Here is a 45,663-nt window from a genome sequence, read left to right on the forward strand (position 1 = left end):
CCGGCCTGTCCTTCATCTACTGGGACGGCAAGAACATGGACTTCCCCTTCCTCGGGGGACGGGTAAAGCCTTTCGACCTCACCGGCAACCTGGCCACCACGCTCGGGCTGGAACTCCTGACTCACGAGACCACCTCCCCGCGCAAAGCATGGGACAACGTGGCGGCCTCCATCGACGCCGGCCACCCCGTCGGACTCCAGCTCGACAGCTACTACCTGGACTACTCCGGCTCGAAGATCCACTTCGGCGGCCACGTCGTCGCCATGTACGGATACGACGACCGCAACGCCTACCTCGTGGACACCGACCAGCAAGGCGGAGCCGTCTCCACCAGCCTGACCAGCCTCGCCCGGGCCAGGGCTGCACGCGGTCCGATGACCGCCAAGCACCGGTCCTTCACCCTCGCCGCTCCGGGAAACCTGCCCGCCCCTCACGGACACATCGTCCCCGCCATCACCGCCTGCGCCGACGCCTTCCTCAACCCACCCATCGCCAACCTCGGCCACCGCGGCATCGAGAAGGCCGGCAAGCTGGTACGCACCTGGCTCCAGCGCACCGACAACCCACAGCGAGACCTGCCACAGACCGCCCTGCTGATGGAGAAGGCCGGCACCGGTGGCGCCCTGTTCCGCAACCTCTATCGCGACTTCCTCGCCCAATGCACCGATCTGCTCGACAGCAACCACCTACGTACCGGCCACACGCTGTACACCGAGGCCGCCACCCTGTGGGCGGAAGTAGCAGCACTGATCAACAAGGCTGGTGAATCGGGTGATGCGCAGTGCCTCATCCAGGCCGGCTCGGTCCTCGGCGATCTCTCACGTATAGAGCGCGAGGCCATGGAAGCACTGAGCCGCCTGGGGAACGAGGCCCAGGCATGACCCAGCCCTGACAGCTCCTCAAGAAACCTTCGTTTATCGAAGGCCGTCGAGCCTGCCCGCCGGAGCGAGATCCGCATCGGCTACGCACGGGTGTCCACCGGCGGCCAGAAGCCCGACCGCCAGATCGACGCCCTCACCACGGCCGGCTGCCGCCGGATCTTCGCGGACAAGAAGTCCGGCGAGGACGACCTGCGGCCCGAGTTGAGGGCGTGCCAGGCCTTCCTGTAGCCCGGCGACGCTCTGGTGGTCCCCGCCCTCGACCGCTACGGCCGCTCGCTCAAGGACCTGGTGAACATGGTCGGCGAGCTGCGGTGCCGCGAGATCGGCTTCACCTCGCTGCACGAGCGCCTGGACACCACCACCGCCGGCGGGCGCCTGATTTTCCACGTCTTTGCCGCGCTCGCCGAGTTCATCCGCGAGCTGATCGTCTGCGGCTCCCGCGAGGGCCGACGTGACCTGGCGCCAGGTCCACTCCCACAAGGAGCCGGTGGTTCCGGACTTGCTGGTGAGCTGCTGGGCGTCGTTGCAGGTGTAGGTGGCGCCACGCGGGCCGGCCGGTGATCCCGCAGCCTTCCGACCAGATCGGCCACCGCCTGCGGCGGGGCCGACAAGGTGGCCGCCCACCCGGCTTCGACCGTGAGGTCTACAAGCAGCAGAACACCGTCGAGCGGTGCATCAACCGGCTCAAGCAGTGGCGCGGCCTGGCCACGCCAACCGACGAACTCGCCGTCGCCTACCGGGCCGCACTCCATCCGTGGGCATCCTCATCTGGACCCGAGGCTGACCAAAGCGACAGAACCTAGGCCTTGCCGCAGGCGCCGCCAGTGGATGAACGGCCCGCCGTCCCCGTGACCGGATCCGAGCCGTTGCCCGGCTGGGGGTGCACGCAGTGCCACCGGTGCGGTGCACAGCCTTCGGTGACCGCCGGGAACGCGACGGCGCACGCGTCGTCCGCCTTCCAGCAGCGGGTGCGGAACGGGCAGCCGGAGGGCGGGTTGGTGGCCGAGGGCACCGGGCCGTGCAGCACGATCCGCTCGGACCGCTCCAGCAGGCTCGGCGTCGCCGACAGCAGCGCCTCGGTGTACGGGTGCCGTGAGTCGCCGGTGACCTGTTCAGCGCCGCCCTCCTCGACCACACGGCCCAGGTAGAGCACGGCGACGCGGTCGGAGAGGTAGCGCACGGTCTGCACGTCGTGCGAGATGAACACCATGCCGAGGCCGAGGCGGGTGCGCAGGTCCACCAGGAGGTTGAGGATCTGGGCGCGCACCGACACGTCCAGGGCGCTGGTGGGCTCGTCGGCGACGATGAGCTCCGGCTCCAGGGCGAGGGCGCGCGCGATGGCCACGCGCTGGCGCTGGCCGCCGGAGAGCTGACCGGGCAGCGCGTTCAGGGTGTGCGCCGGCAGGCCGACCAGGTCGAGGAGTTCCTCCACGCGCCGCTCGCGCTCGGCGCGGGTGCCGCGTTCGTGCACGTCCAGCGGGTCGCGCAGGATCCGGCGCACGGGCAGCCGCGGGTTCAGCGCGGTGGAGGGGTCCTGGAAGACCACGCCCACGGCCGGCCCGAACCGGGAACGCCGCTCGGCGGGCGCCATCTCCCACAGGTCCCGGCCCCGGAAGTACACCCGGCCCTCCGTCGGGCGCTGCAGTCCGGTGACCACCCGGGCCAGGGTGGACTTGCCGCAGCCCGACTCGCCGACCAGCCCGAGGATCTCGCCGCGCCGGACCTCCAGCGAGACGTCGGTCAGGGCGTGCACGGCGTCCCGGCGCAGGATGCCGCCGCTGCGGGCCCGGTGCCGTACGTGGATGCGGTCGAGGCGGACGAGCGGGTCCATCGTGGTGTCCTCCGGGTCGGTCATCGGGCGCCTTCCAGCGGCTTGGCCGGCGGCAGCACGGGCGCCGGGTGATGGCAGGCGAACAGGTGGTCCTGCGCGGCGCGCCGGTCCGCCACGGGCGGCGGTGCGGTGGCGCACAGGTCGGTCGCCGTGGCGCAGCGGGACGCGAACCGGCAGCCGGCGCCGAACGCCTTGGGGGCCGGCACGACACCCCGGATCTGGTGCAGTCGCCGGGCGCCCGCCTCCAGGGAGACGACCGAGCCGAGCAGCCCGCGGCTGTAGTGGTGGGCCGGGTCGGTCAGTACGGCGCGGGTGACGCCGGCCTCGGCGACCTGCCCCGCGTACATGACGGCGACCCGGTGCGCGAGGTCGCCCACCAGCGCCAGGTCGTGCGAGACCAGGACCATCGCGAAGCCGAGTTCGTCGCGCAGCCTGACCAGCAGTTCCACGACCTGGGCCTGCACGGTGACGTCGAGGGCGGTCGTCGGCTCGTCGGCGATGAGCAGCCGCGGGCTGCGGGACAGGGCCATGGCGATCAGCACGCGCTGGCGCTGGCCGCCGGAGAGCTCGTGCGGGTAGCTGCGCAGGGTCCGCTCGGCGGAGAGTCCGACCAGTTCGAGGAGTTCGGCCGGGGTGCGGGTGCCGCCGCGCGAGGTGAGCCGCTTGAGCTGGGTGCCGATCAGCACGGACGGGTTCAGCGACGACATGGCGTCCTGGTAGACCATGGCGATCTCCGGGCCCATGAGCGCCCGGCGCTCCTTCGGCGACAGCTTCAGCAGGTCGCGGCCCCGGTAGAGGATCTCGCCCTCGGCCCGGGCGTTGCGGGCCAGCAGGCCCATGATCGCGAGGCTGGTGATGGACTTGCCGCAGCCGGACTCGCCGACCAGGCCGAGCGTCTCGCCCTCGCGGACGGTGAAGGAGATGCCGTCGACGACGCGGGTGTCGCCGTACCGGTCGGGGAAGCGGATCGTCAGGTCGCGTACGACGAGGAGTTCCGCCGCGTCCTCGGGCAGCGGCGGCACGGCGGGTTGGAGGGCCTCGAGCTTGCCGGCCAGCGCGGCGAGCGCGGCGTCGACCTCCGCGTGGTCGGCGGCGGCCGGGGCGGCCGCGGTGCTCTCGTCCGGGGCGGCGCCGGCGGCCCGGGCCTTGTCGGGCGAGGCGGCGGCGTCCGTCAGGCCCTCGGACAGGACGTTGAGGGCGAGGACGGTGATCAGCAGACACAGGCCGGGGAAGAGGGTCGCCCACCAGCCGCCCGAGAGCAGGATCTGGCGGCCGTAGGCCAGGACGCTGCCCCAGCTCGGGTCGGGGTCCTGCACGCCGGCGCCGATGAAGGACAGGCTGGCCTCGAAGATGATCGAGTCGGCGACCATGACGGTCGCGAACACCAGGACCGGCGCCGCGCAGTTCACGGCGACGTGGCGAGCCACGATGTAGCCGCGGCGGGCGCCGATGACCTGCTCGGCGGCCACGTAGTCCTCGCCGTACTGCTCCAGCACGTTGGCCCGGACGACCCGGGCGAGCGAGGGCGAGTAGACGAAGGCGATGGTGAAGATGATGACCGGGACGCTGGGCCCGAACACGGCGACGAGGACGGCGGCCAGGGCGATCGGCGGGAACGACATGACGACGTCGAGCGTGCGCATCACGGCCTCGTCGGCGAACTTGCGGGAGGTGGCCGCCAGAGCGCCCAGGAACGAGCCGATGACCAGGGCGAGCAGCGTGGCGCCGAAGCCGATGGTGAGCGAGTAGCGGGCGCCGTGCACCACGCGGGCGAAGATGTCGCGGCCGGCCCGGTCGGTGCCGAACCAGTGGTCGGCGTCCGGTGCCTGGGCGGGTATGCCGGTGGTGAGCGGGTCCTGGGTGAGCAGCGGGGCCAGGAGCGCGCCCAGCACGACCACGACGAGGATCGCGAGGGCGACCCGGGAGGGGACGGGCAGGCGGCGCAGGCGGGTGCCGGGCCGGAGCCGCTCGGCGAGGGAGCGTGGAGCGAACATCACACCGTCCTGATGCGCGGGTTGACGAGCAGGTAGAGCAGGTCGACGATCACGTTGACCACGAGGAAGGCGACCGCGATGGTGAGCACGGTTCCCTGGACGAGCGCGACGTCGCCACCGGTGACGCCTTCGAGGATCAGCTTGCCCATGCCGGGCAGGTCGAAGATCGCCTCGATGACGACGGCACCGCTGAGCATGTAGCCGACCTTGACGCCGAGCACCGTCAGGGGCGTGACCAGGGCGTTGCGCAGCACCGAGCGGATGATCATGAACGGTGGCAGGCCGCAGCCCCGGGCGGTGCGCACGTAGTCGCGGTCGAGTTCCGTGACCATCGAGGTGCGGATCAGCCGGGCCAGGGACGAGGCCACGGGCAGGGCGAGCGAGACGGCGGGCAGTGTCATGCTCTTGAGCCAGCCGCTGAAGGAGTCGGCCGGGTTGACGTAGCCGCCGGTCGGGAAGAGCGCGGAGTTCAGCGCGAACTGCTGGATGAGCAGCACGCCGAGCCAGAAGGAGGGCAGGGCGATGCCGGCCATCGACAGCACCCGGAACACCTGGTCCGGCCAGCGGTCCCGGTAGACGGCGCTCACCACGCCGAGAACCAGCGCCAGCACGACGGCGAGCGCGAGACCGAGCAGCGTGAGCTGGAGGGTGAGCGGGAACGCGGTGGCGATCCGCTCGGACACGGGCTGGCTGGGCGCCACGGTGACACCGAGGTCCCCCCGCACCAGGTCGCCGAGGAAGGAGAAGTAGCGTACCGGCAGAGGATCGTTGAGGCCGTGCGCCTCGGCGAACGCCGCCCGCGCCTCGGGGCTCGCGCTGTCGCCGAGCGCGTTGTACGCGGGGTCGGCCGGCGAGAACTGCAGGACCACGAAGACCAGCAGCGCGATGCCGAGGACCATCACCGGCATCATCGCGACGCGGCGCAGCGCGAGCCGGAGGAATGCAACCATCGTCAGGTTCCTAGGGATTGGGGGGCGGGGCCGCCGCCCGGTGTGGCGCGGCGGCCCGACGGCCCGGCCTGCGGGGTCAGGCGCGGCCGACGTCGATGAAGGACAGCCCGGTGGTGGGCAGCGGCTTGAAGCCCGTCAGCGCCCCGTCCTGCCAGGCGGTGGGCAGCTTGCGGTGCAGCACCGGGTACAGGGCGGCCTCGTCGGCGACCAGGTCGGTGACCTTGCCCCACAACTCCTTGCGCTTCGTCCCGTCGGCCTCCGACGCGGCCTGGTCGAGCAGCGACCTCGTCTGCTTGTACGCGGCCGACCCGGCCCAGCCGTAGCGCTTCTCCGGCCAGAAGCCGTAGTAGAACCAGCGCAGCAGCAGGTCGGCGTCGTTGCCGAAGACGGACGGGTCGCCGGGGGCGGCCAGGGCCTCGAAGGAGCCCTTGTCGATCTTGGCGTACTGGGCGGCGGACTGCTGGATGTCGAGCTTGACGTCGACCCCGGCCGCCGCCCAGCTCTCCTTGATCAGCGGAGCGATGTCCCTGACCCAGCCGTTGTCGGTGAGCATGAGGGTGAACGACAGCTTGCCGACGCCGGCCTCGGCGAGCAGCTTCTTCGCCTTGGCGAGGTCGTGGCCGTACACGGTGGCGGCCTTGTGGTAATCGGGATGGGTGGCCGGCACGTAGCCCGTGGCGGCCTCGGCGTTGCCCAGCAGCGCGGTGGAGATGATCTTCTCGGTGTCGAGGGCGTAGTGCAGGGCTTGGCGCACCCGCTTGTCGGCGAAGCGCTTGTCCTTGCAGTTGAACATGAGGAAGAGGAGCCCGAAGGACTGGACGGACTTCACCTTGTTCTTGCCGGTGATGCCCTTCACATCGATGTAGGGCACGTCCTCGATGGCCTGCACACGTCCGGACTGCAGCGCGCTGACCCGGGCGGACGGGTCGGAGATGAGGTGCCAGACCATCTTCTTGGCCTTGGCGGGGTGCGGGCCGTTGTACCGGTCGTAGGCCTCCATGACGATCTTGTCCTCGCGGACCGCCGACACGAAGCGGTACGGGCCGGAGCCGACCGGCTTGGAGTCGAACGCCTTCGCGTCGGCGCCGGCGGTCTTCTTCGGCACGATCCGCACCACGGAGATGCGGGACGGGAAGAGCGCGAAGGGGTACTTGAGCTTGAACTCGACCGTCGACCGGTCCACCGCGGTGACCTTGTCGATGAACGGGACGAACTGCGCCATCAGGGAGGCGTTCTTCTCGTCGAGGACGCGCTCGAAGCTGAACACCACGTCGTCCGCGGTGACTGCCGAGCCGTCGTGGAAGGTGGCGCCCTTGCGCAGGGTGGCCCGGTAGGTGGTCGCGTTGACCTTCACGGGCATGGCGGTGGCCAGCGTGGGCCGCGCCACGAGCGTGGCCGGGTCGAGGTCCACCAGACCCTCGAATATGTGCATGTTCGCGGCGAACGGCGTCGCGCCCGAGGTGATCATCGGGTCGAAGCCGGTGGAGAGGGGGTAGGAGAGCCCGGCCTCGATGGTGTCGCTGCCACCGCCGGACGAACCGCTACCGTTGCCGCTGGAGGCAGGACCACTGCAGGCCGTCAGGCCCGAGGTGACGGCGGTCGCCACACCGATGGCGCTCGCGTATCTCATGAAGCTGCGGCGGTCGAAGCCGGCAGTGTTGCGCGCGGACAAGGAGTCCTCCAGACGGAAGATGAGGGATTCGGTCGAGCGGGGAGGAGGCGAGCGAGGTCGGCACCTCACCGGGCGTACGAACACGACATGAGATGTGCACGCGTCAGACGTCTGATGTCTGATGCTTGATAACGTGGGAACGTAGCCGGACAAATGAAAGGGGTCAAGAGGTGGCGGTGGGACAGGGGCCGGTTCGGCGTACGGCGCCGGAACCCAAGTCGGCACGACAGCCTTTGCGGCAGGAGGTGGTGGACGGCATCAAGGCCTACATCCTGCGCAACGAACTTCGCCCGGGCGATCCCTTGCCGACCGAGCCCGCGCTGTGCGAGGCGCTCGGTGCGAGCCGCTCGAGCGTACGGGAGGCGATCAGGATCCTCACCGCGCTCGACATCGTCGAGGTGCGGCACGGGCACGGCACCTATGTCGGGAGGCTGAGCCTGTCGGCGCTGGTGGAGAGCCTGACCTTCCGCGGTCTGCTCAGCCCCGACGACGACTTCCAGGTGATGAGCGATCTGATCGAGGTACGCGAACTGTTCGAACGGGGCATGGCCGAACGGCTGGTCGCGTCGCTCGACGAGAAGCAGATCGACCGCCTGCAGGAGCTGGTCGACGAGATGCGCAGGGCCGGCGGCGGGCAGGGCAAGGGGTTCGTCGAGGCGGACCGCGCCTTCCACACCCTGCTCGTCGCGCCGCTCGGCAACGACCTCATCGGTCAGCTGTCCGCGGCGTTCTGGGACGTCTACGTGATCGTTGCGCCACATCTGGACGTGTTCACCCACGAACACGAGGTCGCCACCATCGCCAACCACCAGCGCATCGTGAACGCGGTGCGCGAACGGGACCCCGTGGAGTTCGCGACCGCGCTGACCGACCACTATGCGCCGGTCCGCCGGCGCATCGCGGAGGCGCGCGCGGCCCGCTGACCCGGATGCGCGAGGCCGCCCGGAAGGCGACGACGGAGGGGGGGGCACCCTGCTCCAGGGTGTGGTCGCCGCCCTAGTGGCACGGGGGGGGGGGCGGCTCGGGCCGGGGGCGGGCGCGGCGGCCCCGCGCCCGGGGCGCCGCTGCCCCGGCGCGAGGGGCGCCCGCGGCGGCGTCCCCCGGCCCCTCTGGGGTGTCTCCGCCTCCGTCGTCGCACGGGGGGCCGCGCGGCACGGACGGCGGGCGGCGCTTGACGGCCGCCGGACTGATCTCTAGGGTCCCAAGACAACAGACATCAGACGTCTGCTGTTGCGGCCGTGGCCGGCCGCTTCCGTGTTCCAGCGCTGCGCCGGGTGCGCACGCCTCACCCACCGGGGCCCCTGATGCCACTGACGGACCTCACCCTTGCCGAGTGCCTGGCACTGCGGCCCGACCTCGACGAACCCACGGACCTGGACGCCTTCTGGGACCGGACCCTGAGGGAGGCCCGGGCGCTCGGGAGCGCGCCGCGCTTCACGCCCGTCGACAGCGGGCTGACCCAGGTGACGACCTACGACGTGACCGTCCCGGGACACGGCGGCGAACCGGTACGCGGCTGGCTGCACCTGCCCGCCGGGGCGAGCGGACCGCTCGGCTGCGTGGTCGAGTTCCTGGGCTACGGCCGGGGGCGGGGCCTGCCGCACGAGCAGGTGCTCTGGGCCAACGCCGGGTACGCGCACTTCATCATGGACACCCGCGGCCAGGGCTGGTCCACGGCGGGCGGTGACACCCCCGACGGCGCCGCCCTGACCGGCGCGGTCCCCGGTTTCCTCACCCGAGGCGTCGAGAGCCCCGACGACCACTACTACCGACGGGTCTTCACCGACGCCGTGCGCTTCGTGGAGGCGGCCCGAGCGCACCCGGCCGTCGACCCGGACCGCGTCGTCGTCACCGGCCACAGCCAGGGCGGCGGCATCACGCTCGCGGTGGCCGCGTTGACCCCGGGCCTGGCGGGTGTGATGCCCGACGCACCCTTCCTGTGCGACATCCGCCGCGGCGCGACCATCGCCGGCGAGCCCCCGTACACCGAGATCACGGAGTACCTGAGCCTGTACCGCGACCGCGCCGAGACCGTGTTCGCCACCCTGTCCTACGTGGACGCGGCGGTACTGGCCCCGCGCGCCACCGCGTCGGCGTTCTTCTCCATCGCCATGATGGACGGCGTCTGCCCGCCCTCCACCTGCTTCGCCGCCTACCACCGCTACGGCGGCCCCAAGGACCTGCGCGTCTACGAGTTCAACGGCCACGAGAGCGGCGGCGGCCACCACCGGCGCGAGCAGCTCGCCTGGGTGCGTGACCTGCTCGCCGCGCCCCGCGCACAACCCACCGGCTTCTCCACCCTGCACGACGCACCACTCGTCTGATCGTCGACCGAGAAGAGGCTTGCTCATGCAGCGAAGAGTCACCCTGGCCACCGTCGCCGCGGCCCTTGCCGCCGTCGCCGCCGCCACGACCAGCGCTCAGGGCGCCACCGCCGGCACCCTCACCTCGCAGGACATCGCCACCGCCGGCACCGGTTCCCCGTACTACCGCATCCCCGCCCTGACCAGGACCACCAAGGGCACCCTGCTGGCCGCATACGACGCCCGCCCGACCCTGAGCGACCTGCCCAGCAACATCGGGGTCGTGCTGCGGCGCAGCACCGACGGCGGCGTCACCTGGCAGGCGCAGCAGGTCGTGCGCAAGGACGCCGCGCCCAAGGGCTACGGCGACCCGAGCCTGCTCGTCGACCGCGAGACCGGACGCATCTTCCTCTTCTACGCGGCCGGCGTGAACCAGGGCTTCTTCGGCTCGGCGACCGGCAACGACGAGAGCGACCCGAACGTCCTGCAGGCCGACTACAGCTACTCCGACGACGACGGCGTCACCTGGCAGCAACGGCGGATCACCGCCCAGATCAAGAACCCGGCCTGGGGCGGGATCTTCGCCGCCTCCGGCGAGGGCATCCAGATACGCCAGGGCGCCTACAAGGGCCGGCTCATCCAGCAGTACGCCATCCGCAACAACGGGGCGAACTACGCGGTCAGCGCCTACAGCGACGACCACGGCGCCACCTGGAAGACAGGCACCCCGGTCGGACCCGGCGGCGACGAGAACAAGACCGTCGAACTGTCCGACGGCCGCATCATGCTCAACACCCGCTCGGCTCCCTACCGCAAGGTGGCCTACTCCAGCGACGGAGGCGTCACCTACACGGCCTTCCAGCAGGACGCCGAACTGCCCGACCCCGGCAACAACGGCTCCATCGCCCGCTTCGCGCCGGACGTGGCGGCCACCCACCCCCGGGCCTCCTGGCTGATGTTCAGCAACACCGCGACCACCAGCAGCCGCAGCAACCTCACCGTCCGGATCTCCTGCGACAACGGGCAGAACTGGCCGGTGCGCAAGACCGTCGAGGCCGGCTCGTCCGCCTACTCGACGCTCACCCCGCTCGGCGACGGCACCGCCTCCAACGCCCGGGTGGGCCTGCTGTGGGAACGTGACAACTACCAGCACATCACCTACTCGTCCTTCGACCTGCAGTGGCTCGGCGGGGTCTGCGCGCCCGTCACCGTGACGCCGCCCGCCTCCCTGCCCGCCGGCCGGACCACCGAGGTCACGGTCCGCGTCGTCAGCCAGAACGACGTCACCCTCCCCTCCGGCACCGTCTCCCTCGCGTTGCCGAGCGGCTGGAGCGCGCCCGCCGTCACCGTCCCCGCGCTCAACCCCGGCCAGGGCGCGAACATGAAGATCCCCGTCACCGTCCCCGCGAACGCCACCGCGGGCAGCGTCGCGGCGACCGCGACCTACGAGGTCCGCGGCACCCAGCACTCGTACGGCGACACGACGCTCACCGTCAGCACGTCCTGACCCGGCTCCGGGCCGCTCGCCGCCACACCCGCCGCGGGCGGCCCGTTCCCGTTCCACCCTTCGTACAGCCCAGGAGACACCATGCCCTCGTCCCAGCCCCTGCGCGGCGTCGTGCCGCCCGTCTGCACCCCCCTGGATGCGTCGGGCGAGATCGACACCGCCTCGCTCACGCGGCACGTGGAGCACCTCGTCAGCGGGGGAGTGCACGGGCTGTTCGCCCTGGGCTCCAGCAGCGAGGTCGCCTTCCTCACCGACCGGCAGCGGGCGGTCGCCCTGGAGACGGTCGTCGAGGCGACCGCCGGCCGCGTCCCCGTCCTGGCCGGTGTCATCGACATGACCACCCCCCGCGTCATCGAACACGCCGAGGCCGCCCGCAAGGCGGGCGCCGACGCCCTGGTGGCGACCGCGCCGTTCTACGCCCGCACCCACCCCCGCGAGATCGCCGCCCACTTCCGCGCCGTCCGGTCCGCCGTCGACCTCCCCCTGTACGCCTACGACCTGCCCGTCTCGGTGCACAGCAAGCTCTCCGCCGACCTGGTGCGCCGCCTCGCCGAGGACGGCACGCTGGCCGGCATCAAGGACAGCAGCGGCGACGAGGGCGGACTGCGCCGGCTCCTGGTCGAGCTCGGCGGACGCCACGGCCGCGCCGACGGGCCGGCGCCGTCCTTCAGCATCCTCACCGGCTCGGAACTGACCGTGGACGCCGCCCTCCTGGCCGGCGCCGACGGCGTCGTCCCCGGCCTCGGCAACGTCGACCCCGCCGGATACGTTCGCCTCTACGACGCCGTGCGCGGCGGCGACCTGGACGGGGCGGTCAAGGAGCAGGAGCGCCTGGTCGAACTGTTCGGGATGGTCGACGCCGGTCCCGAGGACGAGATGGGCCGCAACTCCTCCGCCATCGGCGCCTTCAAGCACGCCCTGCGCCTGCTCGGCGTCTTCGACCACGGCGTCACCGCCGCCCCGCAGATCCAACTGGGCGACGCGTCCGTCGCCCTCGTCGAGGCGCGGCTGCGCGGCGCCGGACTGCTCCCGGTCCGATGACGGCGCACCGCCCGCACGACGCGGTGATCGGACTCGACCTGGGCGGCACGAAGATCGCCGCCGCCCTGGTCGGGACCGGCGGCGCCGTCCTGGCCCGGCAGACCCTGCCGACCCCGGCCGCCGAAGGGGCCGAGTCGGTGCTCGACTCCCTGGCGGAGGCCGCCCGTAAGGTGTGGACCCCGGGCGTCACGGCGATCGGCGTCGCCGCCGCCGGAGTGATCGACCCCAGGACCGGCACGGTCACCAGCGCCACCGACACGATCCGCGGCTGGGCCGGCACCGCCCTGGCCGCCGGTCTCGCCGCGCGCACCGGACTGCCGGTGGCCTGCGACAACGACGTACGGGCCGCCGCCGCAGCGGAACTGGACGGGCAGCAGGTCGCCGACGGCGGCGGGACCACTCTGGTCTACGCGGCGGTCGGCACCGGCGTCGGCGGCGCGGTCGCCGTCGACGGCCGCATGCTGCACGGCGCGGCCGGCGTCGCCGGCCACCTCGGACACCTGCCGAGCCCCGAGGCCGAGCAGCTGCCCTGCACCTGCGGCGCCACCGGCCACCTGGAGGCCCTGGCGGCCGGACCGGGCATCACCGCCCACTACGTGCGTACCAGCGGGGTCGCGGCCGACCGTCTGGAGACGGTGGCGGCCCGCGCCGCCCAGGGCGACCCGCACGCACGAGCCGCCATCGTGCTCGGGGCCCGCGCCGTCGGCCGGGCCCTGGGCGGTCTCGCCAACGCGCTGGGAGCCGACCGCGTCGTCGTCGCAGGCGGCGTCGCCCACATCGGCGCCCTGTACACGGACGCCCTCGACGCGGCCTTCGCCGCCGAACTCCTGCCCCCGCTCAGGGCCCTGCGGCCCGTTCCGCCGCGCGGCGGACACGACAGCGCGGTCCTCGGCGCCGCGGCCCTGCCGCGGACACTGCCCCTGCACCGTCCCCACACCAACGGAGCCCGCCGATGACCCAGCCCCTGGCCGACACCCTGCGGGGCCGCCTGATCGTGTCCTGCCAGGCACCGCCCGGAGACCCGATGCGGCACACCGGCACCCTGGTCCGCATGACCCTGGCGGCGCGGGCCGGCGGGGCCGCCGCCGTACGCGTCAACGATCCGGAGGTCGTCGCCGCCACGGCCGCCGCCGTGGACCTGCCGGTGATCGGCCTGTGGAAGGACGGCGACCAGGGCGTGTTCATCACGCCGGCCGTCCGGCACGCGCTCGCCCTCGTCGAAGCCGGCGCCGCCGTCGTCGCGGCGGACGCCACGGCACGCCCGCGTCCCGACGGCAGCACCTTCGCCGAGCTGGTGAGCGCCGTGCACGCGGCGGGCGCCCTGGTCATGGCGGACGTGTCCACCCTGGAGGAGGGCCGGACGGCAGCCGCGCAGGGGGCCGACTTCGTGGGAACGACCCTCTCCGGATACGTGCCCGGCTCCCCCCGGCAGACCGCCCCCGACCTGGCCCTCGTCGCCGGTCTGGCCGCCGCGATCGACGTTCCGGTGATCGCCGAGGGCCGGATCGCCACGCCCGGGCAGGCCGCCGAGGCGCTCGCGGCGGGTGCGCACAGCGTTGTCGTGGGCACCGCCATCACGGCGCCGACCGCCCTGACCGCGTCCTTCGTGGCCGGGCTGTCCGGCTGACCGGGGCCGGCGAGCCGGCCCCTCCGTGGCCGCGCGGAGCCGTGCGGCGGCGCGCCCCCACCTGTGGCCACGCCGCCGTGGGCCCGCGCCCGCGAACCCGACCCGTCCCGGCCGGTGAACCCCGGGGCGGGGCGGACACACGTGTGCCCGGGCCGGCGGCACACGTGGTGAACGTGTGTCCTGTCGGCTGAGCACGAGGAGCCCCGCGTGTGTCCGGCCCGTGGACCCCGGCCCACGGATCCCGGGGCGGGCGGAGGCAGGCACGTCCGGGCCGTTGCACTCGTGGTGGACGTGTGTCCCAAGGGCCGTGCGGGGCGGGCAGCGGGATCGTCACTTCCCAGGGAACCGCAGTGGCTGGACCCGTTCGGGCGCGGGGCCGGTGGACTGGCGAGAGACGTAGGTGGCGCGCAGGGTGTGCCTGCGGGGGCGGGCCGTGGAGCCGTTGATCCGGCGTACCAGGATGTCGGCCGCGAGCCCGCCCAGTTCCTGCACCGGCTGGCTGACCACGCTCAGTCTCGGCCGGACGAGGGTGGCCCACTCGGCGTCGTCGAAACCGATGACCGAGACGTCGTCGGGGATGCGGGCGTCGAGGTCGAGCAGGGCGTCCAGGGCGCCGAGAGTGGCCACGTTGTCGGTGGTGAACAGCGCGGTGGGCCGGTCGGGCGAACTCATCAGCTCCAGTACGGCTGACCGGGCCCAGGTCCGGTCGTATCCGGTGTGTCTGATCAGCTCCGCGCCGCGCGGGATGCCCGCGGCGCGCAGGGCCAGCCGGTAGCCGGTGAGCCGCTCGGTCGTGGTCCAGATGTCCGCGCCGGGCGCGAGCTGCGTGGCGTTCTCGTCGGGGGAGGCCGAGGTGACCACGGCGATACGGGTGTGTCCCGCTTCGGTGAACCGGGACACCGCGGCCTTGGCGGCGCCGCGGTTGTCCACGACGACCGTGTCCAGCGTGGCACCGCTGAGCGCACGGTCCAGCAGGACCACGGGGATGCCCGCGGCGACGGCCTTGTCGAGGTGTTGGTGATCGGCCGCGGCAGGGGCCACGACCAGACCGTCCACCCGCCGCTCGATGAACATCTGCACCGCGGACTTCTCGGTGTCGCCCTTCTCGTCGCTGTTGGCGAGGACGACCTGGAGGCCGGCCTTGGCCGCGACGTCGGTGACGCCGCGCACCGCACGGGCGAAGTAGGCGTTCTCCACGTCCGCGACGATCACGCCCAGGGTGTGGGTGCGTCCGCTGATCATGCTCCGGGCCACCGCGTTGGTGCTGTAACCCAGTTCTGCGGCGGCGGCCAGCACCCGTTCCCGGGTGGCCGCGCTGGACGAGCCGTACCCGCCCAGGACCCGGGCGGCGGTGGCCTGTCCCACGCCGGCGTGCCGGGCGACGTCGGGGATGGTGACACGACGCGGCGGCCGTGGGGTGCTGGGCATGGGTGGTCTCTCGTCAGTGACGGCTCGGCGGAGGCCGGGGAACCGGCCGATGAAAATTCGAGGCCATTCAACCATTGACGGACGATGCCCGTCCGTGGGTAAGGTCAAGCCCGTTGGTAACGTTATCAAACCGCGCCGACGCCACACCGCCCGCCTTTCCCCCGGCCGGCCGCGGCAGCCCTCGCCCGCGGCCGCCCCGATCCCACGCCCGGAGGTACCACGGATGGCACCCGACACCCTCTCGCCGCCGACGTCCGCTGGCCCCGCCATCAGCCTTGTCGATGTGGTCAAGGACTACGGCGGCGCCCGGGACGCGGCGGTCGTCCGCGGCGTCAGCCTCGCCATCGGCGAGGGCGAGTTCTTCTCGCTTCTGGGCCCCTCCGGATGCGGAAAGACCACCACCCTGCGGATGATCGCCGGCTTCGAGGAGCCGACCTCCGGGCAGATCCTGCTGCACGGCCGCGACATGGTCGGGGTGCCCGCCAACAGGCGTGACATCAACATGGTGTTCCAGTCGTACGCCCTTTTCCCGCACCTGAGCGTCGCCGACAACGTGGCGTTCGGCCTGCGCCGCAAGCGCGTACCCAGGGAGGAGCTCCGCGACCGGGTGGAGCAGATCCTGCGCACCGTCGAACTCGCCGACAAGGCCGACCGCCGCCCCCGTCAGCTCTCCGGCGGCCAGCAGCAGCGCGTCGCCCTGGCCCGCGCCCTGGTCAACCGCCCTCGCGCGCTGCTCCTGGACGAACCCCTCGGCGCCCTGGACCTCAAGCTCCGCCAGACCATGCAGCTGGAACTCAAGCGCATCCAGCGCGAGGTCGGCATCACCTTCATCTACGTCACGCACGACCAGGCCGAGGCGCTGACCATGTCCGACCGGATCGCGGTGATGAACCAGGGCCTGGTCGAGCAGGTCGGCCCCCCGCAGGAGGTGTACGAGCGGCCCGCCACCGCGTTCGTCGCCGGGTTCATCGGCACCTCCAACCTGATCCGCGGCCGGCTGACCTCCGTGGCGGCCGGGACCGGGGTGCTCGACCTCGGCGACGGCCAGCGCGTCACGATCCCGCTGCGCGGTTCCCTCACCGTCGGCGAGGCCGTCGAACTCACCGTGCGGCCGGAGAAGATCACGCTGACCACCGAGCCGGCCGACAGCGCCAGCCAGGTCCGCGGCACCGTCCGGGAGGTGGTCTACCTCGGCACCTCCACCAGCTACACGGTGCACACCGGCACCGGCGCGGAGATGACGGTCTTCCAGCCCAACGACGGCACCGCCTGCGCGTCGCCGTCTCGCGGCGACACCGTCTGGCTGTCCTGGGCCACCGACCACTCCTACCTGCTCACCACCGCCCCCGCCCCCGCGGCGACCGCCGTCGTGGAACCGGTTTCCCTCACCTCGCGCTGACGACAGGCGGACCAACCACCATGCCCGAGCACTCCACACCCTTCGCGCCCCGGCCGCGCGCACTGACCCCGCACAGCTGGACGCGACGCGGCCTGCTGCGCGCCGCGGCCGGCGCCGCCGCGCTCGCCCCGATCGCTGCCTGCAGCGTCCCCGGAGCCCGTGTGCACGTCCCCGCCGGCGAGGCGGAGATCGCCGCCGCCGTCACCGACTTCTGGACCGGGAAAAAGCGGTCCGGGAAGCTCGACTTCGTCAACTACACGCAGTACATCGACGTCGATCCAGCCGACCAGAGCAAGCACCCCACCCTCGACGCCTTCACCCGCGAGAGCGGCATCGAAGTCACGTACAACGAGCTGATCGACGACAGCGCCTCCTGGTTCGGCAAGATCCAGCCCGAGTTCGCCTCCGGCCAGGGCATCGGCTACGACCTGATGGTCGTCGGCGGCGACAGCTACCTCGGAAAGTACATCGAACTCGGCTACCTGGCCCCGCTCGACCACAGCCGCCTGCCCAACTTCGCGCGGTACGGCGGAGCCGCGTTCAAGAACACGTCCTTCGACCACGGCAACGTCTACACCGTCCCCTGGCAGTCCGGCATGACCGGCATCGGCTACGACCCGGCCAGGGTCGGCCGGAGGATCACCAGTTGGCAGGACCTGCTCGACCCCAAGCTGCGCGGCAGGGTCGGCATGTGGAACGACGCCGTGCAGATGGGCAACATCGCGCTGCTGGCCGTTGGGGTGGACCCGGAGACGTCCACCCATGCCGACTGGCGCAAGGCGGCGGCCTGGCTGCGGGGGCAGCGCGACGCCGGCATGGTCCGCTCCTACTCCACCTCGACCTACCAGTCCTCCCTCCAGCGCGGCGACCTCGCGGCCTCGCTCGTGTACTCGGGCGACGTCTTCCAGGCCAACCAGAGCGGCTCGCGACTGGAGTTCGTCATCCCGGACGAGGGCGGCCTGCTGTGGACCGACAACCTCTGCATCCCGTCGACGGCCGCCCACCCCGTCGACGCGCTGACCTACATGGACTACGCCTACCGGCCCGAGGTCGCCGCGAGGATCAGCGAGACCGTGCAGTTCGTCTGCCCCGTGCCCGCCGCGCAACGGGTCGTCGCACGCGACGCCGCCACCGCCACCGGCAAACGGCGCACCGTGCTGAACGCCCTGAGCACCAGCCCCCTGGTCTTCCCGACCAAGGCCGACCAGTCGAAGCTGCGCCGTCTGCGGGTGCTCGACGAAGAGGAGGAGAAACAGTGGAACGCGCTGTTCGAACCGATCTACCAGGCCTGACCCGGCGGCGTCGTCGCCCCGGGGAAGCACTGGGCCCCTACCTGATGATCCTTCCGGGCTGGCTGTGGCTGGCGGCCTTCTTCGTCACCCCTGTGATCGTGATGGTGTCGCTGTCGCTGCAGACCGGCAACTTCATCGACGGCTTCCGCCAGACGTTCCACTTCAGCACCTACACCGACGTGGTCCGCACCTACCACGTGCAGTTGGTCCGGTCCCTGGTCTACGGCGTCGCGGCGACCGCCGCCTGTGCCGTCGTCGGCTACCCGGTGGCCTACTGGATCGCCTTCCGGGCCGGCCGGCACAAGTCGGTCTTCCTCTTCCTGCTGCTGCTGCCGTTCTTCGTGTCCTTCGTCATCCGCACCCAGTCCTGGAACGTGGTGCTCGCCGACCACGGCGTCCTGCTCGGACCGCTGAAGGACATCGGCCTGCTCCCCGCCGACTTCCACCTGCTGGCGACGCCCTACGCGGTGATCGGCGGCCTGACCTACAACTTCCTGCCGTTCATGGTCCTGCCCGTGTACGTGGCCCTGGAACGGGTCGACCCCAAGGTGATCGAGGCCTCCACCGACCTGTACGCCTCCCGGGCGCAGACCTTCCTGCGGGTGGTGCTGCCGCTGTCGCTGCCCGGCGTCTTCGCCGGCGTACTGCTGACGTTCGTACCGGCCTGCGCCGACTACGTCAACGCCGGCATCCTCGGCGGCCCCTCGACGACGATGATCGGCAACATCATCCAGACCGAGTACTTCACCAACCTCGACTACCCCGGCGCCTCCGCCCTGTCCTTCGTCCTCATGGGGGCGCTGCTGCTGGCCGTGTTCACCTACGCCCGGACCCTGGGCACCGACGAGGTCCTGGAGGCGGCCGCGCGATGACCACCACAACCGCCGCCCCCGTGGCCGACGCGTCCGCCGCACCGCGCACCCGGCGCACCGGGCGCCCACGGCGCCGCCCCACGCTGACCCTGTACACCGTGTTGGTGCTGGCCTGGCTGCTGCTGCCGATCGCGGTCATGATCCTGTTCGGGTTCAACGACACCGGCAGCAAGGTGAACTTCACCTGGCAGGGCTTCACCCTGAACTGGTACCGGCACCTGTTCGCCATCCCCAACCTGACCTCCGCCCTGGTCAACAGCCTCACCATCGCCCTGGTCGTCGCCGTCGTCGCCACCCTCCTGGGCACCCCGATCGGGCTGGCGCTCGGCCGGCACCGGTTCCGCGGCCGGGGCTCGGTGGACCTGCTGATGTTCGCCGCCATCGCGGCTCCCGAGATCGCCCTCGGCGCCGCGCTGCTGTCGCTGTTCATCGTGCTGGGCGTGCCCCGCGGCTACGGGACCATCGTCATCGCGCACGTGGCCTTCTGCATCCCCTACGTCGCCATCACCGTACGGGCGCGCATGGCGGGGCACGACCCGACGCTTGAGGAGGCCGCCCGCGACCTGGGAGCCGGCCCGTGGACAGCGTTCCGGCTGGTCACCCTGCCCATGCTGCTGCCCGGCGTGGCATCCGGCGCCCTGCTCTGCTTCGCCCTGTCCGTCGACGACTACGTCATCACCAGCTTCAACGCCGGCCGTACGGTCACGTTCCCGCTGTGGGTGTACAGCGCCAGCCGTACCGGCGTGCCCCCGCAGGTCAACGTCATGGGAACACTGATCTTCGCCGGCGGTCTGATCATCGCCGGGGCGAACGTGCTGTTCTCCCGGCGTCGCGCGGCCTGACCCGCTCCGGTCCCCGCGCCCCCCGAAACACCGGCTCACCGGCACACGCCGGCCGGTGCGGAACAACCCTTGAGGAAGTCATCACCGTGCTCAAGTTCAACGAAGCCGAATTCGTCTCCCAGACCGAGAGCCTGCTGGCGCTGCGTCCCCAGATCGAAAAGCTCGTCGACCGTCTGGCCGACGAGGGCTACGACAACGTCCTCCTCGTGGGCGCCGGCGGCACGTACGCGCAGATGTGGCCCTACGAGCACCTCGCCCGGCGCACCTCGGTGCTGCCGGTCAGGGCCGCCGTCGCCGCCGAACTCGTCGTCTCCGGTGACGCCCGGCTCGGTGAGCGCACCATCGCCGTCTTCACCTCCGTCTCCGGCACCACCGATGACAGCCTCCGCGCCATCGACTACTGCAAGTCCCGGGGCGCCCACACGATCGGCTTCACCGGTTACCCCGATTCCCCCGTCGCCCAGAACGTCGACACCGCGCTGATCTCCGAGCCCAAGGCCTGGCCCTTCGACGTCCAGCTGCTGCTGTTCATGGGCCGGCTGCTCTCCCGCCGCGGCGAGTTCGAGGGCTACGACCGCCTCGCCGACGAGCTCGGCGTCCTGCCCCGCGTCCTGGTCGACGTCGCCCGGCAGGCCGAGCCGATGGCCTCCGACTTCGCCGAGGCCCACAAGGACACCGACTACCACTTCCTCATCGGCGGCGGAAACCTGTGGGGATTCACCTACCTGTACTCCATGTGCATCCTCGAGGAGATGCAGTGGCTGCGCACCACCCGTGTGCACAGCGCGGAGTTCTTCCACGGCTCGCTGGAACTGCTGGAGGAGAACACCAGCGTCATCGTCTTCCAGGGCGAGGACGAGACCCGGGCGCTGACCGACCGGGCGGAGGCCTTCGCCAAGCGCGTCTCCAAGGACGTCACCGTCTTCGACACCCGCGACTATCCCCTGGAGGGCATCAGCCCCGAGTTCCGCGGACTGCTCGCCCCGCTGGTGCTCGACACCGTGATGGACCGGGTCAGCAAGCACCTCGAGCGGGTCCGCGACCACTCCCTCGACCTGCGCCGCTACTACCGCGTCATGGACTACTGAACCCTGCGACCGGTTCCCCTCGTCCATCCGCCCCGCGCGCCGGTGCCCCCGCACCGGCGCGCCCACGGCGGGCGCCGTGTCCCCACGCACCGCGCCCGCGCCTCGGGAGACCCTGATGAAAGTCCTCGGTTTCGGCGACAACACCGTCGACCGCTTCACGGACCGCGGCACCGACTACCCCGGCGGCAACTGCGTCAACGTCGCCGTCTACGCCCACCGGCTCGGCCTGGACGCCGCCTACGTGGGGGTGTTCGGCGACGACGACCTCGGCACCAGACTGCGCGCGGCCGTGACGGCGCAGGGCGTCACCGCGGACCACAGCGTCGTGCGCCACGGCACGACCTCGGTCTCCACCCTGCACGTGCGGGACGGCGACCGGGTCTTCCTCGGCTACGAGCCCGGCGGTGAAGCCGTCCACGCCCCTCTCCCCCTCACCCCCGGCCTGCTCGCGTACGCAGCCTCCTTCAACCTGGTGCACTCCAGCGTCTACTCCGGCACCGAGGCCGAACTCCCGCAGCTCGCGACGGCCGGCCCACTGGTCAGCTTCGACTTCTCCGACGAGGAGGAGTTCCGTACACCCGCTTATCTCGACCGCGTCTGCCCGCACGTGGACCTCGCGCTGCTGTCGTGCTCACACCTGGACGAGGCCGCCACCCGCGCCCTGCTCGCCGAGGCCGTGGACCGGGGGGCCGGGATGGCGCTGGCCACCCGCGGCCTGCACGGGGCGGTCGCGTACGACGGCCGCACCACGGCCGTCGCGCCGGCCCGCGCCGCGGACCCCGACTCGGTCTCCGACACGATGGGCTGCGGAGACGCCTTTCTCGCCGGGTTCGCTGTGTCACTGCTGCGCGACGGATGGTCCCGGGAGATGCCACCAGCCCCGGCGGCCCTGCGGGAGGCCCTGCGGCAGGGCGCGGAGGCGGCGTACCACCAGTGCTTCGTGGAGGCCGCCTTCGGCTGCGGCTGGCCGACGCCGGCGACGCGGGCCGGACGGGGAGCCGGGCCCGCCGCGCGGACCGTGCCCGGCTCCGTCGCTCCCACTCGCCTGGTCTGAGCGCCTACCCGCCCGCGCGTCCCGCGCGCCACCCGGGTTCCAGGTTGTCGGGGAGCGCGTGGAAGGCCTAGTAGTGCTTCGTTGGGTTCTGTCCTGTGTGCGGCGGCTTTGATGGGCGGGCGGAGGTCGTCCGCAGGTGGTGCATGCACCGGCCCAGCACCTCAGCAGGTCCTGAAGGAGATCGAGGATCCTCCCGGCGGACGGCCTCGCCGAGCACCGGCAGGGAACGGACATCGACGTTTGGGTCCGCGGTGACCGGCACGCGGTCAGCGCCCCGGGACACCGCCCGGGGTGATCAGTCCGCACTCGTAGGCGAGGATCGTGGCCTGCACCCTGTCGCGCAGGCCCAGCTTGGACAGCAGCGCGTTCACATGGCTCTTCACCGTCCCCGTGGTGACGCCGAGCTGGGCGCCGATCTCCGCGTTGGTCAGCCCGGAGGCGATCTTCAGCAGGACCTCCCGTTCCCGCTGGGTCAACCGGTCCAGGCGCCCGCCGGCCGGGGGCGCGGGCGGGGCGCTGCGGGCGAAGGCGTCGATGAGCCGGCGGGTGACGGCAGGCGCCAGGATGCCGTCACCGGCCGCGACCACCCGGATCGCGGACAGCAGTTGCTCGGGTTCGGCGTCCTTCAGCAGGAACCCGGAGGCCCCCGCGTGCAACGCCTCGTACACGTACTCGTCCAGGTCGAACGTGGTGAGCACCAGCACCCGCGGCCCGCCGGCCGACGCGGTGATCAGCCGGGTCGCGGTGAGGCCGTCCATGCCCGGCATCCGGATGTCCATCAGGACGACGTCGGCCTCCCCGGCGGCGAGCGACACCGCCGTCGCCCCGTCACCGGCCTCGCCCACCACGGTCAGATCGGGTTCGGCGTCCACGATGGCGGCGAACCCGGCCCGGACCACGGCCTGGTCGTCCACGACGATCACGCGTATGGCTACGGGGACACCTCCTCGAACGGGGCCGCAGCGATTCCGGTCGGCAACACCACCCGTAGCGTACCGGCCGGTTCGCACTCGATCCGCCCCTCGCCCGCGGCGGCCTGCGCCCGCAGGCGTTCGGCGACCGGGCCCGCCACGGCGAGCCTTACCCCCGTCACCGTGATCCGCAGGGTGTCGCGCCGCCGCCGCAGGGCCACCCGGACGGGACCAGGGTCGCCCGCGCCGAGCGCCGCTTCGACGATCCTGTACACCGAGACCTGCACTGACGACGGCAGGTTCCGCGCGGCCTCCGGAAGGCCGCGCAGCCGTACGTCACGGCCGTCGCGGCGCAGCGCACGGCACAGCGCCTCCAGGTCGCCGGCGGTCGGTGACGGAGCGAGCCGGGCGTCGGATCCGCCGCCGTCGGTGAGACTGTGCAGCATCTCCCGCATCGCGGCCAGCGCCGCCCTGGCCGTCCCTGCCACCTCCGCCAGGTCCCCGCGCCGAGCCGCGCCGACGAGCGCCCACGTGTGATCCAGCACGGCGTCGCGCAGCGTGTCCGCCAGCCGCTGCCGTTCCGCCTCGACGGCCCGGTCCGCCTGCCACATCGAGCTGGCGAGCGCGAAGTCGTCGAAGGCCAGCGCGCGCAGCCGGCGGCACCGCACGACCAGGCCGGTCCCCCACACGGCGGCGAAAACCAGGGCCAACAGGACGGACAGCACGAAGGCCAGCAGGACGGCACCGCCAGCGCCCGTCGGCTCACCCCCGACGGAACGGTCGGCCCAGGAAGCGGCCGTCGTGGCACCGGCCGTGCCGAGCGTCGCCGCGATCGGCGCGGGCCAGGTGCGCCCGGGCCCCCGCCCGTACGCGGCGACCGCGTACACGGCCAGTGTCTCCACGAGCGTGCCGGCGGGGAGGAACTGGGCCGCGTGGGACGGCAGACGCCACCCGGCGACGACCGCCGGGCCCGCCCAGGCCGTCGCGAGCACGGCGAGGAGGACGGCCCACGGCGCACGCCGGCGCCACAGCAGGGGCACTGCGTGCAGGACCAGCAGCCCGCAGACGACCAGCAGCGCCGGCAGCGCGGCGCGCCGGGCGGCGGCCGACCAGTCCTCCGCGAGCGCCAGGACGCAAGACACCGGCAGGATCATCGAGACCGCCGCGAGCGCCGGATCGGCCAGTCGCTGCTCGCGCAGCACGTCACGCCGCCGGCCGCGCCCGTCCGGCCGCCGTGGCTCGGCACCGTCGGGCAGCGTCGCGCACACCTGCCAGCCGCCCCCCGGCGTGGGCCCGGCGGTCAGTTCGCCACCGGCCGCCGCGGCCCGCTCCCGCATCCCGGCCACGCCGCGTCCCGCGCCCAGGCCGCCGGTGCTCTGCGGCGCGGTGCGCGGCGGCGCGTTCTGCACGGTCAGCCTGAGCAGCCCGGCCGCCCGGGTGACCAGCACCCGCGTGGCGGCGCCGGGCGCGTGGCGCAGCGCGTTGGTGAGCGCCTCGCGGACGATGCCGTAGACCGCCTCGGCCGACGGCCCGGCCAGGTCACCGGGGATCCGCGCGATGACCGGGCGGCCCAACCGGCCGAAGCCCGCGACCAGTTCCTCGATCCGGCCGCTCATCGGCCGGTGGTCCGGGCGATCCGTGTCCCGCAGCAGCCCGACCACCCGTTGCAGCGCCGTGAGCGTCTCAGCGCCTGTGCGCTCCGCGAACGCCAGCGCCTCGGCGGCCAGGTCGGGTCTGCTGTCCTGGAGCCGGCGCGCGGCATCCACGGTCACCACGACCGAGGTGAGGTGGTGGGCGCTCACATCGTGCAGTTCCCGAGCCAGCCGCCGGCGCTCGTGGTCGGCCGCCAGCCGGCGGGCGTGTTCCGCCCCCGCCAGCCGCCGAGCCGCGGTGAGCCGGCCGGCGAGCCACTGGCGCCGGGCCTCGCCCAGCCCCGCGCACAGCAGGTACACGCCCAGTGCGGACGCCATTTCGGACAGCAGTGCAGGTCCGGGACCCTCCTGCACGGCGGCCAGCACCCACTCGACGCCCACGGCGGCCGCGACGGCCCGTACCGTCACCGGCACCGGGCAGCGCACGGCGACCGAATACAGGGCGACCAACGTGCCGAGGCCGAGATAGCCGTCCGGCCAGGCCAGCCCGCCCACCACCAGGGGACCCAGCGTGCAGGCCAGCGCTCGTACCGGAACCGCCCGGCGCCGGCTCAACGCGGCCGCCTCCAGCGCCACCGCTCCCAGCACGCAGAGCAGGGCCGGCCCGCCGGGTGTGCCGTCCGGGCCCACGCCCGGCCACAGCAGGGCGCCCTGCCCGGCCGCCAGCAGCAGGGGCAGGAACCAGTTGCGCATCGTCTCCATGTCGCCGACGAGCGTAGAGGGCGCAGGCGGGCCGGGCACCAAACCTGAGGGGGAGGAGTCCCTCCTACCAGAGATAGAGACAGGGTTCGGGCACCAACCTCGGTCAGAGCAGCCGTTCCTGCCCCGGGCCGATGGCACCACGCGGCGGCTCCGGCACGCTGACGGCATGACACAACCGCAGCTCGCCGAGCAACTGCCGTACCACCGCCTGGCCCGACTGTCACCGCGCTACCGATGGTGGCGCCCCCTGCTCGGGACCCTGGTGGTGGCCGTGACCTATATGGTCGCCCTGGTCCTCCTGCAGCTCGCCTGCGCGTCCCTGGGGTCGTCGCTGGGATACCAGGAAGACGCGGACGGCTGGCCGGAGTTCGGCCCCCTCTCGGGCACCGCCGTGGACCTGCTCTCGATCGGGCTGGCGATACCCGTCCTGGGGCTGACCGTGCGCTGGATCGGCAGGCGCCGGCCCGGCACGGTCTCATCCGTGACCGGCAGGCTCAGATGGTGCTGGCTGTTGCGGTGCGGGCTGGCCGCGGCGCCGATCCTGGCCCTGACCATGGGCGTCATGGTCCTGCTGCCCGCGGACGGCGAGGCGGAGAGCCCGTGGGTGGGCTGGTCGGCCTTCGGCAAGGCCCTCGCCATGCTGGTCGTCCTCGTGCCGGTGCAGGCCGCGGCAGAGGAGTACGTCTTCCGTGGCTGGCTCACGCAGACGGCCGGGGCGTACCTGCGCTCTCCGTGGGCCGCCCTTCTGCCGCAGGCCGTCCTGTTCGCCGCCGCCCACGGCTGGGGCACCCCCTGGGGCTTCGCCGACCTCGTGGTCTTCGGGACGGCCGCGGGCTGGCTGACCTGGCGGACGGGCGGCCTGGAGGCGTCCATCGCCCTGCACGCGGTCAACAATCTGCTCTCCTTCGGCGCCGCTGCCGTCGTCGTGGACGGGCTGAGCAGTGACGGCACCGCGGCGGACGCGACGTGGCAGATCGTCGCCCTCGACGTCGTGGGCGTCGCCGTGTACACGGCGGCCGTGGCCTGGTGGCTGCGCCGCCGGCGGCTGGAGCGCACCGCGCCGGCGCCGAAGCGACCGGTCCCGCCGCCGGGCTTCGCGGCGGCCGACCCGCACGCCGGCGGCACCGCCGTGCCGCCGCGGTGGGCGGGGCAGCCTGGTCTGTCCGGACACGGCGCGGCCGTCCCGCCCGCCGCAGGGGGCACCGGGAAGAGGGAGTGTCCAATAGACGGCGGATCCGGTGATCAAGGAGACGCCTGAGATGAGCGAGACCATCAGCGAGCACGGGACGGCGGCGGAGCCGGTCGTCGGGTTGACCGCGAAGGCGGTATCGGACGAGCAGTTGATCTCGATGCCGGTCGACCGGGCCCGTTCCGACTGCAGCTGACTGGCGAGGGAGGGCTGCTGCAGCAGTTGACCAAGCGAGTGCTGGAGTCCGTCCCGGAGGGCGAGATCACCGGCCACGTCGGCTGACAAGCACGACGCAGCCGGCCGGAACAGCGGCAACTCCCGCAACGGCACTCGTTCGAAGACCGTGCGGACCGATCGGCCCGGTCGAGGTGAAGGTGCCCCGCGACACCGCCGGCACCTTCGAACCGCAGCTCGTGAAGGAGCGGCAGCGCCGGCTGACCGGCGTGGATGAGATGGTGCTGTCGCTGTCCGCGAAGGGCCTCAGACACGGGGGAGATATCGGCTCATCTCGCCGAGGTATACGGCGCGGAGGTGTCCGGGCAGACCATCTCCATGATCACCGACTCGGTGATGGAGGGCACGGCGGGATGGCAGGCCCGACCGCTTGATCGCGTCTATCCGGTCGTCTTCGTGGACGCGATCAACGTGAGATTCGCGATGGCAAGGTCGCCAACCGGCCCATCCACGTCGCGATGGCCGTCACCGTCGAGGGCACCCGCGACATCCTCGGCATCTGGCCGGTGACGGCGGCGAGGGCGCGCATCGACTCGCGTGGCGGCCGTCCGCTGCACATCCGTCGGCGCTGCCCATGTCTACGTCACGGACGTCGCCGACCTCCTCGCCGACCGGGCCCGAACCCGGCTTCGTCCTCGTGGACGGGGGCTTCCCGAACGCTCAGGAGCCGTGGGTCCCGCCTGTCCCGCCGGGACGTGCCAAGAGAGGGTCAGTTGGAGTAGTAGGGGGTCAGCTCCCAGGAGTTGCCGCCTTCGTCCTCCATGCAGGCGAAGCCCACGATCGTCCCGTTGGCCTGCAGGGCGTTGCCCCAGTTGGTGCACTCCTGGAGGGGGCCCGTGCCCGGGATGTCCGCGCCCTGCCACACCGACGCCTGAGCCATGCCGGTGGCCATGCCGGAGAACGCCAGGACGCCGGCACCGACGATTGCAACCTTCTTGAGGTTCTTGCGCATTCTTCGCTCCAATTCCATCTGTGGGCACGTGCGCCGAATGGGCGCATGGCCGCTGAGCAGGGGCCGCGAGCTACCACGCGACCCGCCTCGCGCCCGGTGCGGTACGTTTCCGCGACCGCACAACACACAGGTGCGCTACGGGGGTTATCCGAGGCATCTGCAGTTGATCACACCGGGACCCTCCTGTCCCACGAGCCACAAGGGCTTGTTACACACCCCTGACAAGCTGCGCGAGAACAACACAGCAGGCCCGGGGCCGTGTAACCGGAGCCGGCGCGCTCCCGTGCTCGCGGTCGGCGATGGCGGGGCACATTTCCTCGTGCCCGGCATCCCCTCCGCTAGCGCCACGCCCTCCCTCATTCATGGTGCTGTTTCTTGGATCTCCGTCTGCGAACGGGGTGTTGGGGGGCAAGCTGACTGCCTGGGACGTGAAGATCTGACGAACGCGGAGTGGAAGCGGCTGGAGTCGGAAAGTTCGTCGGCACGCCCCGTTGACTCCGCGGGCACCCGGCCGCCGCGTGCACGCTCTGGGTGTCGAGCACTACCAGGCTCGGGTCCGCTTTCCGCCGCGCCATCTCCCGCACCTTCCAGCGCAGCAGGTCGTGAATGGTCCGGTCGGTGCCGTCGTCGCGCCACGTGGTGAAGTCGGACAGGCCGGTCTTGTAGGGCTTGCGCTCGCTCACGGTGGTCGGCCCAGCACGCCCAGGCCCTACGGACCGGCGGGGAGGCCGCTGTCTCACACGGTCAGGTGACGACAAAACACCCGTCAACTTGCATACCCCCTCTCATGCGCGGCGAGACCTGATCCCGTCACCCGAGCAGTGGCCACGCTGAAAACGCTCACCGGTCACTTTTCTCGATGCTCGGGCAGACCGTGCCGTCGCCGAGGAACAGGTGGGCTGCTGGTCCGGTGCCAGGTCGCCCGCGAGGTCACGGCGAAGTGGAGATGGCTGAGCCCTGCGGGGCCGTTTGGCTACTGCTTTGTGTGCGCCGCCGAGGTGTGATGGACCGGGCCCGGGCCGAGGATGGACGGCAGAGGTGTGCCCATGAATTCTTCTGCCAGCACAGGGCCGGTGCGCCATTTGATGGCCGCCGTCTCAGCGTATCCGGAGCCGTTTCTCCTCTCGGTCACGGCGGTGGCTCTGACGGCCGGCGGTGTGGCCCGGGTCGCCGGTGCCGGCGCTCTCGCGGATCTTTTGTGGGGCTTGGGGACCGTGTTCGCCATCGTTCCGGCGGTGGGGTGGGTCGTGGCTGCGTTGCGGCGTGGTCATGCGGGGGTGGATCTGATCGCGGTCCTGGCTCTCGGCGGCACCCTGGCTGTGCGCGAATACCTGGCCGGCGCGCTGATTGCTCTGATGCTGGCCACAGGACGCACCCTCGAAGCCGCGGCCCAGCGGCGGGCCTCCCATGATGTGCGGGCCCTTGTGGAACGCGTGCCGCGTACGGCGCGGCGCCACACCGATGTCGGAGTGCGTGTGGTGCCGCTTGCCGAGGTGGAAGTCGGTGACCTGCTCGTGGTCGGACCGGGAGAAGTGGTCCCGGTCGACGGCCATGTGCAGAGCCCGCTCGCCGTGCTGGACGAGTCGGTGCTCACCGGGGAGTCTTTGCAGGTCGAGCGTGCGAAGGACGAAGCCGTGCGCAGCGGGGTGGTCAACGCCGGTGGCGCCTTCGATGTGAGGGCCACCGCCACTGAGCAGGACAGCACTTATGCCGAGATTGTGAGGCTGGCTCGGCAGGCCGGTGCGGAGTCGGCTCCTGTGGTCCGCCTGGCCGACCGGTATGCGGCCTGGTTCCTGCCCCTGTCGTCGGTGGTGGCCGGGCTGGCCTGGCTCCTGAGCGGCTCTGCGGTCCGGGCGGTGGCGGTCCTGGTGGTCGCCACGCCGTGCCCGCTGCTTCTGGCCGCGCCGGTCGCGATCGTCTCCGGCCTGTCCCGGGCCTCGCGGCTGGGTGTGGTGGTCCGCGGCGGCGGTGCTCTGGAGAACCTTGGCCGGGCCCGCACCCTGCTGCTGGACAAGACCGGCACTCTCACCGGCGGCCGTCCTCGTGTCCTTGACGTCGCTGCCGCACCAGGGTGGAGGCCGGCGCAGGTGCTGTGCCTGGCGGCGGCACTCGACCAGTACTCGCCGCACGTGTTGGCCCACGCCATCGTCGACGCCGCCCGACAGCGCGGACTGGCGCTGCCCGTGGTGGCGGATGTCACCGAGGAGCCCGGCCGGGGTGCCTCGGGAACCATGGACGGGCAGCGGGCGTCCATCGGCCGGATCGACACCGGGGACGCCGTGCCGCCCTGGGCCAGAGCGGCGGACAACCGCGCGCTGCTCGACGGTGCGGCCGTCGCCTGGCTGACGGTCGCCGGGCAGGTGGTCGGTGCTGTCCTTCTGCGCGATCCCATTCGTTCCGACGCCCCCAGGACCCTGTGCCACCTGCGGGCGGCGGGCATCGAGCGGATCCTGATGCTCACGGGGGACCGTGCCGAGCCCGCGCACGAAGTCGCTGCCGTTCTCGGTCTCGACGGCGTACGGGCTGAGCTCAGCCCCGCAGACAAGGTCGCCGCGGTCCGCGCCGAACGCGAGCGCGCCGTCACCGTCATGGTCGGTGACGGTGTCAACGACGCCCCCGCGCTCGCCGTGGCGGACATCGGTGTGGCCATGGGAGCCCATGGCTCCACCGCTTCCTCCGAGGCCGCTGACATCATCCTGACCACCGATCGCGTGGACCGTCTTGCCGATGCGGTCGCCATCGCCGGACGTGCCCGGCGCATCGCCGTGCAAAGCGCGCTGGGTGGCATGCTGATGTCGCTCGCCGCCATGGCCGCAGCCGCCGGCGGTTTGCTTCCGCCCGCCGCCGGCGCCCTGCTCCAGGAGGGCATCGATGTCGTGGTCATCCTCAACGCCTTGCGGGCACTGCGCGTCGACCGGGCGATGCGACCGGCTCTCACCCCGGCCGCCGAAGTGCTCATCCGCCGTTTCGCGGCCGAGCACGACGATCTGCGGGATGTCGTCGAGGCGGTACGCGCTGCCGCCGACCGCCTGTCCGACAGCTCCGGTCATCAGGCCCTGGCGGCCCTTGAGGAGACACACCAGCTGCTGACCGACCGGCTTTTGCCGCACGAGTACGCCGAGGAGCACCAGCTCTACCCCGCGCTCGCTCCCACGCTCGGCGGCCCCGAGGCCACCGCCACCATGAGCCGCGCCCATACCGAGATCGAGCGTCTTTCCCGGCGCGTCGCCACCCACCTGCGCCTGGCCCACGCCCGCGGCGGCCTGGACGCCGATCAGCTCGACGATCTGCGTTCCTGTCTCTACGGGCTGCACGCAGTCCTGCGCCTGCATTTCTCCCAGGAAGAGGAGAACTACTTCTCCTTGGCCCCGTGATACGAAGACGTCTGCGGCGGCGTCCGCCGCGGCCCGGCTGGCATCTTCTGTTGTGGTGCGCGTTGTGGCGCTGGTGATCGCCCTGGTCGTGGCCGTCGGCGCGGCCGTCCAGGCGTACCGGATCGGTGACTCGGGTGCGAAGGCGGCCTGGCAGGGCCGTTTCTCAACGAGCCGGTCCGGCGCCGGGCGGTGACGCGGCGGCAGCCGCGCTGGTGGCAGTTCGGCCGGCCCGGCTCGCGTCCGGAGAGGCTTGCAATGCGGCAGTCATGGCTGCGGGCCACATCTCTCCCTTCCGCCGGCTCTGAACAGCCGGACGTCGACCGGCACGGCCCTGACGAAACCGAGGATCATGGCGAGCTGCGTCATCCAGTCGTATGACCGTGGTCTTCGGCGTGACCAGTGGTCGTCGAGGGGCCACGGGCCGCCGCGCGGGCGGCGGCCGACGCCGCGGACGCCGGCGCAGTGCTGTCGGCTGGTCCCGCACGGGGAAGAGGAGAACCGCAAATTCCGCCTTCGACCTGCCATCGCTTCAGCGTCGGCGGCGCGGAAGTCGTCGATGACGGTGAGCGGACCCGCGCGCTGCCGCAGGTTCCCGGGGCGCCAGGAAGGTGTCGCAGTGCGACGGGGGAGACCTCAGCGAGCGGCTCCCTTTCCCTGGTCAGCCCCCCGTACCGTACACCTCGCGTGCGTTGGGACGGGGGGCGGGACGGTGCCGGGCGGCGGGGCCGCCGCTGAAGCCGCGCAGCAGGTTCTCCGTGGTTCGGGTGACGAAGGCGCGGGTACGGGCGTCCATGCCGTGATCGCGGCCCAGCAGGCCCGTCTTCGCCGCCAGAGCCTCCACCCAGCGCATCGTGCCGGCGGCGAAGACGCCCGCTCCGCTGGGGACGGTGTAGTAGGCGGAGTCGCTGTGACTGCGCGCGCCGGCGCTGACCAGGGGCGAGTGCGCGATGATCTCCAGCATCGCGGGAACGTGCGGGCCCGGTGTGACCCGGTCGTACTCCACCCCGACCAGGTGGGCGAAATCCTCGCCGTGCCGCACACCCGTGCCTTCGTACAGCCAGTGGTCCGCCGCGTGCACCACGTAGGGCGCGTCTACCGGGTAACCCTCGTAGAGCACGCCGGTGAGCGACGACTCGGGGTCGGCGCCCGGCGCCAGCCGGAAGTCGGTGGTGACCTGGTCCGGGCGCGACGGGTAGCAGGGATCGTCGCGGTAGGAGGACTTGTAACAGACAACGCTGCGTCCCTGGCCAGTCCCGCCGGCTTCCAGGCGGACACGGCGAAAGCAGGTGTTGGCTCCGAGGAAAGCGATGTTGGAGCCCGCGTCGCGGGCTTCGGTGACGTGCCGGCGCTGTCGGGGAGTCCAGTACTCGTCGTGGCCCAGGCAGATCACGGCGGCGGCCCCGCGCAGCACGGCGGCGTCGTCGTGGACGTCGATGCCGGTGGTGTAGGCGAGGGGAATGCCCAGTCGCTCGGCCAGGACGACGGCCGCCCACTCGTAGGTCAGGAACTTCTCGGCGCCGCTCCCGTCGTAGGGCCGGTCGAAGCTGACGACGAGCGAGCGGGTGGCGTACGCGCCGGAGGCGCCGTTGTAGAGGCTGTAGCCACCCCACCGGTTGTACGCCTGCCAGGTCGCCGGAGCGTGCAGCAGGACGGTGCGTCCCGCTCCGCGGGCGGAACGCACGATCAGCGGGACGTACCGCTGGTGGCCGTTGTCCGTCTCCAGACGTATCAGGTACGCCCCCTCGGACCACCCGTCCGTGCCGAACGTCAGCGTGCGCGGCCAGTCGGCCCGGACGGTGCGCGTGGTGGACACCACCCGCGCGGCGGGCCGGGCACGGCCCCGCACCGACGTGGAACGCCACACCAGCCGGGCGCACGTCCCGCCGTACCAGCCGACGCGGAACACCGACACGCGGAACGACGACGCCGTCGTCGACACGTGCAGGCCACACTCCTGGCCGGGCCGGATGCTGACTCGGTCGGTGTACCCGGCCACAGCGTCCGGCGGACCGGTCGGGGCGAGCCGCCAGTCGCGGGTCCCGGGCCGGTCCTGCTCGGTCTCGGGCCGGTGCCGATCCGCTGCTCGGCGCGGCGGTCGCTTCTGCGGGGAGTCGCAGGCGGCGGATACCGCGCCCACTCCGGCCGCCGCGACCGAGCCGCGAAGGAGATCCCGGCGCCCCAGCGTGGGGCCCCCTCCGATGTCCTGAAGCCGTTCCGCGTCGGGAAGCCGTCCTGAGGATTGCCTGTGCCGGCTCACCCGGGCTCCTTGTCAGCCTCGACGGATGCACGTCGTCCGCACCGAGTACCCGCCTCGTCGGCTCCGGGCCATCGCGAGGCCGCGCGGGTGGTCGGACCACATCGCAGACGGGGCAGGCACCGCGGGGAAGACACGGATCCGTCGGATCTGCGTGGGCCGCCCGGGGCGCGACGTGCCTTGCACTGAGAAGCTACCGAGCGCGGCAGGAGATCGCACACGGAGGGAGAGTCCCCTGCGAGACGGCCCCGCTCACGGAGGGAACGGATGGGGCACGGCTCGGTGACGGCTGCTCAATGGCCGGTATCGCCCTGAGGCGACTTCGATGCCCTGGTGGACCTGGAGCGCGCCGGTCGCGGCGGAGGCGCGGGACAGCTGAGGTTGGCGCGCCAGTAGGCGGTGACCAGCAGCGTCCGGTCCTCCAGCGGAAGGCTGGCATGTCGAAGTCGGCGGCGGACCGGGTCATCGACCACCTCGGGCCAATGCTCGCGCCCGACCGAACGAAGTGAGGACACCGCTCATGCGGAAGTACCACAAGGCCGGAGAGTCGGTTCTGGTCCTGGCCCGCCCGGACATGGGGCAGACCTCGGTCGTCGTGTTTGCCTCCGACACCGGCTACTGCTTTCGACGCGGCAGCGGCCCGTATCCCCCGGGCAGGTGCAACCGGCTGCCGAACGAGCTGACGGCAACCCCTGCGGGACCGCGTGCGACCCGTGCAAGCACGATGCCCCTGGCACCTGTGATCACTGTCGGGGAACGTGTACGGAGCTCCTGGACCGCCAGCTCTGCGCAGGCCGCGCCGCCGTGAAGTGAGGACACCAACCAGTCGACGTTGACCTCCCACGTGGTCGGCCCGGTCGCGTCCGCCCAGGCCTGGGGCCTGGTCAGCAGGGCGTCGCACGTTCGTGAGGATGCTCGGCGAACACTGACGACGCGCTGGATCTCCACCGGGGGTACCGCGTGTTCCCCATCGATGCGCACCGCATCGGTGCACGCCGCAGCAGCGGTGCACCACCAGCCCGGCACGGAAAGGTGCGGTTGACCGGTTTGCTCGTAGGTCAGCCCAGCACTTCTTCGATCGGGGCGTCGGCGTCCACGTAGCGCACGAGCTTGCGGTTCGCGAATTCCACGATGCCCACGTCGCCGAGTTCGCGCCCGTAGCCGGAGCGCTTGATGCCGCCGAAGGGCAGCTCCGGTCGGGACGCGGTCGGGTGGTTGATCCACACCATGCCTGCCTCAAGCCGGTCCGCGACCCCGCGAGCACGTTCCGGATCGGCGGCGAAGACCGCGCCTCCCAGGCCGTAGGGGGAGGTGTTGGCAAGTGCCACGGCCTCGTCCTCGTCGGCGGCCCGGTAGACCGTGGCGACGGGCCCGAAGAGCTCTTCCCGGTAGGCCCGCATGTCCGGTGTGACGTCAGTGAGAAGGGTCGGCTCGACGAAGGCGCCCGGCAGGTCGGGCCGCCCGCCGCCGAGCACCACCGTGGCTCCCTTGTCCACCGCGTCACGAACCTGCTCCATCAGGAGTTCCGCCGCGGCCTCGGAGGACAGCGGGCCGAGCGTGGTGGCGGGGTCGACCGGATCTCCCGGTTGCACCTCGCTCATCCGGTCACGCAGGCCGGCGACGAAGGCGTCGTAGACGTCGGCAAGGACGATGAAGCGCTTGGCCGCCACACAGCACTGCCCGGTGTTGCCCATCCGGCCGAGAAACGCGGCGTACACGGTGCGCTCGAGGTTGTGACCATCCAGCACGACGAAGGGATCACTGCCACCCAGCTCAAGGACGGACTTTTTGACATTGCGGCCGGCGATCTCGCCCAAGCTCACGCCCGCCCGCTCGCTTCCGGTGAGTGACGCTCCCTGCACTCGCGAATCGTCGATGATCTTCCCGACGTCTCTGCCCCGCACGAAAAGGTTGGTGTAGACCCCGGTTGGCACCCCCGCATCCGCGAACAGGCGCTCGAGTGCCAACGCGGACTGCGGGCAGCTACTCGCGTGCTTGAGCAGGATCGTGTTCCCGAGGACGAGGTTCGGACCCGCGAATCGGACGACCTGGTACAGCGGGAAGTTCCACGGCATCACACCGAGAAGGACGCCGATCGGCTCGTTCACCAGCACGGCCGTGCCCTCGGGCACCGGCAGGGGTCGTTCTTCCAGCAGCTCGGGGCCATGCTCGCCGTAGTAGGTGAGGATGTCGGACGCGAGGTCGACCTCCGCACGGCTCGAGTCGATCAGCTTGCCGACCTCGAGGGTCAGGAGGTGCGCCAGTTCCTGCTTACGCTCCCTCATGAGCCGGCCGGCGCGTTGCACGAGGGTCCCCCGGTCGGCCGCCGACCGGGCGCGCCAGTGCGGAAAGCCCGAGTGCGCCGCGTCGATCGCGCGCCCCACCTCCTCCACGCTCAGCGCCGGGAACTCACGGACCCTTTCACCGGTGTACGGGTTGACCGTGGCGATAGGGCTTCCCTGGGCAGTGGCATGGGCGTCCATGACGCCTCCCTGAGGTCGGGTGTCTCGGGTTTCCACGCCCGGACCCGCTCACACGTACTGATCCGGTCCCATGCCACGGCAAGCTGTGGGTAGTCGTGGTCCCCGCCGTCCGTGCGCAGGCGCGGGCCGGGTCGGCGTGGCAGGCGTGCAGGGGGGCCGCGCCGTTCGTCGCAACACAGCAGGGAACGAGGACGACCCATAGATGAGCAGGAATTCGTCCGTGCCCTCGCCGAGCGCACCGGACTGGGCCGGGAGGAGGCGGCGGACCTGACCTGGGCCACGCTGGGCCCCCGGGCTGAGCCCGGGCCAGGCCTGGGACCTGACCACCGGGCTACCCGAGGGCCTCGCGGAGGCGGTGCGCCGGGCAACCGATCATGCTGTGCCGCAGGTCGGCGACACGGCAGCCGGCCCGCCGAGGTCAGCGGGCCCACTCCTTGAGCCCGGACGCGATCTGACGAACGTCGAGCTTCCGGCTGGCGGTCTGCTGCACGAGGTCCGCAGGGCACACCTGGACGACCGCCGGCTGAGTAGCTGGCCAGCGGCTGCATCGTCCACGAGTCGCCCGGCGGAAGACGAAGCCGCGTCCTCGCCGCTCGTTCACGCCGGCATTCCAGGCTTGATCGTCGAGCTGTTCCGCCGCGGTGACCGCTCGGTGGGCCGGCCGCTCCCTGGCGACGCCCTGGTGGCGCGGATGCGACGGGGATTCCCCCCCGCTTGATGCATGCACGACCATTCACGGCGAAGTGACCTCGAGAAGTGCGCTGTGTGCCAAGTCGAGTGCGCTGCTCGCTCATGACGTCGTTGGTGCCCTGACGGAATCCTGTGTGGTGGTCGGCGCCGAGCGGCGTCTCGGCAGGGGGAGCCGGCCACCCATCAATTCGTCGACCGATGTCGTCCTGGCTGCCGTTCCGGGCGGCCCATGGGGAGGGACATGACGTACTTTCGTAAGCTGGCCGTCGCTGTCGCAGCAGCCGGTGCCGTTCTGGCTGGCGGACTGAGCGCACTGCCGGCGGCCGCGGCCCCCGCAGCCGCACCCGCGGCAGCCAACCGCTGCGCGCAGAAGGTCACGTGGAAGAACACGCGCACGGGCCTCTACCTTGATGCCAAAGGCGGAGGAGGTAAGCACACTCCGGTGGTCACCTGGTACCGCAATGGTGGAAGCAATCAGAAGTGGTGCCTGGAACGCGTGGCGGGCAGCCAGTACAACGAGTGGTACTTCCACCCCTCGTACAACACCCGCCTGTGCATGGACGTCCCTGGTGGCAACTACTACACGGGCGCGAAGGTCGTCCTCTGGACGTGCAACGGGCGTCAGAACCAACGTTTCGAGATCACCCATACCTCCGGGAGCTCGTTCTTCAGCCCGGACGGCGACCCGGTCAAGGGGTATTACAACCTGGGGGCAGGCGGGGCGGGTCAGTCCGTGACGCTGGTTCCCTCGGGCAGCAGCAAGACAACGATGTGGCGGTAGGCGACCCTAGCGCACGATCTGGGTGAAAGGTCGGCGGTCGCCGGTTCCGGTCCGTGTGTGTTTTCCAGCAGCCGGCGCTGTGCGGGCAGGAAGGTGTCCCACTGGCGGCGCTGTGCGGCGGTCCATGCGCCGAGGTCCTCGCCCTGTGCGATCACCTCGCCCGCCGCGAGGGTCTTCCCGCCGGCCCGGACGTGGGCGAGGGCGAGCCGGAAGCTGCGCTGCCAGGCGATGTCCCACTCGGGGCACCACCCGGGATCGCACGCCTCCAGCGCCTCCATGCGGGGCTGTGCCAGCTCCACGGCGGGGGCACGTCCGTGGGTTTCTCCGGCCGACGGGCATCGTTTCGCGTGGGAGCCGTCCGCCGCCGTCCTCAGTCGATGTCCTCGTGATCGTCCGTCGACGTCTGCTCGTTGCCGGCGGCCAGTGGAGGCAGGACGTCGTCCTCGCGCTCCTCGGGGCGACGGCCGTCGGACTTCTGGTTACTCAAGTCCTGTCGGACCGAGTCGAGGATCGTCAGGCCCTGGGACACGAGGCCGGCGGCGATCTCGCCAAGGCCGTCCGCGCCGTTGAGGACGTTGACGTTGGCACCCGCGAGGCCGCCGGCCGCCTCCTTGACGATTTGCGGCAGCTGGTCGATCAGCATCCGGTCAAGCGCGACCCGGTCATAGGAGGCAGCCGCCTCGGCCTGGACCTTCATCCGCTGCGCCTCGGCGGCGGCGAGGATCCTGACTCGCTCGGCCTGGGCCTCGGCGGGCTTCACGATCTCGGCTACCAACTGCTGCTGACGCAGCCGGGCCTGCCGCTGGGCCAGCTCGGTCTGGGCGGCGAGCACCTCCTGCTGGGCGTCTGCCTGCGCCAGCGGTCCGGCCTGGGCGGCCCTCGCTTGGGCGCGGTCCACCTCGGCCGAGTACTCGGCCTTGACGACGGCGGTCTGCCTGGCGTACTCGGCCTGTGCACGGGCCGCGGCCTGCTCCGCCTGGGTCGCCGCCTGAGTGGCCTGCGCCTGGGCGATCTGGGCCTGCCGCTGGATGGCGGCCTTGTGCGGTGCGGACATCGCGTCGATGTAGCCGGTGTCGCCGTCGTCGATCGATTGGATCTGAAGGGAGTCGACGGTCAGGCCGATCTTCGCCATCTCGGTCTTGGAGGTGTCCAGTACCTCAGCGGCGAGTTTCTGCCGCTCGGTGACGATCTCCTCGACCGTCATCGAGCCGATGATGGCCCGCAGGTGGCCGGCGAAGATCCGGCCGGTGAGTACCGACATCTGCTCCTGGTCAGAGAGAAAACGTTGACCTGCGTTGATGATGCTTTCGTGATCGTTGCCGACCTTGAAGGCGATGACCGCGCGTACGTGCAACGCGATGCCCTGTCTGGTCACACAGGTCTCGGTGACCTCGGACTCACACATCGACAGGGTGAGGAACCGGACCTTCCGGAAGACCGGGAGGACGAACTTGCCGTGTCCCGTCACCACCCGAAACGGAGCCCCGCCCAGACCCCGCCTGCCTCCCGAGATCAACATCGCCTCGTCGGGGGCGGGGACGCGGTATCCGAACATGCCTGTACTCCTCAGCCGGCGCCGGCGGTGTCCTCGCCGAGCGCGTCCAAAGGATCCACCCACTCCACGACACCGACCTCGCGGCATCCACGCGACTCGATCACGAGCACCGCCACACCCGCCGACAGGGGGTCCTCCGACCAGGCGAGAAAGGTCTCGGAGCCGCCCCTGACCCGGACCAGAATCTCGCCGGGTCCCGCGGATCCGCGAGTCCCGATGAGCACCGTCCCCGTGCAGCCGACCACGGCCTCGTCCTGTGGCATCACCGGGTCCTCCTCGCCCTGGCCCCCTCATTCCGACGATAAACCCAGTCCGGCCGGCACCCACGGACAAGGAGCACTCGCTGCGCCGCTGTGAGGCGCTCCGTGCGCCGGGACCAAGGGGTCTTGCCCAGACCAGGGCCATGCGGGGCACCGCTCGGCAGGTAGTCGCCGTACAGGGCGGGGCGCCCGGTCGCCGGGTCACGGGTGAAGGCGACGCCGCTGCCCGAGTCGTGGCCGAGGTTGCCGAACACCATACGCTGCACCGTGACGGCCGTTTCCAGATCGTCCGGGATGTGCTCGCGCCGCCGGTACAGCACGGCGCGTTCGGCGTTCCAGGACCCGAACACGGCGAGGATCGCCCGATGGAGCTGCCGGGCGGGAGCCTGAGGAAAGTCATGGTCGACGGTGCCCGAACCACCTGCTCGGCCTGCTCGTCCTCCACGGCGGTCTCCGTCATCAGACGCGTCTCCCTGATCATCAGATCCGCCGTTGAATCGGACACTCCCGTCAGCAGACCGAACCACCGCTCGACCTGGTTGATCCAGGAGGAGCCGGTCGGGGTGAAGTGGACATGGAAGTGGTGGTGCTTGCCGAACCATGTCTTGATCTCTGGGGTGTTGTGGGTGGCGTAGTTGTCGCACACCAGGTGCACATCGAGTCCGGCGGGAACCGCCTTGTCCATCGTGATCAGGAACTTCTTGAACTCGATGGCCCGGTGGCGGCGGTGGAGTTATGACAGTGCCGTCGGCGATGTTGAACGCGGCGAACAGGCTGGTGACAGCGTGCCGCAGGTAGTCGTGGGTACGCCGCTCGGGCACGCCCGGCCCATGAGTCACCCGGGTGTCGAGCGTCGCCGGCCCGGCCGTGGTGCCGGACGGGTGCCCGGAACCACGGCGTTCGCGTCTCAGCCGCTGCTCTCGGTGCTTTCACTCCTCTCGCTGATCTCGATGTGCCGGGGCTTTGCGACCTCGGCCTTGGGGACGGTGATGGCGAGCACCCCGTCCGACATCTGCGCATTGATCTTTTCGGTGTCGACCTCTCCGGGCAGCCGCAGCCGGTACTCGAAGGCTCCGGTGCGGCGGGTGCTCCGGCGCAGGACGCCTCTGCGTTCCCTCTCCTTGATTTCTCCGGTGACCACCAGCTCCTGGCCGTTGGCTTCCACGTTGATGTCCTTGCTCCTGACGCCGGGGAGTTCGATCTCGACGTGGAAGGCGTCGTCGGACTCCGTGACATCCGCCAGGGGTGTCCACGCGACTGCGGGTGCCACGCCTCCCACCGTCGATTCGATCAGTCCGCTCATCTCACTGAGCAGTTGGTCGAACTCCGTCAGCGGATTGCGTGCCCAGCCAAGGGGCCTGCCCTGCATTGCGCCGCCCCGGGGGCGCCGGACGGGCGTGGTCATTACCATCGCCTCCTTCTCCTTATCGAGATCTCCTCGCCCGCTGGGTTTCATCCAAGCCGGGCGGACTCCTTCGGACGTGTGTACGGGGAGCTGTCGGTACCGCCGGGCGCGGCCGTGTGGCCCGCGTAGCGGTGCACGAAGTGGATCCTCATCGCGCCTTCTCCGAAGATGCCGGAGGGGAAGCCGAAGCAGTTGTCGATGCGGGAGGACGTCCCGGCCTGGCCACCGGCGGCCAGGCCGGGATCACGGTCGTGCCGAGGCCCTCCGAGGCGGCGTTGACCGCAGCGGCGAGACCGGCCGGACCGGAGCCGACGATCAGCAAATCGCCGTGGCCGTTGCTCGACGGCGGGGGCGGCAGGCCGATGAACCGGGCCAGTTCGGCGTTGCTCGGATTGCGCAGCAAGGTCGTGTCCCGCCAGATCACCAGCGGTGTCTGCTCCGGATCAACCGAAAAGCGGCGCAGCAGCGCCTCGGCTTCCTCGTCCGTCTCCAGATCGATCCAGCGGTGCAGCAGCCGGTTGCGGGCGGCGAAGTCGCGCAGTCGCCGGGTGTCGGGTGAACAGCGCGAGCCGATGACGCGGAAACCGGCGCCCTGCCCGACGAGCAGAGCACGGCGCCCCAGACAGGCGCGCAGCACCACGCCACCAACAGCACCTGGTCGACGGCCGTGGCGTCGCACCCCGGGGAGAGTGGTCAGCTCGGTCATGTCGGCGACGTCCAGATTGGTCACGCCCCAGTAACGGATCTTTCCCGCCGCCATCAGGTCGGTGAATCCCGCAAGGGTCTCCTCCAGTGGCCACCGCCCCCGCCAGTGCAGAAGGTACAGGTCCAGCCGTTCCGTACGCAGCCGCCGCAGGCTGCGTTCGCAGGCGGCGACGGTGCCGTTCCGGTCGGCGTGTCCCGGCAGCACCTTGCTGACGAGGAGGACCTCCGCGGGCGGGCGGGGCCCACCGCGCGCGGCCTTGGAGTGCCGCCCGGCGTCGCCCCGTGGAAGGCCGTCCTTCCGGTGGGAGTAGCCGTGGTGCAGGCTGTGCGCCCGACTGTCGGCCATAGGAACACCCCGTCCCTCGAAGCCTCCAGAGAACCGAGCGGCATATCGCGTACCCGCTCACGGGCCGGCGTACCCGAGATGTGGGGATTCTTTCTCTCGTACTCGTAGGGCGATGGGACCTGTGCAGTCCTGACTGGCCAGACGCAGGCGTGGAGCCCCCCGGTTCGTCACTCTGGGGAGTGCCCGAGACCCTCCGTGTGCTTCAGTAGGAACCCGGCGTGGGCCACCTGGCGGCCCCTGTCGCACGGTCAGCCCCGCGCCCCAGGACAGGCCGCCCGCGACCTCGCCGGACGGATCAGAGACCCCGTGGGGCATGGCTGAGCAGCCACTGCACGCCAGACGGCACGCGAGAAGCGCAGGTCACCGTGTCGTGCAGGCCTTCCAGCCAGGGGAGGACCGGCGCTGGTGCCACGTCCGCGAGGTTCTGGTCTGATGAACACGGCCGAGCACGGGTATCTTCCGATCGGCAAGACACCGGTCGCGTCATAACACCTGACAGGCATGGCCAGAAGCTGGCCACGGACCAAGGCCAGCCACGTCGGCCGGACCCTCGAATGCAGTACCGGACAGCGCACATGCCGCGCAACCGCTTCTTCCTGCCTCCCGCCGGCCAGATGGATGTCAAACAAGCACTTGCGAGCGATTCTCATGACATGCGCGCAGCCGTATTCGGGGTGCAGAGATGTCCGACGCTACATGTTCTGGAACTCGTTCGGCAGTTGGGACATCACATCCTGGAACTCCGTGTCGGGGACGGCCTCTCCCAGAGTCATGAAAACCCCCGCAACGCCCCTGCGCGCCACGGCCTCATCGGCGCCCGCACGCTCACCCACTCGCCGGACGAACTCGGCAACGCCGAATTTCTGGGCGACATCCTCCGGTGGAACCAGGGGCGGGGCGATCTCGGCGGGCAGGACACCGGCCAAGTGCCTGGCCTCGCCGCCGGTGATCCGCTCGGCCAGCGTCAGCATCGTGGCCCGGGTCAGCTCCCTAGCCTGCTCCTCGGGCACGTGGGCCCGCCGGCTGACAAGCCGGACGAACTCGTCGCTGTCCATGGCGCCTCCAATCCTGCGACCCGTGACAGGTACCGCGCATGCACTGCCCCAAACGGCGATCACGGCCGGTGCCGAAAGCGCTGGTCACTGCCCGCCTTCTTCACCTTCCTCGGTAAAGGGGCGCACCGCGTCCACGCACCGGTGAGCATCCCGACCTCGGCGACGCCCTGGGCGTACGGGTGTTGCGGGTGCTGCCGCTCGGCCTGCTCGGCGGTGTTCGCCAGGATCTGCGCGGCGGCCTGAACCGCGGTGCAGGGCGGCACGTTCGATATTGCCGGGCATGGTGATCTCCCCTGGATTCGGGCGTCGGCACAGGATTCCCCGGAACGCTTCGACATCGCCAGCAGCCGGTTTTGCCGGGGATGCCATAGGTAGGGCACGAGTACGAAGTGCCCCCGGGACAAAAACAGGCCGGTCACGCAGCACCCGCCGTGACCGGATGCGGGGCGGATCTTTCACCACCCGGTCACCGGCCCCGATCGGCCTGGTGAGCGCAGACCCCCTGCCGCATCGTCGCGCCGCCGGGACTGTGACGCCACTCAAGCAGACGGGGTACCCGCATACACCGCGATCACCGTGTCCCGCCGGTGGCTGCACCTCCCTCAAGACTGCCTGTCCCCGCCCGGTGTGACAGCCGGCGCGGCGATCTTGCCGGTCGAAGAGGTCGGCGTCGGCCGCCACCGTCCACCGGTCCCTCCAGGGCGTGCCGGACTTGCCGTGCCGCGCCCTGCGAGGTCCACTGGCGTAGAGGGCTTCGCCGGGAAGGGGGCGTTCCATGAAACCGCAGGTACGCGATCCGATCACGCGCACGGTGCGCCATGGCGGCCGGGTCTCGGCGGTGCGGTCCCGATGACCGCCCACGTCGAACGCCTGGTGACGGTCGGCAGCCTGACCGGGGCGCACGACGTCCCTGTGCGGCTGGAGAACAACGTATGGATCGTGGGCGACGACGAACAGGTCCTCGTGATCGACGCCGCCCACGAGCCCGATCTCATCGCGGAGGCGGTCGACGACCGCCGTCTGGTCGCGATCGTGTGCACGCACGCGCACAGCGCCCACGTCGATGCGGCCGTGGAGCTGTCCGAACTGACCGGGGCGCCCATCCTGCTGCACCGCGACGACCTCAGGCTGTGGCACGACATCTACCCGGACCGCACCCCCGACGACGACCTGACCGACGGCCGGGAGATCGATGTCGCGGGAACGGAACTGACGGTACGTCACACTCCCGGACACACGCCGGGCTCCGTCAGCCTGTACGACCGAGTGCTGCACACCGTCTTCACCGGTGACACGCTGCTGTCCGACGGTCCGGGTATGGCCGGGCGGGAGGGCTCCGATTTCCCGAGGATGATCAACTCGATCCGTGAGCGGCTGATCTCCCTGCCGGCGGACACCGTGGTCTGCCCCGGGCATGGCGATGTCACGACCGTCGGCCTGGCGGGGCAGCACGTCGATGAGTGGGTGGAACGGGACCTTTGAACCAGGGCGCCACCCGGAGTTCCCGCGCGCCGGGGGGCTGGCTCGTATCCGAGTCACGCGCGAAGGGCTCGAGCGGACCGTCCATGGCTGGGCGTGGGGGACCCGGGCGCGTCATCGAAACCCTGGTAGGCGTGACCGTAGGCGTCCTGCTCAACCCGGTTGTGGCCCCGCCCGTTTGCGTGGGGCTGCCGACGATGCGACCAGGGACCTCGCGGCACGGCTGGAGGAGGCGCGGCGACTGGATCACCAGACCGCCGATGTGGACGCGGCCCTGGCCAGGGCCGCGGAGCGCCTGCGCCCGAATCCGCGGGGACGTCCGGCACCCGGCACCGGGCTGGTCCTGCGCAGCGGTCTGAACGCCATGGAGCACTGCGCCGTCGGCCTGCACTCCCTTTGTCGGACCTTCGCCGATCTACGACTCATGAACCGACTGGACATCGACAGACGCCCGCGGTCTCGCACACCGAGGACTGCCCGGGAGCCCGGCGCCGACGCGACCGGACCATGCCGGGAGGTCTGCTGCGTTCGCTGCGGTCCGGCGAACTGCGGGTGTGGTGGGTGGGGGGCGCCTGGAGCCGAGCAGGAGCTGGTCGTTCGGCCGCTCTGGACGATGAAGAACACATCGCGAGCTGGGAGGAACGATGCGGAACCGGACACTGAGCAAGATCGGCACACAGCTGTTGCGTCTGCGCCACGACTCGACACAGAGCTCACAGGACCGGGCGGCGCCGGCCGACTACGGACTGGACCACAGGCAGGTCGCCGAATTCGCCGCAGGCACGCTGGACGCGGAGGGCGAGGCGGCGCTCGCTCATCGGGTGGCGCGGCTGCTGCCCTTCCACTGGACCTGGCCCAACCGGGTCGCGGAGGAGATGTCGCAGATCATGGACCACGTCGGTGATCAGCGCGAGCTGATGGCCTGGCTGGATCGTCACCCCGGCCTGCCTCGGCTGGTGGCCCGCCTGTACGTCTTCATGGGCCTCCTCGACAGGTACAGCGCGGTGCCCGCGGTCGTGACCGCGATGCGTGAGTATCGGGAGCGGACACCGTATCCGCCGGGCCTGGAGCCCTACTTGGTGCCCGTCACCGATGACGACACGCTCGCGAGTATTGCTTTCAAGGTCGAGAATCTGCTCGGCGAGGAGCGGACCCAGGAGGCCATCGAACTGGCTCTGGCCACTGCGGCATGGCTGCAGCGGATCGCGCCGCGCGCGCGGGAACTCAGTCCTGAGGTCGGCGACTTGAACGAGCTGATGGGGCAGGCCCGACAGGATATCCGGGCGGCAGCAGCCGACATCTGAACACGACTGTCGATAGGGCGGTAAACGGTATGGCGGTGAAACTGAACGCGGTGGCGTTCAACCACGCAAAGAAACTGACAGAAGAGGGCTGGATCGTCCTGGACGACCGGGACGAGTGGAGCGAGCACCGGCCTTCGGCAGCGGACGAGAATGCCTACCTCGAGAAGCACGGATTCGATGAGTACGCCAGGTGGTACCTGGGCATCGACGACGAGATGGGAGAGGAGACCAAAGGGCGGTACAAGTTCCCCTACGGTGATTTCGAGCGCGTCCACCGCTGCGGTGTGCTCTCTGCCGAGGTACGCGCCGGACAGCAGAAATACGCGGACATCGAGAACGCCGCCGCGCACCTGCACGGACTGCTGGACGGCAGGCGGGCCGGGAACCGGTGACGGCACCGGATGAGTGCACCCTCACCCTCACCCTCACCCGCGCCCCGGCGACCAGTGACACTAACCTCGCGCTTTCGCGAGGTGGGGTGTCCGAGGCTTGATCAAATAAGCGGAGAGTGCTCCTGACCTGCAACGATGGGACTTGTCTAGGGTCCTGTT

Annotated in this window: 38 protein-coding genes and 7 pseudogenes (1 of these 45 running past the window's edge); 24 read left to right on the forward strand and 21 right to left on the reverse strand. The window is 71.2% G+C overall.

Translation table 11 applies throughout. The features are described 5' to 3' along the window. The 3 genes and pseudogenes from AB0N63_RS29630 to AB0N63_RS29640 all read left to right on the forward strand — a co-directional run. On the forward strand, positions 1-881 hold the 3' portion of the coding sequence (locus AB0N63_RS29630) for a BtrH N-terminal domain-containing protein (protein ID WP_365533595.1). 121 nt of this gene lie to the left of the window's left edge; 881 of the gene's 1,002 nt are visible here — the last part of the coding sequence; its start codon lies off the left edge, out of view; the stop codon is at positions 879-881. A 75-nt stretch (positions 882-956) separates the two neighbouring features. Beyond that, positions 957-1,442: pseudogene (locus AB0N63_RS29635) on the forward strand (recombinase family protein). Continuing rightward, positions 1,439-1,665, forward strand: a pseudogene (locus AB0N63_RS29640) (IS5/IS1182 family transposase); the annotation flags it as partial. The pseudogenes AB0N63_RS29635 and AB0N63_RS29640, both read left to right, overlap by 4 nt. 15 nt (positions 1,666-1,680) lie before the next feature. Here AB0N63_RS29640 and AB0N63_RS29645 read toward each other — a convergent pair. From AB0N63_RS29645 to AB0N63_RS29660, 4 genes are all read right to left on the reverse strand, one after another. Next, positions 1,681-2,736, reverse strand: a complete 1,056-nt coding sequence (locus tag AB0N63_RS29645; protein ID WP_365533598.1) for an ABC transporter ATP-binding protein — start codon at positions 2,734-2,736, stop codon at positions 1,681-1,683. Then, positions 2,733-4,706, reverse strand: coding sequence for a dipeptide/oligopeptide/nickel ABC transporter permease/ATP-binding protein (locus AB0N63_RS29650; RefSeq protein WP_365533600.1), 1,974 nt, complete (start codon positions 4,704-4,706; stop codon positions 2,733-2,735). Before AB0N63_RS29650 ends, AB0N63_RS29645 begins: the two co-directional genes overlap by 4 nt. Then, a complete protein-coding gene (locus tag AB0N63_RS29655) occupies positions 4,706-5,656 on the reverse strand; it encodes an ABC transporter permease (protein ID WP_365533602.1) in 951 nt (316 codons plus the stop codon). The genes AB0N63_RS29650 and AB0N63_RS29655 overlap by 1 nt, the downstream gene beginning before the upstream one ends. Positions 5,657-5,732: 76 nt before the next feature. Next, a complete protein-coding gene (locus AB0N63_RS29660) occupies positions 5,733-7,286 on the reverse strand; it encodes an ABC transporter substrate-binding protein (RefSeq protein ID WP_365533684.1) in 1,554 nt (517 codons plus the stop codon). 218 nt (positions 7,287-7,504) lie between these two features. Between AB0N63_RS29660 and AB0N63_RS29665 the strand changes: the two genes are divergently transcribed. The 6 genes from AB0N63_RS29665 (at position 7,505) to AB0N63_RS29690 (ending at position 13,806) form a co-directional block, all read left to right on the forward strand. Beyond that, positions 7,505-8,251, forward strand: a complete 747-nt coding sequence (locus AB0N63_RS29665; RefSeq protein ID WP_365533687.1) for a FadR/GntR family transcriptional regulator — start codon at positions 7,505-7,507, stop codon at positions 8,249-8,251. A gap of 381 nt (positions 8,252-8,632) precedes the next feature. Further along, positions 8,633-9,652 (forward strand): alpha/beta fold hydrolase, encoded by a 1,020-nt coding sequence (locus AB0N63_RS29670; protein ID WP_365533605.1) that lies wholly within the window; start codon positions 8,633-8,635, stop codon positions 9,650-9,652. A gap of 25 nt (positions 9,653-9,677) precedes the next feature. Further along, entirely contained in the window at positions 9,678-11,138 is a 1,461-nt protein-coding gene (locus tag AB0N63_RS29675; RefSeq protein WP_365533608.1) for an exo-alpha-sialidase, read from the forward strand. Positions 11,139-11,219: 81 nt separating this feature from the next. Further along, complete coding sequence (locus AB0N63_RS29680; protein ID WP_365533611.1) at positions 11,220-12,179, forward strand: dihydrodipicolinate synthase family protein; 960 nt, start codon at positions 11,220-11,222, stop codon at positions 12,177-12,179. Beyond that, positions 12,176-13,135, forward strand: a complete 960-nt coding sequence (locus AB0N63_RS29685) for an ROK family protein (RefSeq protein WP_365533614.1) — start codon at positions 12,176-12,178, stop codon at positions 13,133-13,135. Before AB0N63_RS29680 ends, AB0N63_RS29685 begins: the two co-directional genes overlap by 4 nt. After that, on the forward strand, positions 13,132-13,806 hold the full coding sequence (locus tag AB0N63_RS29690; RefSeq protein ID WP_365533617.1) for a putative N-acetylmannosamine-6-phosphate 2-epimerase: 675 nt from the start codon (positions 13,132-13,134) through the stop codon (positions 13,804-13,806). The genes AB0N63_RS29685 and AB0N63_RS29690 overlap by 4 nt, the downstream gene beginning before the upstream one ends. Positions 13,807-14,136: 330 nt before the next feature. Here the strand turns inward: AB0N63_RS29690 and AB0N63_RS29695 are convergent, their stop codons facing one another. Then, on the reverse strand, positions 14,137-15,234 hold the full coding sequence (locus AB0N63_RS29695; RefSeq protein WP_365533620.1) for a LacI family DNA-binding transcriptional regulator: 1,098 nt from the start codon (positions 15,232-15,234) through the stop codon (positions 14,137-14,139). Positions 15,235-15,457: 223 nt separating this feature from the next. Here AB0N63_RS29695 and AB0N63_RS29700 point away from each other — a divergent pair, with 223 nt between their 5' ends. The 6 genes from AB0N63_RS29700 to AB0N63_RS29725 all read left to right on the forward strand — a co-directional run bounded on the left by AB0N63_RS29700 (position 15,458) and on the right by AB0N63_RS29725 (position 21,781). Then, on the forward strand, positions 15,458-16,633 hold the full coding sequence (locus AB0N63_RS29700; RefSeq protein ID WP_365533622.1) for an ABC transporter ATP-binding protein: 1,176 nt from the start codon (positions 15,458-15,460) through the stop codon (positions 16,631-16,633). Between the two features lie 20 nt (positions 16,634-16,653). Beyond that, positions 16,654-17,925: a spermidine/putrescine ABC transporter substrate-binding protein gene (locus AB0N63_RS29705; RefSeq protein ID WP_365533625.1), complete on the forward strand. Its 1,272-nt coding sequence runs from the start codon at positions 16,654-16,656 to the stop codon at positions 17,923-17,925. A 44-nt stretch (positions 17,926-17,969) separates the two neighbouring features. Next, positions 17,970-18,797 carry an ABC transporter permease gene (locus tag AB0N63_RS29710; protein WP_365533626.1) on the forward strand — a complete coding sequence of 276 codons (828 nt, stop codon included), beginning with the start codon at positions 17,970-17,972 and terminating at the stop codon, positions 18,795-18,797. Continuing rightward, on the forward strand, positions 18,794-19,639 hold the full coding sequence (locus AB0N63_RS29715; RefSeq protein WP_365533629.1) for an ABC transporter permease: 846 nt from the start codon (positions 18,794-18,796) through the stop codon (positions 19,637-19,639). Before AB0N63_RS29710 ends, AB0N63_RS29715 begins: the two co-directional genes overlap by 4 nt. 86 nt (positions 19,640-19,725) lie before the next feature. Then, positions 19,726-20,727, forward strand: a complete 1,002-nt coding sequence (locus AB0N63_RS29720) for an SIS domain-containing protein (protein ID WP_365533631.1) — start codon at positions 19,726-19,728, stop codon at positions 20,725-20,727. Positions 20,728-20,842: 115 nt separating this feature from the next. Beyond that, positions 20,843-21,781, forward strand: coding sequence for a PfkB family carbohydrate kinase (locus tag AB0N63_RS29725; RefSeq protein WP_365533633.1), 939 nt, complete (start codon positions 20,843-20,845; stop codon positions 21,779-21,781). A gap of 266 nt (positions 21,782-22,047) precedes the next feature. Here the strand turns inward: AB0N63_RS29725 and AB0N63_RS29730 are convergent, their stop codons facing one another. Together AB0N63_RS29730 and AB0N63_RS29735 are read right to left on the reverse strand one after the other, a co-directional pair. Then, on the reverse strand, positions 22,048-22,704 hold the full coding sequence (locus AB0N63_RS29730) for a response regulator transcription factor (RefSeq protein WP_365533635.1): 657 nt from the start codon (positions 22,702-22,704) through the stop codon (positions 22,048-22,050). Between the two features lie 8 nt (positions 22,705-22,712). Then, the gene (locus tag AB0N63_RS29735) at positions 22,713-25,046 is read right to left on the reverse strand and encodes a histidine kinase (protein WP_365533638.1); all 2,334 of its coding nucleotides are present in this window, start codon (positions 25,044-25,046) and stop codon (positions 22,713-22,715) included. A gap of 166 nt (positions 25,047-25,212) precedes the next feature. Here AB0N63_RS29735 and AB0N63_RS29740 point away from each other — a divergent pair, with 166 nt between their 5' ends. The 3 genes and pseudogenes from AB0N63_RS29740 to AB0N63_RS29750 all read left to right on the forward strand — a co-directional run. Next, entirely contained in the window at positions 25,213-26,304 is a 1,092-nt protein-coding gene (locus AB0N63_RS29740) for a type II CAAX endopeptidase family protein (RefSeq protein WP_365533641.1), read from the forward strand. Between the two features lies 1 nt (position 26,305). Continuing rightward, the gene (locus AB0N63_RS29745; protein WP_365533644.1) at positions 26,306-26,431 is read left to right on the forward strand and encodes a hypothetical protein; all 126 of its coding nucleotides are present in this window, start codon (positions 26,306-26,308) and stop codon (positions 26,429-26,431) included. Continuing rightward, a pseudogene (locus AB0N63_RS29750) lies at positions 26,422-26,972 on the forward strand (transposase); the annotation flags it as partial. The gene AB0N63_RS29745 and the pseudogene AB0N63_RS29750, both read left to right, overlap by 10 nt. A gap of 206 nt (positions 26,973-27,178) precedes the next feature. On the opposite strand, the gene AB0N63_RS29755 reads toward AB0N63_RS29750, so the two are convergent. Both AB0N63_RS29755 and AB0N63_RS29760 read right to left on the reverse strand, forming a co-directional pair. Beyond that, positions 27,179-27,421, reverse strand: coding sequence for a hypothetical protein (locus tag AB0N63_RS29755; protein ID WP_365533647.1), 243 nt, complete (start codon positions 27,419-27,421; stop codon positions 27,179-27,181). Between the two features lie 494 nt (positions 27,422-27,915). Then, positions 27,916-28,056: pseudogene (locus AB0N63_RS29760) on the reverse strand (IS5/IS1182 family transposase); the annotation flags it as partial. Between the two features lie 450 nt (positions 28,057-28,506). Between AB0N63_RS29760 and AB0N63_RS29765 the strand changes: the two are divergent. Next, on the forward strand, positions 28,507-30,795 hold the full coding sequence (locus AB0N63_RS29765; protein ID WP_365533690.1) for a heavy metal translocating P-type ATPase: 2,289 nt from the start codon (positions 28,507-28,509) through the stop codon (positions 30,793-30,795). Positions 30,796-30,850: 55 nt separating this feature from the next. Next, positions 30,851-30,988: a hypothetical protein gene (locus AB0N63_RS29770; RefSeq protein ID WP_365533649.1), complete on the forward strand. Its 138-nt coding sequence runs from the start codon at positions 30,851-30,853 to the stop codon at positions 30,986-30,988. A gap of 465 nt (positions 30,989-31,453) precedes the next feature. On the opposite strand, the gene AB0N63_RS29775 is transcribed toward AB0N63_RS29770, so the two are convergent. The 3 genes and pseudogenes from AB0N63_RS29775 to AB0N63_RS29785 all read right to left on the reverse strand — a co-directional run bounded on the left by AB0N63_RS29775 (position 31,454) and on the right by AB0N63_RS29785 (position 35,532). Beyond that, positions 31,454-32,734 (reverse strand): N,N-dimethylformamidase beta subunit family domain-containing protein, encoded by a 1,281-nt coding sequence (locus tag AB0N63_RS29775; RefSeq protein WP_365533652.1) that lies wholly within the window; start codon positions 32,732-32,734, stop codon positions 31,454-31,456. A 689-nt stretch (positions 32,735-33,423) separates the two neighbouring features. Further along, positions 33,424-33,501, reverse strand: a pseudogene (locus tag AB0N63_RS29780) (IS5/IS1182 family transposase); the annotation flags it as partial. Positions 33,502-34,107: 606 nt separating this feature from the next. Further along, positions 34,108-35,532 carry an NAD-dependent succinate-semialdehyde dehydrogenase gene (locus tag AB0N63_RS29785; protein ID WP_365533653.1) on the reverse strand — a complete coding sequence of 475 codons (1,425 nt, stop codon included), beginning with the start codon at positions 35,530-35,532 and terminating at the stop codon, positions 34,108-34,110. Positions 35,533-36,463: 931 nt separating this feature from the next. Here AB0N63_RS29785 and AB0N63_RS29790 point away from each other — a divergent pair. Next, on the forward strand, positions 36,464-37,003 hold the full coding sequence (locus AB0N63_RS29790; RefSeq protein WP_365533656.1) for an RICIN domain-containing protein: 540 nt from the start codon (positions 36,464-36,466) through the stop codon (positions 37,001-37,003). On the opposite strand, the gene AB0N63_RS29795 is transcribed toward AB0N63_RS29790, so the two are convergent. From AB0N63_RS29795 to AB0N63_RS29835, 9 genes and pseudogenes are all read right to left on the reverse strand, one after another. Continuing rightward, positions 36,949-37,302 (reverse strand): helicase associated domain-containing protein, encoded by a 354-nt coding sequence (locus AB0N63_RS29795; RefSeq protein ID WP_365533659.1) that lies wholly within the window; start codon positions 37,300-37,302, stop codon positions 36,949-36,951. The two genes, AB0N63_RS29790 and AB0N63_RS29795, sit on opposite strands and share 55 nt — an antisense overlap. A gap of 71 nt (positions 37,303-37,373) precedes the next feature. Next, positions 37,374-38,558, reverse strand: a complete 1,185-nt coding sequence (locus AB0N63_RS29800; protein WP_365533693.1) for an SPFH domain-containing protein — start codon at positions 38,556-38,558, stop codon at positions 37,374-37,376. Between the two features lie 11 nt (positions 38,559-38,569). Continuing rightward, positions 38,570-38,821 (reverse strand): hypothetical protein, encoded by a 252-nt coding sequence (locus AB0N63_RS29805; RefSeq protein ID WP_365533695.1) that lies wholly within the window; start codon positions 38,819-38,821, stop codon positions 38,570-38,572. Then, entirely contained in the window at positions 38,821-39,420 is a 600-nt protein-coding gene (locus tag AB0N63_RS29810) for a PEP/pyruvate-binding domain-containing protein (RefSeq protein WP_365533698.1), read from the reverse strand. The genes AB0N63_RS29805 and AB0N63_RS29810 overlap by 1 nt, the downstream gene beginning before the upstream one ends. Continuing rightward, a pseudogene (locus tag AB0N63_RS29815) lies at positions 39,339-39,645 on the reverse strand (transposase); the annotation flags it as partial. The gene AB0N63_RS29810 and the pseudogene AB0N63_RS29815, both read right to left, overlap by 82 nt. 80 nt (positions 39,646-39,725) lie before the next feature. Beyond that, entirely contained in the window at positions 39,726-40,223 is a 498-nt protein-coding gene (locus AB0N63_RS29820; protein ID WP_365533662.1) for an Hsp20/alpha crystallin family protein, read from the reverse strand. Between the two features lie 161 nt (positions 40,224-40,384). Next, a pseudogene (locus tag AB0N63_RS29825) lies at positions 40,385-41,274 on the reverse strand (aldo/keto reductase); the annotation flags it as partial. A 692-nt stretch (positions 41,275-41,966) separates the two neighbouring features. After that, on the reverse strand, positions 41,967-42,329 hold the full coding sequence (locus AB0N63_RS29830) for a DUF2267 domain-containing protein (protein ID WP_365533665.1): 363 nt from the start codon (positions 42,327-42,329) through the stop codon (positions 41,967-41,969). 59 nt (positions 42,330-42,388) lie between these two features. After that, positions 42,389-42,748: a hypothetical protein gene (locus tag AB0N63_RS29835; RefSeq protein ID WP_365533668.1), complete on the reverse strand. Its 360-nt coding sequence runs from the start codon at positions 42,746-42,748 to the stop codon at positions 42,389-42,391. 430 nt (positions 42,749-43,178) lie between these two features. Here AB0N63_RS29835 and AB0N63_RS29840 point away from each other — a divergent pair, with 430 nt between their 5' ends. The 3 genes from AB0N63_RS29840 to AB0N63_RS29850 all read left to right on the forward strand — a co-directional run bounded on the left by AB0N63_RS29840 (position 43,179) and on the right by AB0N63_RS29850 (position 45,504). Further along, entirely contained in the window at positions 43,179-43,811 is a 633-nt protein-coding gene (locus tag AB0N63_RS29840) for an MBL fold metallo-hydrolase (protein ID WP_365533671.1), read from the forward strand. A gap of 641 nt (positions 43,812-44,452) precedes the next feature. Beyond that, entirely contained in the window at positions 44,453-45,112 is a 660-nt protein-coding gene (locus AB0N63_RS29845; RefSeq protein ID WP_365533673.1) for a hypothetical protein, read from the forward strand. A gap of 29 nt (positions 45,113-45,141) precedes the next feature. Then, positions 45,142-45,504 carry a hypothetical protein gene (locus tag AB0N63_RS29850; RefSeq protein ID WP_365533676.1) on the forward strand — a complete coding sequence of 121 codons (363 nt, stop codon included), beginning with the start codon at positions 45,142-45,144 and terminating at the stop codon, positions 45,502-45,504. Positions 45,505-45,663: the final 159 nt, after the last annotated feature.

Origin of the sequence: Streptomyces sp. NPDC093260, assembly GCF_040683715.1 — a bacterium.
GTDB lineage: Bacteria > Actinomycetota > Actinomycetes > Streptomycetales > Streptomycetaceae > Streptomyces > Streptomyces sennicomposti.

Coding starts and splice junctions, on each gene's coding strand:
- AB0N63_RS29810 (WP_365533698.1), bottom strand. CDS start 39,420: ATGGTTCGGCAAGCACCACCACTTCCATGTCCACTTCACCCCGACCGG.
- AB0N63_RS29745 (WP_365533644.1), top strand. CDS start 26,306: ATGAGCGAGACCATCAGCGAGCACGGGACGGCGGCGGAGCCGGTCGTC.
- AB0N63_RS29660 (WP_365533684.1), bottom strand. CDS start 7,286: ATGAGATACGCGAGCGCCATCGGTGTGGCGACCGCCGTCACCTCGGGC.
- AB0N63_RS29785 (WP_365533653.1), bottom strand. CDS start 35,532: ATGGACGCCCATGCCACTGCCCAGGGAAGCCCTATCGCCACGGTCAAC.
- AB0N63_RS29705 (WP_365533625.1), top strand. CDS start 16,654: ATGCCCGAGCACTCCACACCCTTCGCGCCCCGGCCGCGCGCACTGACC.
- AB0N63_RS29715 (WP_365533629.1), top strand. CDS start 18,794: ATGACCACCACAACCGCCGCCCCCGTGGCCGACGCGTCCGCCGCACCG.
- AB0N63_RS29820 (WP_365533662.1), bottom strand. CDS start 40,223: ATGACCACGCCCGTCCGGCGCCCCCGGGGCGGCGCAATGCAGGGCAGG.
- AB0N63_RS29805 (WP_365533695.1), bottom strand. CDS start 38,821: ATGCCACAGGACGAGGCCGTGGTCGGCTGCACGGGGACGGTGCTCATC.
- AB0N63_RS29650 (WP_365533600.1), bottom strand. CDS start 4,706: ATGTTCGCTCCACGCTCCCTCGCCGAGCGGCTCCGGCCCGGCACCCGC.
- AB0N63_RS29725 (WP_365533633.1), top strand. CDS start 20,843: ATGAAAGTCCTCGGTTTCGGCGACAACACCGTCGACCGCTTCACGGAC.
- AB0N63_RS29790 (WP_365533656.1), top strand. CDS start 36,464: ATGACGTACTTTCGTAAGCTGGCCGTCGCTGTCGCAGCAGCCGGTGCC.
- AB0N63_RS29830 (WP_365533665.1), bottom strand. CDS start 42,329: ATGGACAGCGACGAGTTCGTCCGGCTTGTCAGCCGGCGGGCCCACGTG.
- AB0N63_RS29735 (WP_365533638.1), bottom strand. CDS start 25,046: ATGGAGACGATGCGCAACTGGTTCCTGCCCCTGCTGCTGGCGGCCGGG.
- AB0N63_RS29680 (WP_365533611.1), top strand. CDS start 11,220: ATGCCCTCGTCCCAGCCCCTGCGCGGCGTCGTGCCGCCCGTCTGCACC.
- AB0N63_RS29655 (WP_365533602.1), bottom strand. CDS start 5,656: ATGGTTGCATTCCTCCGGCTCGCGCTGCGCCGCGTCGCGATGATGCCG.
- AB0N63_RS29740 (WP_365533641.1), top strand. CDS start 25,213: ATGACACAACCGCAGCTCGCCGAGCAACTGCCGTACCACCGCCTGGCC.
- AB0N63_RS29845 (WP_365533673.1), top strand. CDS start 44,453: ATGCGGAACCGGACACTGAGCAAGATCGGCACACAGCTGTTGCGTCTG.
- AB0N63_RS29700 (WP_365533622.1), top strand. CDS start 15,458: ATGGCACCCGACACCCTCTCGCCGCCGACGTCCGCTGGCCCCGCCATC.
- AB0N63_RS29850 (WP_365533676.1), top strand. CDS start 45,142: ATGGCGGTGAAACTGAACGCGGTGGCGTTCAACCACGCAAAGAAACTG.
- AB0N63_RS29675 (WP_365533608.1), top strand. CDS start 9,678: ATGCAGCGAAGAGTCACCCTGGCCACCGTCGCCGCGGCCCTTGCCGCC.
- AB0N63_RS29755 (WP_365533647.1), bottom strand. CDS start 27,421: ATGCGCAAGAACCTCAAGAAGGTTGCAATCGTCGGTGCCGGCGTCCTG.
- AB0N63_RS29645 (WP_365533598.1), bottom strand. CDS start 2,736: ATGACCGACCCGGAGGACACCACGATGGACCCGCTCGTCCGCCTCGAC.
- AB0N63_RS29670 (WP_365533605.1), top strand. CDS start 8,633: ATGCCACTGACGGACCTCACCCTTGCCGAGTGCCTGGCACTGCGGCCC.
- AB0N63_RS29695 (WP_365533620.1), bottom strand. CDS start 15,234: ATGCCCAGCACCCCACGGCCGCCGCGTCGTGTCACCATCCCCGACGTC.
- AB0N63_RS29690 (WP_365533617.1), top strand. CDS start 13,132: ATGACCCAGCCCCTGGCCGACACCCTGCGGGGCCGCCTGATCGTGTCC.
- AB0N63_RS29800 (WP_365533693.1), bottom strand. CDS start 38,558: ATGTTCGGATACCGCGTCCCCGCCCCCGACGAGGCGATGTTGATCTCG.
- AB0N63_RS29840 (WP_365533671.1), top strand. CDS start 43,179: ATGACCGCCCACGTCGAACGCCTGGTGACGGTCGGCAGCCTGACCGGG.
- AB0N63_RS29765 (WP_365533690.1), top strand. CDS start 28,507: ATGGCCGCCGTCTCAGCGTATCCGGAGCCGTTTCTCCTCTCGGTCACG.
- AB0N63_RS29685 (WP_365533614.1), top strand. CDS start 12,176: ATGACGGCGCACCGCCCGCACGACGCGGTGATCGGACTCGACCTGGGC.
- AB0N63_RS29710 (WP_365533626.1), top strand. CDS start 17,970: ATGATCCTTCCGGGCTGGCTGTGGCTGGCGGCCTTCTTCGTCACCCCT.